The organism is Wolbachia endosymbiont (group A) of Ancistrocerus nigricornis (genome assembly GCF_947250785.1).
Lineage (GTDB): Bacteria > Pseudomonadota > Alphaproteobacteria > Rickettsiales > Anaplasmataceae > Wolbachia > Wolbachia pipientis.
This window is the reverse complement of record NZ_OX366348.1, coordinates 980,415-1,038,085: the sequence shown is the minus strand read 5'-3', so window position 1 is coordinate 1,038,085 and position 57,671 is coordinate 980,415. Positions and strand designations below refer to the sequence as shown.

55 protein-coding genes, 1 tRNA gene and 1 pseudogene (2 of these 57 cut by a window edge) are annotated in these 57,671 nt (G+C 35.3%); 34 read left to right on the top strand and 23 right to left on the bottom strand.

What is annotated here, in order from left to right; all coding sequences use genetic code 11:
- The 10 genes from OOK90_RS05220 to OOK90_RS05175 form a co-directional block, all read left to right on the top strand.
- Window positions 1-1,399, top strand: the 3' portion of a protein-coding gene (locus tag OOK90_RS05220) for a gluzincin family metallopeptidase (protein ID WP_264705829.1). It extends 29 nt beyond the left edge of the window; the window shows 1,399 of its 1,428 coding nt (coding positions 30-1,428); its start codon lies off the left edge, out of view; its stop codon occupies window positions 1,397-1,399.
- Window positions 1,400-1,422: 23 nt separating this feature from the next.
- Window positions 1,423-2,499, top strand: a complete 1,077-nt coding sequence (locus OOK90_RS05215; RefSeq protein WP_209473299.1) for a rod shape-determining protein — start codon at window positions 1,423-1,425, stop codon at window positions 2,497-2,499.
- Window positions 2,500-2,701: 202 nt separating this feature from the next.
- Entirely contained in the window at window positions 2,702-3,814 is a 1,113-nt protein-coding gene (gene mnmA / locus OOK90_RS05210; protein ID WP_209473297.1) for a tRNA 2-thiouridine(34) synthase MnmA, read from the top strand.
- 1,098 nt (window positions 3,815-4,912) lie between these two features.
- A complete protein-coding gene (locus tag OOK90_RS05205; protein ID WP_264705828.1) occupies window positions 4,913-6,127 on the top strand; it encodes a WD1261 family protein in 1,215 nt (404 codons plus the stop codon).
- 69 nt (window positions 6,128-6,196) lie between these two features.
- The gene (gene ppa / locus OOK90_RS05200) at window positions 6,197-6,712 is read left to right on the top strand and encodes an inorganic diphosphatase (RefSeq protein ID WP_209473293.1); all 516 of its coding nucleotides are present in this window, start codon (window positions 6,197-6,199) and stop codon (window positions 6,710-6,712) included.
- 35 nt (window positions 6,713-6,747) lie between these two features.
- Window positions 6,748-6,909, top strand: coding sequence for a hypothetical protein (locus tag OOK90_RS05195; protein ID WP_010963140.1), 162 nt, complete (start codon window positions 6,748-6,750; stop codon window positions 6,907-6,909).
- Window positions 6,910-7,001: 92 nt separating this feature from the next.
- Window positions 7,002-7,092, top strand: a tRNA-Ser gene (locus OOK90_RS05190).
- A gap of 159 nt (window positions 7,093-7,251) precedes the next feature.
- Complete coding sequence (locus OOK90_RS05185) at window positions 7,252-8,397, top strand: SurA N-terminal domain-containing protein (protein ID WP_264705827.1); 1,146 nt, start codon at window positions 7,252-7,254, stop codon at window positions 8,395-8,397.
- Between the two features lie 103 nt (window positions 8,398-8,500).
- Window positions 8,501-9,121, top strand: coding sequence for a ferredoxin reductase domain-containing protein (locus OOK90_RS05180; protein WP_209473291.1), 621 nt, complete (start codon window positions 8,501-8,503; stop codon window positions 9,119-9,121).
- Window positions 9,105-9,656 (top strand): 5-formyltetrahydrofolate cyclo-ligase, encoded by a 552-nt coding sequence (locus OOK90_RS05175; protein ID WP_010963143.1) that lies wholly within the window; start codon window positions 9,105-9,107, stop codon window positions 9,654-9,656. The genes OOK90_RS05180 and OOK90_RS05175 overlap by 17 nt, the downstream gene beginning before the upstream one ends.
- 36 nt (window positions 9,657-9,692) lie before the next feature.
- Here OOK90_RS05175 and OOK90_RS05170 read toward each other — a convergent pair whose 3' ends face one another.
- Complete coding sequence (locus OOK90_RS05170) at window positions 9,693-10,727, bottom strand: hypothetical protein (protein WP_070357017.1); 1,035 nt, start codon at window positions 10,725-10,727, stop codon at window positions 9,693-9,695.
- Window positions 10,728-10,863: 136 nt separating this feature from the next.
- Here OOK90_RS05170 and elbB point away from each other — a divergent pair, with 136 nt between their 5' ends.
- Window positions 10,864-11,571, top strand: a complete 708-nt coding sequence (elbB, locus tag OOK90_RS05165) for an isoprenoid biosynthesis glyoxalase ElbB (RefSeq protein ID WP_264705826.1) — start codon at window positions 10,864-10,866, stop codon at window positions 11,569-11,571.
- A 175-nt stretch (window positions 11,572-11,746) separates the two neighbouring features.
- Window positions 11,747-12,055 (top strand): hypothetical protein, encoded by a 309-nt coding sequence (locus OOK90_RS06470; protein ID WP_010081942.1) that lies wholly within the window; start codon window positions 11,747-11,749, stop codon window positions 12,053-12,055.
- A gap of 2 nt (window positions 12,056-12,057) precedes the next feature.
- Here the strand turns inward: OOK90_RS06470 and OOK90_RS05155 are convergent, their stop codons facing one another.
- The gene (locus OOK90_RS05155; protein WP_264705825.1) at window positions 12,058-13,605 is read right to left on the bottom strand and encodes a peptidoglycan D,D-transpeptidase FtsI family protein; all 1,548 of its coding nucleotides are present in this window, start codon (window positions 13,603-13,605) and stop codon (window positions 12,058-12,060) included.
- A 20-nt stretch (window positions 13,606-13,625) separates the two neighbouring features.
- On the opposite strand from OOK90_RS05155, the gene ispH reads away from it, so the two are divergent.
- From ispH to hemA, 6 genes are all read left to right on the top strand, one after another.
- Window positions 13,626-14,555, top strand: coding sequence for a 4-hydroxy-3-methylbut-2-enyl diphosphate reductase (gene ispH / locus OOK90_RS05150; protein WP_209473359.1), 930 nt, complete (start codon window positions 13,626-13,628; stop codon window positions 14,553-14,555).
- 711 nt (window positions 14,556-15,266) lie between these two features.
- Window positions 15,267-15,485, top strand: coding sequence for a hypothetical protein (locus tag OOK90_RS06640; protein WP_246484394.1), 219 nt, complete (start codon window positions 15,267-15,269; stop codon window positions 15,483-15,485).
- A 608-nt stretch (window positions 15,486-16,093) separates the two neighbouring features.
- Window positions 16,094-17,989, top strand: a complete 1,896-nt coding sequence (gene htpG / locus OOK90_RS05140; protein ID WP_264706182.1) for a molecular chaperone HtpG — start codon at window positions 16,094-16,096, stop codon at window positions 17,987-17,989.
- A 38-nt stretch (window positions 17,990-18,027) separates the two neighbouring features.
- Complete coding sequence (locus OOK90_RS05135) at window positions 18,028-20,166, top strand: host RNA manipulator TomO (protein WP_264705824.1); 2,139 nt, start codon at window positions 18,028-18,030, stop codon at window positions 20,164-20,166.
- A 140-nt stretch (window positions 20,167-20,306) separates the two neighbouring features.
- Entirely contained in the window at window positions 20,307-20,780 is a 474-nt protein-coding gene (locus OOK90_RS05130) for a TomO hydrophobic C-terminal domain-containing protein (RefSeq protein WP_264705823.1), read from the top strand.
- Between the two features lie 64 nt (window positions 20,781-20,844).
- Window positions 20,845-22,053 (top strand): 5-aminolevulinate synthase, encoded by a 1,209-nt coding sequence (hemA, locus tag OOK90_RS05125; RefSeq protein ID WP_209473281.1) that lies wholly within the window; start codon window positions 20,845-20,847, stop codon window positions 22,051-22,053.
- 118 nt (window positions 22,054-22,171) lie between these two features.
- On the opposite strand, the gene OOK90_RS05120 is transcribed toward hemA, so the two are convergent.
- The 4 genes from OOK90_RS05120 to OOK90_RS05105 form a co-directional block, all read right to left on the bottom strand.
- Window positions 22,172-22,867, bottom strand: coding sequence for an inositol monophosphatase family protein (locus tag OOK90_RS05120; protein ID WP_006279720.1), 696 nt, complete (start codon window positions 22,865-22,867; stop codon window positions 22,172-22,174).
- Between the two features lie 8 nt (window positions 22,868-22,875).
- A complete protein-coding gene (efp, locus tag OOK90_RS05115; protein ID WP_006279719.1) occupies window positions 22,876-23,442 on the bottom strand; it encodes an elongation factor P in 567 nt (188 codons plus the stop codon).
- A 62-nt stretch (window positions 23,443-23,504) separates the two neighbouring features.
- Window positions 23,505-24,011: a ribosome maturation factor RimM gene (gene rimM, locus OOK90_RS05110; RefSeq protein WP_006279718.1), complete on the bottom strand. Its 507-nt coding sequence runs from the start codon at window positions 24,009-24,011 to the stop codon at window positions 23,505-23,507.
- A 14-nt stretch (window positions 24,012-24,025) separates the two neighbouring features.
- On the bottom strand, window positions 24,026-25,201 hold the full coding sequence (locus OOK90_RS05105) for an aspartate aminotransferase family protein (RefSeq protein WP_065094478.1): 1,176 nt from the start codon (window positions 25,199-25,201) through the stop codon (window positions 24,026-24,028).
- A 65-nt stretch (window positions 25,202-25,266) separates the two neighbouring features.
- Here OOK90_RS05105 and OOK90_RS05100 point away from each other — a divergent pair, with 65 nt between their 5' ends.
- From OOK90_RS05100 to recF, 3 genes are all read left to right on the top strand, one after another.
- The gene (locus OOK90_RS05100; RefSeq protein ID WP_264705822.1) at window positions 25,267-26,694 is read left to right on the top strand and encodes a sensor histidine kinase; all 1,428 of its coding nucleotides are present in this window, start codon (window positions 25,267-25,269) and stop codon (window positions 26,692-26,694) included.
- 189 nt (window positions 26,695-26,883) lie between these two features.
- Window positions 26,884-27,351 (top strand): thioredoxin-dependent thiol peroxidase, encoded by a 468-nt coding sequence (gene bcp, locus OOK90_RS05095; protein WP_209473278.1) that lies wholly within the window; start codon window positions 26,884-26,886, stop codon window positions 27,349-27,351.
- Window positions 27,352-27,367: 16 nt separating this feature from the next.
- Window positions 27,368-28,465, top strand: coding sequence for a DNA replication/repair protein RecF (gene recF, locus OOK90_RS05090; RefSeq protein ID WP_264329605.1), 1,098 nt, complete (start codon window positions 27,368-27,370; stop codon window positions 28,463-28,465).
- Window positions 28,466-29,132: 667 nt separating this feature from the next.
- On the opposite strand, the gene OOK90_RS05085 is transcribed toward recF, so the two are convergent.
- The 4 genes from OOK90_RS05085 to OOK90_RS05070 form a co-directional block, all read right to left on the bottom strand.
- Window positions 29,133-29,261: a hypothetical protein gene (locus tag OOK90_RS05085; RefSeq protein ID WP_406720094.1), complete on the bottom strand. Its 129-nt coding sequence runs from the start codon at window positions 29,259-29,261 to the stop codon at window positions 29,133-29,135.
- Window positions 29,262-29,356: 95 nt separating this feature from the next.
- Entirely contained in the window at window positions 29,357-29,704 is a 348-nt protein-coding gene (locus tag OOK90_RS05080) for a TrbC/VirB2 family protein (RefSeq protein WP_209473274.1), read from the bottom strand.
- 114 nt (window positions 29,705-29,818) lie between these two features.
- Window positions 29,819-30,148, bottom strand: a complete 330-nt coding sequence (locus OOK90_RS05075) for a TrbC/VirB2 family protein (RefSeq protein ID WP_209473270.1) — start codon at window positions 30,146-30,148, stop codon at window positions 29,819-29,821.
- A 95-nt stretch (window positions 30,149-30,243) separates the two neighbouring features.
- A complete protein-coding gene (locus tag OOK90_RS05070; protein ID WP_209473268.1) occupies window positions 30,244-30,588 on the bottom strand; it encodes a TrbC/VirB2 family protein in 345 nt (114 codons plus the stop codon).
- 134 nt (window positions 30,589-30,722) lie between these two features.
- On the opposite strand from OOK90_RS05070, the gene OOK90_RS05065 reads away from it, so the two are divergent.
- Window positions 30,723-31,538 carry a YihY/virulence factor BrkB family protein gene (locus tag OOK90_RS05065; RefSeq protein ID WP_264705821.1) on the top strand — a complete coding sequence of 272 codons (816 nt, stop codon included), beginning with the start codon at window positions 30,723-30,725 and terminating at the stop codon, window positions 31,536-31,538.
- On the top strand, window positions 31,525-32,280 hold the full coding sequence (locus OOK90_RS05060) for an SDR family oxidoreductase (RefSeq protein ID WP_012673418.1): 756 nt from the start codon (window positions 31,525-31,527) through the stop codon (window positions 32,278-32,280). Before OOK90_RS05065 ends, OOK90_RS05060 begins: the two co-directional genes overlap by 14 nt.
- A 124-nt stretch (window positions 32,281-32,404) precedes the next feature.
- Here OOK90_RS05060 and OOK90_RS05055 read toward each other — a convergent pair whose 3' ends face one another.
- A complete protein-coding gene (locus OOK90_RS05055; protein WP_167471214.1) occupies window positions 32,405-32,578 on the bottom strand; it encodes a hypothetical protein in 174 nt (57 codons plus the stop codon).
- 138 nt (window positions 32,579-32,716) lie between these two features.
- Here OOK90_RS05055 and carB point away from each other — a divergent pair, with 138 nt between their 5' ends.
- The 3 genes and pseudogenes from carB to OOK90_RS06770 all read left to right on the top strand — a co-directional run.
- The gene (gene carB, locus OOK90_RS05050) at window positions 32,717-36,172 is read left to right on the top strand and encodes a carbamoyl-phosphate synthase large subunit (RefSeq protein WP_264705820.1); all 3,456 of its coding nucleotides are present in this window, start codon (window positions 32,717-32,719) and stop codon (window positions 36,170-36,172) included.
- 164 nt (window positions 36,173-36,336) lie between these two features.
- Complete coding sequence (locus OOK90_RS05045; protein WP_080717592.1) at window positions 36,337-36,552, top strand: hypothetical protein; 216 nt, start codon at window positions 36,337-36,339, stop codon at window positions 36,550-36,552.
- Window positions 36,549-37,137, top strand: a pseudogene (locus OOK90_RS06770) (IS110 family transposase); the annotation flags it as partial. The gene OOK90_RS05045 and the pseudogene OOK90_RS06770, both read left to right, overlap by 4 nt.
- A gap of 180 nt (window positions 37,138-37,317) precedes the next feature.
- Here the strand turns inward: OOK90_RS06770 and OOK90_RS05030 are convergent.
- From OOK90_RS05030 to OOK90_RS04990, 9 genes are all read right to left on the bottom strand, one after another.
- On the bottom strand, window positions 37,318-38,298 hold the full coding sequence (locus OOK90_RS05030) for an SGNH/GDSL hydrolase family protein (RefSeq protein ID WP_010082050.1): 981 nt from the start codon (window positions 38,296-38,298) through the stop codon (window positions 37,318-37,320).
- Window positions 38,299-38,438: 140 nt separating this feature from the next.
- Window positions 38,439-40,391 carry an RNA polymerase sigma factor RpoD gene (rpoD, locus tag OOK90_RS05025; protein WP_012673419.1) on the bottom strand — a complete coding sequence of 651 codons (1,953 nt, stop codon included), beginning with the start codon at window positions 40,389-40,391 and terminating at the stop codon, window positions 38,439-38,441.
- Window positions 40,392-40,529: 138 nt separating this feature from the next.
- Entirely contained in the window at window positions 40,530-40,841 is a 312-nt protein-coding gene (locus tag OOK90_RS05020; RefSeq protein WP_006279706.1) for a cation:proton antiporter subunit C, read from the bottom strand.
- Window positions 40,838-41,257: a Na(+)/H(+) antiporter subunit B gene (locus OOK90_RS05015; protein ID WP_006279705.1), complete on the bottom strand. Its 420-nt coding sequence runs from the start codon at window positions 41,255-41,257 to the stop codon at window positions 40,838-40,840. The genes OOK90_RS05020 and OOK90_RS05015 overlap by 4 nt, the downstream gene beginning before the upstream one ends.
- Entirely contained in the window at window positions 41,250-41,777 is a 528-nt protein-coding gene (locus tag OOK90_RS05010) for a DUF4040 domain-containing protein (protein ID WP_015589497.1), read from the bottom strand. The genes OOK90_RS05015 and OOK90_RS05010 overlap by 8 nt, the downstream gene beginning before the upstream one ends.
- 1 nt (window position 41,778) lies before the next feature.
- Complete coding sequence (gene mnhG, locus OOK90_RS05005) at window positions 41,779-42,066, bottom strand: monovalent cation/H(+) antiporter subunit G (RefSeq protein WP_006279703.1); 288 nt, start codon at window positions 42,064-42,066, stop codon at window positions 41,779-41,781.
- 6 nt (window positions 42,067-42,072) lie between these two features.
- Entirely contained in the window at window positions 42,073-42,318 is a 246-nt protein-coding gene (locus OOK90_RS05000) for a monovalent cation/H+ antiporter complex subunit F (protein WP_007548527.1), read from the bottom strand.
- 28 nt (window positions 42,319-42,346) lie between these two features.
- Window positions 42,347-42,754: a DNA-directed RNA polymerase subunit omega gene (gene rpoZ / locus OOK90_RS04995; RefSeq protein ID WP_264705819.1), complete on the bottom strand. Its 408-nt coding sequence runs from the start codon at window positions 42,752-42,754 to the stop codon at window positions 42,347-42,349.
- Between the two features lie 60 nt (window positions 42,755-42,814).
- Window positions 42,815-43,111 (bottom strand): helix-turn-helix domain-containing protein, encoded by a 297-nt coding sequence (locus OOK90_RS04990; RefSeq protein ID WP_010081926.1) that lies wholly within the window; start codon window positions 43,109-43,111, stop codon window positions 42,815-42,817.
- Between the two features lie 436 nt (window positions 43,112-43,547).
- Between OOK90_RS04990 and purE the strand changes: the two genes are divergently transcribed.
- From purE to OOK90_RS04965, 5 genes are all read left to right on the top strand, one after another.
- The gene (gene purE / locus OOK90_RS04985) at window positions 43,548-44,039 is read left to right on the top strand and encodes a 5-(carboxyamino)imidazole ribonucleotide mutase (protein ID WP_006280351.1); all 492 of its coding nucleotides are present in this window, start codon (window positions 43,548-43,550) and stop codon (window positions 44,037-44,039) included.
- Between the two features lie 7 nt (window positions 44,040-44,046).
- Window positions 44,047-45,864 carry a DNA mismatch repair endonuclease MutL gene (gene mutL, locus OOK90_RS04980; protein ID WP_264705818.1) on the top strand — a complete coding sequence of 606 codons (1,818 nt, stop codon included), beginning with the start codon at window positions 44,047-44,049 and terminating at the stop codon, window positions 45,862-45,864.
- A 674-nt stretch (window positions 45,865-46,538) separates the two neighbouring features.
- Entirely contained in the window at window positions 46,539-47,495 is a 957-nt protein-coding gene (locus tag OOK90_RS04975; RefSeq protein WP_209472359.1) for an IS5 family transposase, read from the top strand.
- A gap of 542 nt (window positions 47,496-48,037) precedes the next feature.
- Window positions 48,038-50,701: a 2-oxoglutarate dehydrogenase E1 component gene (locus OOK90_RS04970; RefSeq protein WP_264705817.1), complete on the top strand. Its 2,664-nt coding sequence runs from the start codon at window positions 48,038-48,040 to the stop codon at window positions 50,699-50,701.
- Between the two features lie 244 nt (window positions 50,702-50,945).
- Complete coding sequence (locus OOK90_RS04965; protein ID WP_209473248.1) at window positions 50,946-51,734, top strand: GTPase Era family protein; 789 nt, start codon at window positions 50,946-50,948, stop codon at window positions 51,732-51,734.
- 130 nt (window positions 51,735-51,864) lie between these two features.
- On the opposite strand, the gene OOK90_RS04960 is transcribed toward OOK90_RS04965, so the two are convergent.
- Together OOK90_RS04960 and OOK90_RS04955 are read right to left on the bottom strand one after the other, a co-directional pair.
- Window positions 51,865-52,461, bottom strand: coding sequence for a TIGR02217 family protein (locus tag OOK90_RS04960; protein WP_264329612.1), 597 nt, complete (start codon window positions 52,459-52,461; stop codon window positions 51,865-51,867).
- A gap of 190 nt (window positions 52,462-52,651) precedes the next feature.
- Window positions 52,652-53,410: a DsbA family protein gene (locus OOK90_RS04955; RefSeq protein WP_010963174.1), complete on the bottom strand. Its 759-nt coding sequence runs from the start codon at window positions 53,408-53,410 to the stop codon at window positions 52,652-52,654.
- Between the two features lie 325 nt (window positions 53,411-53,735).
- On the opposite strand from OOK90_RS04955, the gene OOK90_RS04950 reads away from it, so the two are divergent.
- The 3 genes from OOK90_RS04950 to OOK90_RS04940 all read left to right on the top strand — a co-directional run bounded on the left by OOK90_RS04950 (window position 53,736) and on the right by OOK90_RS04940 (window position 56,552).
- Complete coding sequence (locus OOK90_RS04950) at window positions 53,736-53,888, top strand: hypothetical protein (protein WP_007548541.1); 153 nt, start codon at window positions 53,736-53,738, stop codon at window positions 53,886-53,888.
- 10 nt (window positions 53,889-53,898) lie between these two features.
- Window positions 53,899-54,978 (top strand): Fic family protein, encoded by a 1,080-nt coding sequence (locus tag OOK90_RS04945; protein ID WP_264705816.1) that lies wholly within the window; start codon window positions 53,899-53,901, stop codon window positions 54,976-54,978.
- A 95-nt stretch (window positions 54,979-55,073) separates the two neighbouring features.
- Window positions 55,074-56,552: a UbiD family decarboxylase gene (locus OOK90_RS04940; RefSeq protein WP_209472400.1), complete on the top strand. Its 1,479-nt coding sequence runs from the start codon at window positions 55,074-55,076 to the stop codon at window positions 56,550-56,552.
- Window positions 56,553-57,337: 785 nt separating this feature from the next.
- On the opposite strand, the gene ubiA is transcribed toward OOK90_RS04940, so the two are convergent.
- Window positions 57,338-57,671, bottom strand: the end of a protein-coding gene (ubiA, locus tag OOK90_RS04935; RefSeq protein ID WP_182319897.1) for a 4-hydroxybenzoate octaprenyltransferase. It continues 524 nt past the right edge of the window; the window shows 334 of its 858 coding nt (coding positions 525-858); the start codon falls outside the window, past its right edge; the stop codon is at window positions 57,338-57,340.

Below are 57,671 nucleotides of genomic sequence, written 5' to 3'. Positions count from 1 at the left end.
ATTATATAGGGTAAAGAATATCGAAAATACGCTAAAAGTACTAAACCAAAGCCAATTGAATATAGAGGACAAAGTTGAACAAATGAGTCTTCTAGAAGAAATCAGACATGAAATTATCTCTCATGACGCAATAAAGGAATCATTAGCAGATGCTCTTGGTAACAAAAAAAGTGCAAATACTCAGCAGCTAAAGTTAATAGAGAGAATACATAAAAGCAACAGTGCTGTTCCTATTGATTTAGTAAAGTCTTTATCCAAAGCTAAGGTTGAATGCCAAAATTTATGGAAGCTATCTCATTCTGAAACCAGTAACTTAGAAAAACTAAAAGAACGTTTTACTGATTTAATCACACTCATTCGCGAAGTAGCTTCTATAAAATCGCAGCAATTAAAATGCTCAAAATACGACTCACTGCTTGCTGACTATGACTCTGATATCACAGAAAAGAATATAAGGGAAGTATTCCCCAAGGTAGGCAAATTTTTTAGCGAAAATGTAGATAAAATAATTGAAAAGCAGAAAAAGGATAAGGATAAGGTTACTAATATACAAAAAGTTGCTACTCAGAAACAGATTGAACTTGGCTCATTATGTTTACAGCAAATGGGTATTGCACTAAATGAGATTCGTACTTCTTATTACTACCCTATAGATTATGATGAATCTGATTTTTGTTATGGTTTATTTTCACTTTTACGGCATAGTGGTTATGCAATTTATCAAAAATGTTTAGCGCAAAATTCTATAAGTAGTCCAATTACGAGACATGTTATGTATGAAACTCAAGGGTTATTCATGGAAAGGATGATTGGAACATCCAGAGAATTTATTGAGTTTATTCAACCACACATAAAAGAGAAATTTGCTATAAAAGGCAAAACTAACGAGAAAGTTAGCAGTGTTGAAAATTTGTACTTGATTTTCAATGAAATAAACCTTTCTTCTTTTTTAAAAAATGCAGATGAATTTAGTCTGTTAGCTCATATTATGTTGAGAACTAGGTTAGAACAAGATATAATAAATGGTACATTGGAAGTCAAAGACCTGCATGATGCGTGGCTGGAAGGTATGAAGCACTATAAAATTCCACTAAAAGCTGAAAATGAGCTAAACACTTATTTTCAAGATGAATATTGGGCAAGCGGTGTTATGGGCTACTTTCCTATAAAAATTATTGCTTTAATTGCTGCTGTGCAGATTTTCTCTTGCGTTAAAAAGAATCATTACGAATCATTAAGTGCTATAATAAAAGGAGATTTTAGTTTACTTATCAGTTGGTTATCTCAAAATATATACAGTGCAAAGTGTGGCCTGGAACTGCTAAAAAAAGTAACAGGTAAGGGTTTAGACGTTGAGTGTGTTACTTACTACTTATCTGAAAAGTATAATTTGTCTTAATAAATGGTTTTCTTGAGTTATGTATGAATTTTGTTCGAAAATTAACCGGAAAGTTTTATAGCCTTTTTACTTTCAAAGGTTTGTTTGCTAGCGATATTGCTATAGACCTTGGTACTGCAAACACTTTAGTTTATCAGAAAAATCAGGGAATAGTGCTTGATGAGCCTTCAGTTGTAGCAAGAATAAAAGAAAAAGGAAGTTACGTTCCTTATGCTTTTGGTAAAAAAGCTAAAATGATGCTTGGGAAAACGCCTGGAGAAATAGAGGCGATAAGGCCCTTAAAGGATGGAGTTATTGCTGATTTTAAAAGTGCGGAAGAAATGCTAAAATATTTCATACGCAGTGCAAACACAAAATTCACTGTTAATAAACCTAATATTATCATATGCGTTCCATCTGGATCCACGCCAGTTGAAAGGCGTGCTATACAAGATGCAGCAGAAAGTGCTGGTGCAAATGAAGTATTTTTAATTGAAGAACCAATGGCTGCAGCAATCGGAGCTGGGCTCCCGGTTACTGAACCTGAGGGTTCTATGATTGTTGATATAGGAGGCGGTACAACTGAAGTTGCAATTATTTCTTTAGGCGGAATTGTTTATTCACGTTCTGCTAGAGTAGGTGGCGATATTATGGATGAAGCAATAAAATCATATATTCGTGAAAATCATAAGTTATTAATCGGTGAAACAACCGCTGAGAAAATTAAGAAAAGCATAGGTTCAGCCAGTCTGCCAGGTGAAAATAACAAAGAGGGAATGATAATTAAAGGCAGGGATTTAGTGAGTGGCATGCCAAAAGAAATGCTTTTATCAGAATACCAAGTTGCAGAGAGTTTAATAGAGCCTGTACATCAGATAATTTCTGCTATTAGGACTGCACTGGAGAGCACTCCACCTGAACTTTCTTCTGATATAGTCGATAAAGGAATAATTTTATCCGGTGGCGGCGGATTATTGCGTAACTTGGGCAAAGTTATCAGTGAAACAACAAAACTACCAGTTCGTGTTGCAGATGACCCACTTTGTTGTGTTGCTCTGGGTAGCGGAAAAGTGCTTGAAAACATGGATTATTTTGGCCATGTTTTATTTAAGCAGGATTAAATTATTTTTAAAGGTAGTTCATCGAATTTTATAGCAAATTTTACCTCAAGCATAAAGATGTCATCCAAGTAGCCAACACTGGGATCCAGAAAAATTGACTATAAACAAGTATGCTGTTTCGATGAAATTGTGTAATAGAAACTAGATTCCAGTGTCAGCTACTTGCATGACACCAAGTTTGTGTTTATAAATTAAGGCGATTATGCTAAAAGAATTTGAAATAGAACCTCTGCTAAAAGATAAAGCTCCGCACCAGACCAAGGCTGTTGTTGCAATGTCCGGGGGAGTTGATAGCTCCGTTGCTGCAGCACTGCTACATAACCTTGGGTACAAAGTGGTAGGTGTGACTCTTCAACTCTATGGCACCGACGGTAATGCTAACGCAAGAAAGGGCGCATGCTGCGCTGGACAGGATATTTATGACGCTAAGCGTGTAGCTGAAAGTGTTGGCTTTCCTCACTATATTTTAAACTATGAGGAAATATTCAAAAAGGAAGTAATAGAGGATTTTGCGAGTACCTATATGCGTGGGGAAACTCCCATACCATGCGTGAGATGTAACCAAACGGTAAAATTTCGTGATCTATTGCAAGTTACAAAAAATCTTGGTGCGGATGTGCTCGTAACAGGACATTACGTGAGAAGGTTAGAAAAAAATGGTGAGGTAAAGTTGTGCAGAAGCATTGATAAAAGTAAAGATCAAAGTTATTTTTTGTTTGCTACAACTCAAGAGCAATTGAAGCTTTTGCGATTTCCACTAGGTGGGTTCTATAAAAGTGATATAAGAAAATTAGCAAAGTATTTCAGCTTACAAATTTCTGAAAAGCCGGACAGTCAAGATATATGCTTTGTTTCCGAAAGCTATAGTAAAACAATAGCTAAATTAGCTCCACAATCTGTACAGAAAGGTAAAATTGTGGATGTAAATGGAAAAGTGCTAGGCGAGCACAGTGGCATAGTAAATTTTACAGTGGGGCAAAGAAAGGGCTTGGGTATCGCACACAATGAACCTCTTTATGTGATAAAAATTAATACAGAAAATAATGAGGTTATAGTAGGTCCGATCAACGTATTAATGCAAAAAAAAATATTGATCAAGGAGTTAAATTGGTTAGAACAACCAAAGGAAGGTATGGAAGTAACTGTGAAGCTGAGATCATCACATGCGGGAAGTTTAGCAACAATACATTCAACTGACGAAAAAAATAAAGCCTGTGTCATTTTAAACGACGATTACTTTGGCATCAGTCCAGGTCAAGCCTGTGTAGCGTATAAAGATGAGCAAGTTATCGGCGGTGGATGGATATGCTCTTAACTAAAAGCTTTAATGCAGAGTGTAAACATACAATAGACTTCTTGCATAACCATATAACAGAAACGAAAAAACTTCCTTGACAAACCTCGCCAGCCCCCTTATCATGAAACTGAAGCTATTTATTTATCTTCTCTGTACAGATTAAATGACAAAAAAACTCACGTATCTGGCGTCTCATGTTTAATTTTTTGCACTATGTGCACTCTATGTCTTTATCAAATTTCTGGGTTTTTACCTACACAAGCTGAAATACGCTTATAAAGCATTTAAAACATTAAAAAACGCCAACTTAAAAAATGGATAGTGAATAACTAGCTACCCTAGGGTTTCTTTTGCCTTTTTTTCTGTTTAGTAAATTTCTTAACGTTTATAATTTAGATTAGTTGCGGCTTAAAAGCAGCTAAATCGCGGTTATTAAGTGTTTAGAATAAAAAAACGCCATACTTGAAAGTATAATGTAAGTAATTAGCCAACCACGGGGCTTCTTTTGCCTTTTTTTTCGTTTGGTAAATTTCTTAAATATTTATGGCTAAACGACAACCGTCATCCCGCTAGCGGGATCTCTTGTTAGTGGCTGAGAGATACCGCGAATGAATCGCGGTATGACGGTTCGCGGCAGCATAAAGATAAGTCTCGTCATCCCACTGCTTGTTAGCGGGATCTGGAGATACCGCGGCGGTATGACAGTTCGTGGCAGCATGAAGATAAGCTCGTCATCCCGCTAGCGGGATCTCTTGTTAGCGCCGCGGCGGTATGACGTAGGATTGTTGTCATTTCGCTACTTGTTAGCGGCTAAGAGATACCGCGGCGGTATGACGGTTCGTGGCAGCATAAAGATAAGTCTCGTCATCCCGCTACGTGTTAGCGGGATCTATGTTGAGAGATACCGCGAATGAATCGCGGTATGACGGTTCGCGGCGGCATAAAGATAAGTCTCGTCATCCCGCTGCGTGTTAGCGGGATCTCTTGTTAGTGCCGCGGCGGTATAGCTATACCTTTTTCTACTTAGTTTGGGTTATGCAAGAAGTCTAATAACATTTATTGCTATTTTGCCATGTATCCCTTATACTATAAAGTAGAACATTATAGGTTTCAGCAATGATAAAAGAAATTGAAGAACTAATAAAAATTGTTGGTAAGGGTAATTTATTAGAGACGTTATTTATTTTTTTAGGTAGCTTTCAACATGCTGACTTAGGTCGTTTTATGGATCACAGAAATCATTTTGGTTTGTCTGAATTCATTAGAAAAAAAGAGGAACCATTAGATAAATATTTTAACTTAAAATTTAGTCTACAAGGGCTGTTTTTAATTTATGCTCAAGCTTATCAAATTCTAAGTGAAAACAATAACCTGAATACTAAAGATGTCATAGATAAAATATATGAAGTTATTAAAGGATCTGAGTTAAATGAATATATAAATGAAGTAGTAGATGGAAGAAAATTAGATTTACTTAACATCTTAGCAAATCCAAAGAGAGAACCAATATTTAAAACAGAAGAAGATTTTGAAAATAAAGTACTCATTGGTCTTAGAAAGTTACTAAGTGAAGGAAATACATTAAACAAATATGACAGAGAATTTGCATTAAATAAGTGCGTTATCAGCAGCTATTATTCCATTCATGACATAAAAGCAGATAAAGATATAGCATTGTTCTTTTCTTTGGGTGGTCACTATAAAGAACTTTCGTCATCTAACAAAACAGTAAAAAGAGAAGTATTAGAGATATGTGAGAATCAGTTAATAGAGAGCTATATAATGTTCTTAGCTGGCAAATTATACATGATCGGATTATCAAGTAGAGATAAATATACAATCGACCATGAGAATGTGGATCGGCAAGAGAAAGCATTGAAAATGGATGGATTAATATATCCTATAAATACAAAAAACACCCTAGAGCAACTGTTAAAAAACCAAAATAGTGATGAATTTGAACAATTAATAACGAGCCCTGATAATATATACTACTCAGTGCTGCAAGAAGAAAATGAATGTAGGCCAAATCCTATCACCAGCAAGAAAAAAGAAAAAGACCATAAAAACACAGTCTGTAAACTTATTTTAGGTATGTTTGTATTATCTGTTGGGTTATATGTTGCTGATTATTTCTTTATGGAGCAAAAATTATTTAATCCAATAAAAGGTGTCCTACCACAGGATAATTTTGCTAATCTAGTAATTGCTGCAGTGCTTACTATCGTAATAGTATATGCTTTATTTCAATTATCACAGGAATCACCACTTTCAACAGTCAATAAGATGACGAATGAAAATTTAGGACCGCTCCATGCAAAACAAGCTTAGAACTACATAAATGTGGCAACTTAAAAGCACATATTGTATAATGCTTATTCTTAAGTTAAGAGGTGATTTATGGATTTAAGTAAAATAACAGCGGGACCAAATGCGGTGAATGTGGTAATTGAAATAAGTGCAAATGCTGAGCCTGTAAAGTATGAATTTAATAAAGAGCTTGGGTTGTTACAAGTTGACAGATTTTTGTCTACCTCAATGACTTATCCTTGCAATTATGGGTTTATACCAAATACCTGTGCAGGTGATGGTGACCCTGTGGATGTTTTGGTGCTAACTCAATTTCCCTTAGCATCTAGTGTTTTAATATCGGTACGTCCAATAGGCGCATTACTCACTAAAGATGAAAAAGGAGAAGATGAGAAAATATTAGCAGTGCCTGTTTCCAGTGTTGATAGCTATTATGACAATATAAAGGACTATTCTGACTTATCTAAAAGCCTACTAGATAAAATTACTCATTTCTTTTCTCATTATAAAGATCTAGAAAAGGGAAAAACGGTAGCAGTTGGAGAATGGGTTGGTGTAGAAGAAGCAAAACAAATTGTTGCAAGCTCTATTAAAAGCGGAAATTAGTTTTTGTTGATTTATAGCTAAAGTGGCTCTACGATTTGAAAAATAACAAATTCGTCATTCCGCTACTCGTTAGCGGAATCTATACCGCGCACAACTGCACGAACATTGCAATATGGCACATAGTAAACGATGTCATCCCAGTGCGTGACACTGGGATGACAAGAAAGGGAGCACTGGAATTTTTGTTTCAGCATTAGCCATACATCTGAACAGATACAAATATTGCAATTAAAAGCATTAGACAGGTGGTAGAGGTCTTGGTATTATATAATCTTTAGGTTCTAAATTTGGAAGGGTGGCCGAGCGGCTGAAGGCGGCGGTTTGCTAAACCGTTATACGACCCAAAAGTCGTATCGAGGGTTCGAATCCCTCTCCTTCCGTATACTGTTTTTAGCACGGTTTAAATTCGCTATATTAGCCTGTTTACCTGATCTTATTGTAATGTTTTTTTTATTTCCATCTTTAACTATTAAAAAGTTGGCTAGCATTGACTCAGTATTTATTATAGAATTGGTCATTAACTAAACAACTTTGCTTGTATGTATAGAATACTAATTTTACTGTTAATAGTGTTGCCACTTAGGTTGCTTGCAACCGAGATTGAAATTGTTGCAGATGTAAATGGTGAACCAATTTCAAATTTAGATATCGAAAAACGCATCAACTTTATAAATTCATTGTTTGGCACTCAAAGTGTTAATCAAAAAGAAGCAAAGCCTCAAATTCTTAGGGAGCTAATAGACGAAATTATCATTATCAATGAAGCACAGAGGCTGAATATAAAATTGAGCAACGAGGAGTTAGATAATGCTATTATGTTATTTTTAACCCAAAGTTTTAAACTTAAGGCTAATGAAGTTGATCAATACATAGAGAAGCATAATATAGATCTTGGTATTTTAAGAAAACAAATAAAATGTCAGTTACTGTGGAGCAAAATTATTGAAGTAAGAATTGTGCCATTTATTAATATAAGCGATAAAGAAGTAGATGATGTAAAAAGGCAAACAGAAAAGCCGGATTATCTTATCAAGTTCCAAGAGTTTATAATTCCTGATCAAAAAGACAAGGACGTTTATGGTATAGCTGAAGATTTAGTAAAAAAATTACGCAACAGTAATAACCCAGAATCTCCAATAAAGATGCGTAAAGCAACAGTTAATTTAAGTCAGCTAAAAGGAAAACTCAAGAGCGTTTTAGAAGGATTAGAAACCAGCGACATAGCAGGTCCATTCAGTTTCAGTGAAGGTTACTCCGTTATAAAAGTAATAGATAAAGTACAACTTAATCATGCACTGCTGGAAAGCACTTTAAAATTAAAACAGATTGTGGTTGAAGGTTCAGAAAGTTTATTAGATAATCTCAAGGAGCAAAAAGTTAATTGTTTAAATTTTGATAAATTAGCAGATAATTTTAAGCTGCCAAACGCAAAAGAATTTGAAATAAAAATGCGAGATTTAAATCCTGATTTACAGATTTTATTTAGTAAAACAAGTGTGAATGAAATAGTAGAATTGAGAGAAAATGGCACTGCAAAGTTGATGATGTTGTGTGATATCAAGAGTAATGTAGCGGGTATAGAAGCAATCAAACAGAAAATGTACCAACAAAAGATTATGATACAAAGCAACTTGTTATTAGATGATATGCGTAAAAATGCAGCTATCAGTTATCGGTATAGTTGAAGTCAGAGAGTGTCCTTGTCTCTGTCTTTGTGTATAGAACTATATAAATTACTTTGTTCTATAAAATTTCAAAAAATTTGAACAAATGCAGTTAAAATAGCACATGAAGAATATAATGCTAATTGGTGGTGGAGTTGGAAATGCAGTGTTATTTTCGATAGGGAAGGCATGTCTTGAAAATAATAACAAGGTTTTGTACTTCGCTGGCTATAAGAAGTTAAGTGATGTATTTAAACGAGCACTGATAGAGCGTGCATCAAATGCAGTAGTTTGGGCATGTGAAGAAGGATTGATAGAAACAAGCAGAGATCAAGATAAATCCTTTCATGGTAATATAGTTGATGCAATAGTCTCTTATCAACAAGGAAGATTAGGTATTAATTTAAACACTATAGATAAAATTATCACTATCGGTTCTGATAAAATGATGAAAGCTGTGAATGAAGCTAGAAAAACAATTTTAAAGCCATATCTAAAATCAGGCCACATAGCAATATCATCAGTTAATTCTCCTATGCAGTGTATGATGAAAGAAATCTGCGCTCAGTGTGTGCAGCAACATATAAATGCGAAAACAGGAGAAAGAAGTTTTGTTTATAGTTGCAGTAATCAAGACCAGGATATGGGGTGTGTTGACTTTGACTTTTTAAGTGAGCGCTTGAAGCAAAATAGTTTACAAGAAAAACTTACTGCAAAATGGATAGATCATGTTCAAAGATATTAAACAGCACAAAAAGGAAATAAGAGAGCAATATAGAGCTATAAGAAAAGATATTGATGAAAGTTATTCCAGTTATGCGGCAAATTCCCTTATTAATCTCTTTAATCAGAACTTAAGCTACGTTAAAGGCAAAACAATAGCAGCTTACATTCCAATGGATGAGGAAATAGATGTTGTGCCTTTGATGCATAGTTTACTCGATTTAGATTATAAAGTAGCAATTCCTAATAAAAATAAGTTACTAAAATTTGAGGAATGGAACAAAACAAATGAAGACGTAATTCCCGACACAATCATTACTCCTGTTATTGCTTTTGATGATCATTTTAATAGATTGGGTTTTGGCGGTGGTTGGTATGATACAATGATAGAAAAACTGCGGCCACTTGGAAAAATATTTATAGGTGTAGCCTATGAGAAACAATATTGTAAAGATTTACCTGTAGAAAAACATGATCAAAAATTGGATATTATAATCACTGAGATGTGTGTTAGATGTGGAAGTGGATTGCTCAAAAAAGTGGATAAAAAAGAATAGATCTCTACCTTTTCCATTCCCTCCCTCTCCAAGCCATCAGAGGGTTTTGGTTTCTCCTGTACTCGCTTGTTCAGAACTTGGACTATCTAATTGAGGAACTGGTGACTTCATTTGGTTAACTTTATCATTAACCATTTTTTCTACCTCCTCTATTTTACCCTCACCAATGGCCATAATTTTAGATTGAAATTTCTCCATAAGTTCCTCAAGTGCTTCCTTATCACTTTCATAAGTACTAGTACCTTTTTCTCTAAGCTTTTTCATGTCATCTTCTGAAAAATTTTGAATAGTTCCATTCTTTACTAACTCTTGTATAGCAGATCGCTGCCCTTCATTTTGAAGCATGCCTATGACCTTTGCTTTACTCTGGGCGTTTTTTATTTTTTCACCTTCTTCGGACATATTATAGCCTATAATCTCTTGAGCCAAACTGTTGTATAATTTACTAAAGTTATCTTTTTTTGGCCCAACCTCAGGCAATTTATCCCCTAAATTTTTAGATAAACTTTTCACTGCTTTTCCTGCATCAATCGCACCTTCTTTTATTTTTTCCCCTGCCTTTACTATACCTATTCCTGCATAACGTGCTCCAATACCTACAAGTGCTATTAATGTAGCAAGCACAATAAGTGGAGAAAATGCTGCTCCTAATACCATTACGGCAGAAGCTATTCCAATTTTTTTATTTGCAGATGCTGATTTAAAATAATTGACTAGATTGTCCAGTGGACCTTTATTATTATTTATAACATTACTTATTGCTTGCTGATTAACAGATTTTAACGCCTCTTCTATTATTTTTGAGTCAACATTTTCAGAAGTTAAACCTTCAAGCGCTTCTTCAATGAATTTTATAAATAATTCTTTGTTGACCTCCTTTTGCAAGCCTTGGTCATTAATCGCTAAACCTAAATCTTTGAGGTTCATCCCTTTAACTTGTTCTGATAGGGTTGTAAATAACTCTTTTTTCCCCTCTTGTGAGGATTGTGCAATACTTTCTATTATATCTGAAATAGCTTTTCTTAGTTCTGGATAGTCAGTGTCAAAAAACATACTATTGCTAGATTCCATATTCAGCTTCGTTGATTATAAATATGCCTAATTATACATACTAATCATTAATTATATTATAATTGATATAACATACCCCTTTCCAAATATAGAATTTGTATTAAAATATCTAGATTATATGAAATCAAGGTACTTTATGGGTGAAAAAAAATTAAAAGCTGCTGTGGTCTTATCAGGGTGTGGTCACCTTGACGGTGCAGAGGTAAGAGAAGCGGTTTTAAGTTTGCTTGTGCTTGATCAGCAGGAAGTGGATGTTAAATGCTTTGCACCTGATATCAATATCACACAAGTTATGAATCATAGAACAAAAGAGGCAACAAAAGAAAAAAGGAATGTACTTGTGGAAGCAGCAAGAATCGCAAGAGGCGAAATATATGACTTAAAAGAAGCCAAAGCTGAAAATTTTGACATGCTAGTTGTACCTGGTGGATACGGGGTTGCGAAAAATTTATCTGACTTAGCTGAAAGTAAAGAGATGGTGACAGTAATGCCTGAATTTGAAAGATTAGTTTCAGAATTTTTTGTTACAAAAAAGCCAATAGGAGCGATATGCATATCTCCAGCCATCATTGTTTCAATTTTAAGTAGCAAGATAGGTAAAGAAGAAAGTAAGGTTAAGGTAACTATAGGAGATGACAAAGAACAGTTGATAGAAAAGCTTGGCGGCGAACACATAAAGTGCGATACAGAGTTATCAATAGAAGACGAAGAACATAATGTATTTTCCTGTTCTGCTTATATGCGTAGCGACGAAAGTACATACTCTGTATATCAAGGGATAAAGCATATGATTGACAGCATGGTAAAAAAGATTAACAAAAAAACTAAACAGCCATTCCTATAAGGTGTACTAAATAAGACTTCTCTATTAATCACACAATTAACTGTTGAATTTTACATTTCTAGCTGTATTATGGCTACGTAGCTAAAGTAACTTAGGTTTATCGACGCTTTACTACTTGTTAGCGGTGTGGTGTAGTGGCCATATATGTTTAGTTCTTTTTTTTAAGGTATTTTGTATGTCAGATCTTTTCTATATTGAAACTACGTGTTGTGTGGACGGTCAGTGTGATGTCTATACAGGGGAAGTGAGTTTTAATGATGTCATGTTAGGCAAGTTCAGTCTAAATTCGTGCAGCGGGAAAGAAGCTATGATAAATCTAGACATTATTACATTCGATATTAATATCGCTATTGATGGTCAAAATGGAAAGACAATAAAAAAAGACCTTAAAGGTCTTGAATTTGTAACTAAAGATGATGGTTCTTGGTATATTAATAAGGATTTTGGTGATGATAAATTTGAAGTTGTAGTAAAGCAATCATAATTTTACATCTCAGGTGTAACATTTAGTATAGGCGCTATTCTATTTATAATGTTCTTTACTATAGGCGCAGCAATTATTCCCCCGGTATGGTGCATCCCTTGAGGCTCATCAATAGCAATTAGCACTATGTACCTTGGGTCAAGCATAGTTAGCACTCCTATAAATGATGCTATGTTTGCATCTTTGCTATATTTACCATCTACAACTTTTTCCGCCGATCCAGTTTTTCCTCCTATTGAATATGCCTTTATTTTTGCTTTTCTGCCAGTGCCATCTGTTACTGCTGCACGTAATAATTTTCTCATTTCCCTGGAAGTTCTTCTTGAGATAATTTGCTCTCCTATACTTCTTTTATTCAACATCAAGGTTGCGTTATGAAATGTCCCATTGTTGATTAATGCTGCTGCAGTTTGTGCAAGATGTATAGGAGTTACAGCTATGCCATAGCCATAAGATGCTGTTATTAAAGTGTTTTCACTCCATTTATCCGGGATTATCGGTGTGGATTTTTCTGGTATTTCTATTTTCAAAGGAGAAAATAGCTTCATAGCTTTAAAGTATTCTACCTGTTTTTCAATACCTAGTTTGACTGCAATTTTTGCTGCACCAATGTTGGATGATTTTACAAATATATCTTGCACAGTAATTTTTGGAATTTTAGATTTATGAAAATCCTGAATTTTATACTTTCCGATGGTGATTGGTGTTGATACGTCATATAAATCGCTAGTTTTTGTAGCGTTCGCATCAAGCGCTGCGGCTATTGTAAAGTATTTTAATACCGACCCCATCTCATATACCCCAAGACTGGCGCGATTAAACTTTTGTACGTCTTCTGCCTTATTCTGTAAGTTGGGATTAAAATCAGGTAGGCTGACCATCGAGATAACTTCACTATTTCTCACATTTAAAACAATTCCTACTCCGCCAAGTGCCTGATATCTGCTTACAGCTTTAGTTAGCTCTTCATGCACTATGCTTTGCACTCGTGTATCTAAGGATAGTATTATGGGCTTTTCTTGCTCATTATTTTTACTTATATATGCCTCAACTCCTGCAATACCGTTGCCATCTATGTCAGTGTAACCAAGCACGTGTGAAAATAAATTACTGTGAGGATATATACGCTTTATGTCGTCATAAAAATTTACTCCTGGTACACCAGCGTTTTTGATCGCTAGTAATTCTTTTGGAGTCAAGTGCCGCTTTATCCAAGCAAATTTCTTTTCTGAAGTAAGTACTCTATATAAGTTCTTGTATTCGAGGTCATGCAAAGTAGAACACAGTTGTGCTGCTATACTTTCCGGATTCTTTACTTTGGTTGCATCTATATATAGTGATGTTGTGGGCACATTTGTTGCTATTACCACTCCATTTCTATCTAAAATATCAGGTTGTTTATGTACTATATTATCTTTTCTAAAATTTTCTGAAGTAGTAAGTTGATCAAATGTTAAAGAGAATATGCGAAAAATAATTATTATATAAAATATAAATAATGGTACTATAAAACACAGTGAGCGGAGCTTATTTTTAAGTAATGCTTGCATATTTACTTGATTTGACAAAAATGGAAATCATCTTAGCTGAACCACGAGGTTTTTGTGCCGGGGTAAAAAGAGCTGTGGACATATTAGCTATTACTTTAGAAAAATACAAAAACGAGCGCCAAGTTTATGTGCTACACGAAATTGTTCACAATAAATATATAGTAGAGGACTTTAAGAAACAAGGAGTGGTTTTTGTAAGCAGTATCGAGGAAATTGAAGATAATGAAGGAATACTGATCTTCAGCGCGCACGGAGTATCAAAAAATATAGAAGATGAGGCAAAAAGAAAGGGTATTCAAGTGATTGATGCAACATGTCCTTTAGTCAGCAAAGTGCATAAAGAAGCAAAAAGGTATGAAAACAGTGGTAAAGAATTAATTCTCATTGGGCATGAAAACCATCCAGAAGTTAAGGGAATTAGAGGAAGAGTAAACAATCCTATCATTTTAGTGCAAACTTTGCAGGATGTATATGATTTAAAGGTTAAAGATCCAGATAATTTGTCTTATGTTACACAAACTACGTTAAGCATCGACGATACTCGCGACATTATTGCTGCCCTGAAATTAAGGTTTCCAGGCATAACAGGTCCAGATTTAAAGGACATATGCTATGCAACGCAAAACAGACAAAATGCTGTTAAAAAGCTAGCTGAAATTGTAGACATGGTATTAGTTGTAGGAAGTAAAAATAGCTCAAATTCAAACCGCTTATTAGATCTGTGCACTGCTAGAGGAAAAAGAGCCTACTTGATTGATAATTACAGCTGTGTGAATAAAAGCTGGTTTCAGGGCGTAGAAAAGATAGGAATCACCGCAGGTGCTTCCGCTCCTGACATATTAGTTGATGAATTAATAGACTACCTAAAAGTAAACCTGAGTGTAAAAATTTCAGTTATGCCAGGTGGTATTACTGAAAATGTTCAGTTTAAAATACCGAATCTGGTTTAAAACACAACTTATCTACTAAACTTCTCTTGAAATCACACAAACCAGCATCTATAGCTAAGACGTCATGCCGCGATTCATTAGACTTCTTGCATAACCATATAACAAACTTTTATTGGGAATAGAAACGAAAAAACTTGCTTGACAAACTCCGCCAGCCCTCTTATCATGAAACTGAAGCTATTGTATTTGCTTTCGCCAATCTGCAGATTAAAAGGTAAGGATTACTTAATGTATCGGCGTCTTATGTTCAATTTTTTGCAGTATATAGATACTGTATGTCTTTACAAAACTTCATCTACATCTAGATTTTTATCTAAATAAGCTGAACGCGCTTATAAAGCGTTACAAGACATCAAAAAATGCCAATACTCGACAGAGATAGTAAAAGACTAGCTAACTCGGGGGTTCTTTGTCTTTTTTTCTGCTTAGTAAATTTCTTAAACATTTGCAGCGTAAGTTAGTTGCAATTAAAAGCAGCTGAATTTCGCTTGTCAAGCGTTTAAAACATAAAAAACGCCAATATTTTAAAGCGGATAATAACCCCAGGGCTTCTTTTGCCTTTTTTTTCGTTTGGTAAATTTCTTAATGTTTGTGGATGAACGACAACCGTCATCCCGCTACTTGTTAGCGGGATCTCTTGTTAGCGGCTGAGATACCGCGAATGAATCGCGGTATGACGGTTCGCGGCGGCATGACGATAAGGTTTATACCTTGTCATCACAGTGCTTGACACTGGGATCCAGTTTTCTTTACAAATTCACCAAAAGTGTTTCATTCTATAACATAAAACCCATACTCACCAAATCCAATGCATTACTTGCAATTAAGTTTCCTGGATCCCAGTGTCTGGGCACTGGGATAACAAAGGAGGACGTTATTCCAGTGCCAAGCACTGACCATTTCTGGTCTCTTAAATTGCAACTAATCTAAGTATTAAAAAATTTACCAAGCGAAAAAAAAGGCAAAAAAAGCCCGATGGTTGGCTAGTTACTTACATTATACTTTCAAGTATGGCGTTTTTTTATTCTAAACGCTTAATAACCGTGACTCAGCCGCTTTTAAGCCGCAACTAATCTAAATTATAAACGTTAAGAAATTTACTAAACAGAAAAAAAGGCAAAGAAACCCTAGGGTAGCTAATTATTCACTATCCATTTTTTAAGTTGGCGTTTTTTGATGTTTTAAATAGCGTATTTCAGCTTGTGTAGCTAGAAATTTGATAAAGACATGAGGTGCACATAGCGCAAAAAATTAAGCATGATTTACGCCAAATACATTAAGTTTTTTTGTCATTAATCCACTGCAGAGATTGCGAAGATAAATAAATAGCTTCAGTTTCATGATAAGGGGGCTGGCGAAGGGTGTCAAGGAAGTTTTTCGTTTCATCCAATGCGCTGCCAAAAGTTTGTTATGCAAGAGATCCCATAAATTGGGTGTCATAATAACTACACCCACATTAATTTTGGTGTACGTGACCTTGAAAGATCGTGATTCAATACTTAAATTATTAGGGTAGTAGGCAAATAATGGAGCTCAAAATGCATAATGTACAAGAAACTGAAAATTTAAAATTTGACGCTGAGGTAGGGAAAGTACTGAATATAGTGATTCATTCACTTTACACCAATAAAGACATTTTTCTGCGTGAATTAATATCAAATGCATCAGATGCATGTGATAAGTTGCGCTATGAATCTCAACTAAACCCTAATTTGCTAGATTTGAGTGACGAATTAAAAATCACTATCAGCTCCAATAAAGATAAGAACGAGCTATATATCACTGATAATGGCATTGGAATGAATAGACAGGATTTAATAGACAATCTTGGTACAATTGCAAGCTCTGGTACGCAAAAGTTCTTGGATGCGATTAAGAATAGCAAGGATTCAAGCCAAACTGTGGAGCTGATTGGGAAGTTTGGTGTTGGTTTTTACTCAAGCTTTATGGTTGCATTAGAAGTAATAGTAGAATCGAGAAAAGCTGGAGAAGAGGAGTCTTGGATCTGGCAATCCAAAGGAGATGGGGAATATTCAATCAGCAAGTCAGATAATCAAGTCCCTCGCGGAACCAAAATTACGCTCATTATGCATCCTGAAGAAAACGAGTTTTTAGATAAATTTCGTGTTGAAAATATTGTCACTACTTACTCTGATCACATAAATTTTCCTGTTGAATTTATAGACGAAGAAGGAAAAAGTGAAAAGTTAAACAGTAAGGCTGCAATTTGGACTAAGCCAAAAAATGACGTTACTCAAGAGGAGCACAACGATTTTTTCCGCAGTGTTGCTCACGTTGGCGGGGAGCCCTGGATGATATTGCATAATAAAAATGAAGGTGCAATAGAATATACAAATTTGCTTTATGTTCCTTCTATAAAACCTTTTGATTTATTCCATCCAGATAGACGTTGCTCTGTGAAGTTATATGTAAATAAAGTATTTATCACTGAAGATAATGTACAGATCATACCGCAGTATTTACGTTTCTTGAAAGGTATTGTTGATTCACCGGACTTACCTCTTAATATCAGCAGAGAAACGCTGCAGAATAATCGTGTTGTTGAGCAAATCAGGAAATCCCTCACTAAACGCGCGATATCAGAGCTCGGTAAAAAGGCAAAGGAGAATTTAGAAGAGTACACAAAATTCTGGACCAATTTTGGTGCAGTTTTAAAGGAAGGTCTTTGCGAAGCTATGCCAACTGATGAGAGAGAAGCACTACTCTCAATTTGCAGATTTCATAGTACTGGTGATGAGAAATTAGTCAGCATTGATGACTATATAAGCAGAATGAAGCCTGAGCAGGAACATATCTATTATCTCACCGGAAATAGCCTCGATTCAGTGAAAAACAGTCCGCAACTTGAGGGGTTCGTCAGTAAAGGGCTGGAGGTTCTTCTGTTCGTTGATCCAGTGGATGATTTCTGGACTAGTGTAATTCATGAATATAAAGATCAAAAGTTTAAGTCTGTGACTCGCGCTGATGTTGATTTGGAAAAATTCTCTTCAGAAGAAGATAAGAAAAATGAAGAAAACAAATCGAATGAAGAAAAAACTGAGGAAACTATATTGCAATATTTTACCACAGTGCTTGGAGATTCAGTAAAAAGCGTAAAAATTTCCAAAAAATTGACTGATAGTCCCGTATGCCTAGCGGTTGCTGAAGGTGCTATGGATCTTCGCATGGAGCGTTTTTTGCGTGAACAAAAGCAGCTAAATTACCGCACGCCAAAGGTGCTTGAAATTAACACTAAGCATCCTGTAATAAAGAGTATAATGAAATCTTATGCTGAAAGTGGTGAAAACCCAACATTGGAGGACATGGTTCACTTATTGTTTTACCAAGCTTGCATCGTGGAAGGCGAAGAGATGGATGACGCGAGCAGCTTTGCTAAGAGACTGAATAATTTGCTTGGCAAGATTTCTGTTTAATGCTATACTCACCTTAGCTGCTAGTTAGGAGGTAAAACATGTTTGGTTCCAATTTTAGAGACTTTGTATCACAAGATACAACTTCACAGGGCAAATCAAATTCTGAAAGATTAATCAAAAGTTGGCATGGTTTTGAAAAACCAGATTCTGAAGATTCAGGTATTGAAGAAGAGTTTGGAGTTTTAGATAGCGAAAGTCAAGAGATACCAGCTACTCCATGTAGCACACCCCCTGAAGATCTAAGTTTAGAGAATGCAATACTTGCAAACTTTCCTGATGGTTGTGATAGGTCGTTTACTGTAGAGTTAAAAGATGAAGATTCATATGCTATCATTCCTAAAAACTTAACTTTTGCTGAGATTATAAATATCTTAAATCAAGCTATACAAGAAGATAATTGTGAAGAATTAGACAAGGTTGTACAAAATATTGAAGATTATGAAGGCAGGTCTATTACGCTGGATAATGAAAATCTCAAAGATTTCTGTTCAAATCAACTTAATTTGGAGTTACAAAACGGAAGCAACCATCAACATATATATTCAAATGTACTATCACAATATAAATTTGATCAAGAGGGTTTCAAGTATGATTATTCAGTAAAAGAATTGGTACTATTGGCAATTGCAGCTAATGACAAGCTAGTAGAGCAATATCAGGATTTTCTTTTTGCTGAAGGAAATTTAAGTCTTTTACCTCTCCTTGTTGGTGGTCAAAAATATATTGAAGCTTTTATAGAAAAATTCCATGGTACCGATGGAGTTTATGGAAGATTAAAAGATCAAACTATACAACTTGTCGAACCTAATAAGATTGGTTTTTTCTCAGTTATAGCATTAAGAAAAGAGCAAGAATTATTAAATGCAGTTTTTGTCGAATACGTTTTAAGAGATTTTGGACAGGTGTTAAAAACAAGTAATCCTGATTCTTTGTATTTTGTGCTTGAAACAGCGTCTCTGATCAAAAATGAAGAATTCATCACGATAGTGCTGGGTGCATTTGAAAGATATATTAATAAGCTAACTAAAAAAGCCTCAACAGAAGAGTTATTAAAAAAGAGTTTTGTTACTTTATTAGAAACTGCGATAAGCCAGGAACACACATCTGTCATTGAATACCTGTGCAAACGATACACTAATAGTGCAGATCATGCCATTTACGATGTATATGAACAAGCATTTGCGGATGATAAAGTTATTACAATACTAGGGCAACAAATCCTGAAAAACATAGGAGCTCGTGGCAGAAAAGAAATTTATGATTTAATTCTGAAAACTGCATTGGATGCTGGTAATATTGCATTTATCGAGCACTTGTGTGAAAAATGTGCTAAATGCAGCAATGATGTTATTAATTATCTTGATCATAAATCTAAAAACAACGAGTTTGATGAAATATATGAATCAATTCTGATTGCATTGTCTAATACTGAAAGTCAAGACATTATAGTCAGTGTTCTAGATCATGTTCAAATTTATCAAAGCATACTCAATAATAAACAGCAAGTAGTCAGGCAAACCATACAAAATATACTGAGAAATGCAATAAAAGAAGCTAGTTATGGAGTTGTTGTACTCTTATGTCAGCATGTTGACCTAAAATTCGCAGCTCTTCAGGCAATATGCAAGGAAGAATTTGAGAAAGCTTTACCAGTAGTTGCAGAACAGCTTGAAAAAATAAGTATGGAACTTTCTCCAAGTATGACTCGTAATGAGTATCAAAAAAATAGAGATACTTTGATTCATCTATATCTAATTAGAAATTTGTTAGAAAGTAGTAAATTAATCAATACTTCCAGTAAAGCAAATATACAGACACAAGCGAATACACAAGTTAATAAAAGAAGCAGTGATAATGCAGTATCACCTGTTATAAAAGGTGATACGGCTGTAGTAAATGAAGAGAATAACAATCAACCAAGCAGTCAAAGAAACCCAAAATCCAAAAGTGCTGGCAGTCAACAGACAGAAAAAAATGTTCTTGCAGGGGAGGAAGAAAATGCTATCTTAAATAACACAGGGGTTTCAACGCAGGAGCCTTTAATTAATAATTTTGAGGAGGGTGAAATCAAAAAAGGCAGCGGAAAAAAAGGTGTTAAGCAACTTGCCAGTCCTGTTAAGAAAAAGATTGATGGACTTATAAGCATAACTCAAGAGAAGAACTCGAAAATATTCTAAAAAGTAACTCTCCTACTCTTGTACTACAATATGTAAAAAATAAAGAAGGTCCCTTTAAGGGTAAAGTAGAAGAAATTAAAAAAGAAATTAAAAACCATAATACAAAACAAGGTAATGTTAATATTTCACTGAACAACGATTTGCCAAATTCAGGAGACCAATCTACAAGTTCTAATAATACCGGAAGCAATAGTACACTTACCACAACTCCAGAAATTACGGGTTGTGAAAAGAAGTTGGGGGTAAGTGAAGTTTCTTCGAATGCTGACAATGTGTCTACAATTGGAGGTGTTATTAACAGTAAGGAAAAGCCTGCAGCAGTAGAAAAAACTAGTGCTATAAACAATCAATCAACCTCTATTACTGCAACACAAAATACGCAAAAGAGTAAGTGTCCTACCATAGCTACATGGACGTTAGCAGTATCTGGAGTTGTTTCAGGAGTAGCTATTGCAGTTTATTTGGAAATGCTAGCTGCAGGAATAGCAGTTGGAGCTTGTTGTCTGGTTGCTGCTCCAGTTATATACTGCTGTACACCTAAAAGCCAAGTTGAAAACAACAAGGTTGACAAACCTTTCAACACGGGGAAAGTACCTACTGCCGTACATGTATAATAAATATAGTAGTTTACCATTTAATAATTTATTATAATTATGTTAATTATCGGTAAATAAGGACTTGGTAAACTACGAAGAAATATTCTTGAATAAAATAAAAGATATAAAAGATGAGGGGCGCTACCGTGAATTTACGCACTTTGCGTCATTACCAGGTAGGCTCCCCCACATTATGGACTATGAAAGAAATAGGGAAGTAATAGTCTGGTGCAGTAATAACTATTTGGGAATGTCACAAAATGAGAGTGTAATTGCCGCTATCCAAAATTCATCTGTTGGTGCTGGAGGAACAAGAAATATATCTGGTACAACAAAAGAGGTTGTTGAACTTGAAAAATCCTTAGCTTGTTTGCATAAAAAAGAGGCTGCTTTAACTTTTGCTTGTGGCTACCTCGCTAACCAGACAACACTTAGCACTTTATCGTCTGTTATTCCGGGCGTAGTAATTTTTTCAGACGAGAAGAACCATTCTTCGATGATAGAAGGCATAAAATCAGGAAAAAGGCCAAAACATATATTTAAACACAATGATGTTAATCATCTAGAGCAGCTACTCAAGTCTATAGACAAAAAGACACCAAAAATAATAGCACTTGAATCCGTATATTCAATGGATGGCGATATAGCGCCGCTTGAAGCGATATGTGATCTTGCAGATCAACATAATGCAATTACCTATTTGGATGAGGTGCACGCAGTTGGCATGTATGGTTCACATGGTGGCGGAATTGCAGAAAGAGAAGGTCTGATGGATAGAATAACCGTTATTCAAGGTACACTATCAAAGGCTTTTGGAGTGATGGGTGGGTATATAGCGTCTTCAAAGAGCTTGGTAGATGTAATAAGAAGTTCCGCTCCAGGATTTATTTTTACCACTGCTATGTCGCCTGTTTTAGCAGCGGCAGCAAAGGCAAGCGTTGAGCACCTAAAATCGAGCAACATTGAAAGGGAAAAGCAAAAGCAAGTCGTTGAAAAAGTAAAAAACTCACTGAGAAATGCAGGAATTAACTTCATTCCAACAGAAACTCATATAATTCCAATAATAATTGGCAACTCAGAGTTATCCAAAAAAGCATCAAAATTATTATTTGATGAGTATGGAATATATGTTCAACATATAAATTACCCGACAGTTCCAAGAGGAACTGAGCGTTTCCGTATTACCCCTACACCTTATCATACCGATGAAATGATAGAGCATTTAACAGAATCTCTTGTAAAAGTTTTCGAAAAGTTGTCTATCTCTGTAGCCTGTTTATGCTATAGCTAGTACAGCCCTACGTCATACCGCGATTTATTCGCGGTATCTCAGCATGGATTCCGCTAACAAGTAGCGGAATGACGAGTTTTACGCTTATCAAATTGTAGGTAAACATAAATTACTTTAGCTATAGTTTTATATCTCCAGCAATGATTAGCCCGTTGTCTTCCGTTAGCCTTCCACCGCTTTCTTGCAGAAAAAGTCTACCGAGCAAGGCTTTATATTTGTTAACTCCAGAGTAAATTATTCCACTGTGCCTTCCTGCCGCAAGGTATGCAAAGCCTAAAATTGTTGAACCTATGGAGCGTACATTACTATTGCCAGGCAGCAATTTATTTAACAAATTACCACTTACATCTATTAGACCCCCTTCACGGCTTTTCACTCGCATTTTTACATGACGAGATCTAAAATCCTCAAGAAAAGCACCTTTCTTTTCTTCTGCCCAAAAAGTTTCTCTAAGAGCCGGAGCATCAATTACAGCTGCCACAACTTTATTTTTATGAATGAGACAGACTGATACTGCAAAATAAACCATGCAACTAGAAAAGTTCTCCCTGCCCTCTATAGGCATAATAAACCAGGTATAAGTGTTATCTTTTACTTCTTGATCAGTATCATCTTCAAAAATAAAACCATAGTCTCGTTTGTAGTCGTGCAAGCAATCGTATATGGTTTGCTTGGATTTTGAATAAGTTTTATTAATAAAGTCTGCTGATTTAACATTAGAAATTTGCAATTCATTAAAATCGCGCATAAGCTGCTTGGAAGCATTACGCACAGAATCAAGCATCACATTAATTCGTGGTGATGAGAGGGACATTCTTCCTTTTACTCTTTCACTCTTTCATAATAGCTGTCACCTGGAGTATATACTACAATTTTATCCTCTTCTTTTATAAATTGAGGCACGTTAACGCGCATTCCGTTTTCCAAAATTGCAGGCTTATAAGAAGCAGTAGCAGTTTGTCCTTTAATAACAGACTCTGTTTCTTTCACAGCAAGTGTAACATAATCAGGCACATGCGCAGAAATTATTTTGTCTTGATAAGCTACAACTTTAATTTTCATGTTATCCTGTAAATAAATTTTTTTTTCTCCCAATAAGTCCAAATTTATAGTGATTTGCTCGTAATTACTTGGATGCATAAGATTTACAATGTTTCCTTCAGTGAAAAGGTAAACATATTCCTCTTCATCTAAAATTGCCCTTCTGATTGTTGCATCAGAACGAAATCTTTCATAGTGTTTTGCTCCGGTTTTGATGTTTTTCATTTCGGCTTGTATGTATGCACCACCTTTACCAGGTTGAGTATGCATAATACCTACAACCAAAAATAATCCGCCGTTATGTTCCAACACCTGACCTGGTCTGATATCGTTAGCTCTTTCTGCCATAATTACATTTTCAATTTGATCTTATAATTATAAATAGCTTTATATAAATATCAAAGTCTTTATTAGTCAATAAATTCTGGTATATTTAATACTATATACCTCCCCTTTATATTTATATGTGGAAATATCTCTTTAGTGAAAGACAGCATAATACGTTTTTTTGTGCTGATAACTAAAATTTCTAATATATCCCCTGAGCCGAAATTATACACAGATTTTACATAGCCATATAATTCATTACTTTTCAGCCTTACTTCCATATCTACAAGGTCACTTTGGTAAAATTCATCCTCATCATTTAGCTCTGGTAACTTGCTTCTTTCTATATATAGCTTCTTATTCCTTAAAAGCTCTGCTTCATTACGGGAATTTACTCCGCTTATTGTAGCTATTACTAAATTATCACCTATGACGGATACTGAGTCTATTTTATAATTCTCATCACCACTTATTAGCTTACCATATAAGGAGATATTTTCAGGCTTTTCAGTAAAGGTTTTTACTTTAACAGCTCCTTTAATTCCGTGAGGAGAGGTAATAATTCCTAAGCATACCAGATTGTCGTTCATATTAATGCAAGTATCTAATCAGAAGATTTCTCAGATAAATATTGAGTCAAAATCTCGATGCCTTCATCAATCTCTTTTTCAGTGATAATGAGTGGAGGTAAAATTCTCACAACGTTGTCTGATGTTACCCCAACAGTAAGCAAGCCGCGATGACTTAACTCTTCTGCAAACTTTTGATTGTCTGCTTTCACTTTTATTCCAAGCATTAACCCTTTCCCTCTTACTTCCTCTATTATTGGAAATTTACTTGCTAAGTCTTCTAGTTTATTTTTTAAGTATTTACCTCTAATTTCAACATTTTTCAAAAAGCCGGGGCTGAGCAATTCTTCGAGCACAGCATTACCTACTGAGGTTGCAAGCGGATTGCCACCAAAAGTGGAACCGTGCATACCAACTGCCATATATTTAGCAGCCTTTTCAGTTGCAAGACAAGCCCCCAGCGGAAACCCCCCGCCTATTCCCTTTGCAAGAGCACATATATCAGGTTCCACTCCTATATGTTCGTATGCGAATAATTTTCCTGTCCTACCAGCACCGCATTGTACGCAATCAAAAAATAACAATATGTCATTTTCATCACACAGCCTTCTTAGTTCTTTCATAAAGACTTCATTCATTACTTTGATACCACCTTGCCCTTGTATTGGTTCTATTAATATAACGCCTATACCACTTGAAATTGCTTTCTTTACGCTCTCAATATTGGGCTCGATGTTATCACACCAATCAATGTAGGGATTTAGTAATTCAGAAAATTTCTGTTTATCGTTTGTAGCACAAGTTAAAAAGGTTCTTCCATGAAATGCACCATGAAATGTTAAAATTCTGTGACGATTTTTATTGCCTTTTCCATTTTGATAGATCCTAGCAATCTTAAGTCCACATTCTACTGCCTCTGATCCAGAATTTGAGAAAAATACAGTGTCAGCGAAACTATTGTTTATTAATTTTTCTGCAAAATTATTGGCAGCAGGTATATTATAGGTATTTGATATATGCCATAATTTTTCTCCTTGCAATTTAAGAGCACTAATTAATCGCGAATTAGTGTGACCTAAGCTACTAACGGCTATTCCGGAGTGAAAATCTACGTAGCGCTCACCATCAACATCATATAGGTAGATACCTTTGCCATGAGAAAAATTTATATTAACAGGAGAATAAACTGGCAAAATAGGAGAAATTGTCATAAAATATTATATGCTAAATTTTATTATTAATAACATAAAAACCGTTGTTTCACAATAAGAAGGATATGTATAAGCTAGGTAAATTGATGTTTTCTGCGTTGAAGAAAAACAAATACACAAAAGTTATTGTATTACTCTCATCGATCTTTATGATTTTATTCAGTGTGATATATTGTAATCATTTACTAAGGAGTAATTTCCTTTCTTCTTACCGTGATTCAAGTGTAAACTTAAAAAGCGTACTGGAAAATGGCATAATAAAAAAATACCATTATTTACTAATAGAAAAGCATCACATTAAATACAAAAATTTTGACTACATAAACCAACTAGTAAAACTACGTGCTGAATTATTACAATCAGTGAGCAAAGTAAAGGATTTCAGCTTAATACTGTATGATCAAAACGGCAGAATAATATTCAGTAATTTTAACACTCAAGATTATGATTATGAACAGTTACTTACAAACGATGAAATTGATAAACTATTAAGTAACCAAGAAATATTTTATACTACAGGAAATACATTAACTTCTATTTTCCCTATATTCCATGAAAATAGCGTTAAACCGTCGTTTTTTTTGAAGATTCTTCGAAACTACAATAATTCTTATGTTATAGCATATGGCCTGTTTTTAACATTTTTGGGCCTATTATTAATAATCTTAATATTAATAATGTTCTATTTGTACTTTTCTAATACCCAAATGCTAGCCAAGCAACATAAAACTAACATTGAATTACAGCAGATAAAAGAGACATTAGAGCAAGAAAATGCAAACAAGCTAAAGTTTTTTGCAAGCGTTACACATGAATTACGCACACCTCTTAATGCTATTATTGGATTTGCGGAGTTGATCAAAAATAAAACTTTAGGTTCAATGGATAATTCTCAATACAAGGAGTATGCAGACGATATATATAATGCAGGAACACACTTACTTACCTTAATTAATGATGTGCTCGATTTTTCTAAAGCTGAATCAAGTAGTTTAACAGTAGAAAAAGTGAAGTTTAACCTGAACAAAATAATGGATTCATGCGTAAATATGCTATTACCTAAATTAAAAGAAGCCGGGATTAATTTAAAAAAAGAGATGACTAATAAACGATTATTAGTCATTGCAGATCCCAAGAGAATGAAACAAGTTATAATAAATTTATTATCAAACTCAATCAAGTTTACTCCCAAAGATGGTTTAATAAGAATGGTGATAAAAGAAAATATAGAAAAAAACTTATTAACTATTGAGTTTCATGACAATGGAATAGGAATAATGCAGCAGGATATATATAAAGTTATGTCTGTTTTTGGCCAAGCAGATTCGGGGTATAGAAACGAAGGTACGGGCATCGGATTGCCGCTAAGCAAGAAATTAGTAGAGTTAATGGGTGGAACTTTTGACATTAAAAGTGAAGCAAAACTTGGTACTACGATAACATTGAACTTCTTTTATGAAGAACAAACATGTGAAGATTCGATTGATTTTTAATAGGATCTATTTGATATGGCCTTACATCAGACGAAAACCACACTTTATCAAAAGCGGCAAGCCGAGAAGGTAGGCAGAAATTCATCAATAAGCCCCCATCAAGAATCTTATCTGTTAGCTATATATAAAATTTGATACTCTGACTACAATATACTACTATAGATAGAAGTGTTATTAATGGAGCAAGGTATGGAATTAGCAGTAGGAAATAATGCACCCGATTTTAGCTTACTAACAGATTCTGGTGAAAATTTATCACTGAGTGAATTTTTTGATAAAAAAAATGTAGTTCTTTATTTTTATCCTAAAGACGATACTCCGGGTTGTACAATGGAGGCAAAAGGCTTTAGAGATAAAATAGATGATTTTTCTTTCCTTGACACAGTGATAATTGGTGTATCAAAAGATAGTGTTAAGTGCCACACTAACTTCAAAGCAAAATATTCTCTGCCGTTTTCTTTAGTTTCTGATGAGAATGCTGAAATGTTGGGAAAATATGGTGTTTGGGTAGAGAAAAGTATGTTTGGCAAAAAGTATATGGGAATAGAACGCACTACTTTTTTAATAGATAAAAAAGGTAAAATAGTGAAGATCTGGAAAAATGTAAAAGTTAGTGGACATGTTGATGAGGTTCTGGAAGAAGTAAAGAGAATATAAACTAAAGAATAGGTTAATGGCTACCCATTGCTACATAAAAAAGCTGAAATTACATAATTTTCGTAGCCACTCAAACTTTGAACTGGATTCAGATGATAGCTCAGTTGTAATAACTGGCAAAAACGGTATTGGTAAAACTAATATACTTGAAGCAATCTCGTTGCTTGCTAAAAGCAATGGAATGAAAAAAGCAAAAGCCAGTGAGATACAAAATAGATTCAGTAATGAAGATTGGGTAGTGCACTATGATTTTTTTAATGGAATGGATTTTAATTCAATTGGTATCACAAAGAGTTTTGATAAGAAACTAATACAAATTGATGGAAAAACGCAATCGAGTTATTCATCTTTGTATAAGATATCCAATGTAATATGGCTGATTCCACAAATGGACTATGTTCTTCTCAATTCTCCAAGTGACAGATTAAAATTTTTAGACCGTATAGTCTCACTGTTTGAGGAAAATTACACTTGCTGCTACATGAAACACAGAAAAGCTAAACGTGAGCGAAGTAAACTGTTGAGAGAGAACACCTTGGACGAAAATTGGCTCTCTAGTCTTGAAAACATAATGGCCGTTAATGCAGTTAGTATTTTACGTATGCGATCGTCTGTTTTAAAGACACTACAAGACACAATTGATAACCATTCCAGTGAGTTTTTTCCGAAGGCAAGTTTGAAATTCAGCAGCCAGCTAACTTTGGACGATACTGCAGAATATTTTCAGAATCGTCTAAAGGAAAACAGAGAAAAAGATTCATTGACTGGTAGAGTAACCTTTGGTGTGCATAACGATAATTTTCGGGTTTTTTGTCAAAAAAGAAACGTACCAATAAATCTGTGCTCCACTGGAGAACAAAAGTTATTACTGCTTTCTATTATTTTATCCAGTGTAAAAGCAAGGTGTATTCATTACAATAAGGCACCACTTCTTCTACTTGATGATATAATGTCTCATCTGGATAAACATTACAGAAAGGCGTTAATGGAGGAAGTGTTAAGTATTCAATGTCAAACTTGGATAACTGATGTAAATCAAGATAATTTCAATAGCTATCTTTATTCTTTCAAGTTTTTTGAATTATCAAATGAATTAAATGCAAAACTTCCTTGACAAACCTCGCCAGCCCCCTTATCATGATACTGAAGGTATTCAGTTATCTTCATCTGTGCAGATTAAACAGCAAGAAAACAACGTAGTTGGCGTCTTATTTTTAATTTTTTACACTATGTGCACCTTATGTCTTCACAACATTTCTGGGTTTTTACCTATATAAGCTGAAACGCGCTTATAAGTCGTTTAAGACAGTATAGTACGCCGATTTTGCAGGATTAGAGAGTGACAACTAGCTAACCCGGGGTTTCTTTTGCCTTTTTTTCTGCTTAGTAAATTTCTTAAACATTCAAACTAAGGTGAGTTGCATTCAAAAGCAGCTAAATTGCAGTGTTTAAGACTTAAAAAACGCCAATACTGAAAATAGACAATGACCAGGGCTTCTTTTGCCTTTTTTTTCGTTTGGTAAATTTCTTAAATATTTATGGCTAAACGACAACCGTCATCCCGCTACTTGTTAGCGGCTGAGATACCGCGAATGAATCGCGGTATGACGGTTCGCGGTGACATGACGATAAGCCTTGTCATTCTAGCGCGTGGCGCTGGAATCCAGACTTTAACTGATATGATTACAGAAAGAGAATTTATTAGGTAGTTATAGACACTGAAAGTGGTAAAACTTACCACTTTCAAGTAAAGAAAACTACGTTTACGCCTTCTATAATTTCTATGGATTATTCACTACTGCACCGTTTTGACAAATCACACCTCCTGGTGTTATTTTTGAAACGACTACAGGAGCACCAAAAAACACAGCAGTAAATGCACCGAGTGCAAAAAGCGCTGGCCACGGCATTCTGCCAAACGCCTCCTATAATTTTTACTTTATGCTACTTCACTTTGATTAAATTTAAGTAAATGATACAAGAAGCATCATTTACCTAATACTTTTTAACCACACTTATAAATTCCTGATCCCGCAGGATCCTCTTTTAATGTTTGATTACCAGTACATGTCTCGCACCTACTTGCTGTGCCTGGTGCTATTTTTGAAACGACGGCAGGAGCACCAAAAAACACAGCAGTAAATGCACCGAGTGCAAAAAGTGCTGGCCACGGCATTCTGCCAAATATTGCAAGTAAAGCTGCACCTATTATCACTATTGTGATCATCGGCCCACCTATACCGTGAGTATAACCCATTATTTTGCATATCACTGCTGATGTTGCATCTAGATCAGCACGCGCATCAAACGCAAAGGAGAGAATTAAAGCTACAAGTAGAAGAAAATTTTTCATTACGCCTCCGATAATTTCTATTTAACGCTGTATTGTCTATCGCATTGATTAAATTTAAGTAAATGATACAAGAAGTATCATTTACTTAAAATTTCTTTGAGGCTGTGATACCTATTATGTACATTTACCATTAGTCAACGTTTTACCAGTAGGGCAAGCAATCGCACCATTCTGACAAAACGTACCATCTGGTGTTATTTTTGAAACAACTGCAGGAGCACCAAAGAACACGGCAGTAAATGCACCGAGTGCAAAAAGCGCTGGCCACGGCATTCTCCCAAATATCGCAAGCAATGCTGCACCTATTATCACTATCGTGATCATCGGCCCGCCTATACCTTGGGTATATTGTACTATTTTGCATATCACTGTTGACGTTTCATCAGCACGCGCATCAAATGCGAAGGAGAGAATTATAGCCACAAGTAGAAGAAATTTTTTCATTATGCCTCCGATAATTTCTATTTAACGCTGGATTATCTATCATTTTGATTAAATTTGAGTAAATGATGCAGTAAGTACCATTTACTCAATGCTTTTTACTGACAAGTATATTTTCCATCTGCATCAGGTTTCAATGTTTTCCCAGCATCACACGTCTCGCACTTACTTGCTGTAGTTGGTGCTATTTTTGAAACAACGGCAGGAGCACCAAAAAACACAGCAGTAAATGCACCGAGTGCAAAAAGTGCTGGCCACGGCATTCTACCGAATATCGCAAGCAAAGCTGCACCTATTATCACTATCGTAATCATCGGTCCACCTATACCGTGAGTATAGCTCATTATTTTGCATATCACTGCTGACGTTGCATCTAGCTCATTAGTATTTGCATCAAACGCAAAGGAGAGAATTAAAGCCACAAGTAGAAGAAATTTTTTCATTACGCCTCCTATAATTCCTGTTCTATGTTAAATTATCTATCCCTTTGATTAAATTTAAGTAAATGGTGAGGATTTTTTGCTTAAAAGTATCCTTTATTTCATTTAGAATACTTTTCTTGGTTCGTTTATATTACATGCTACAGAAATTTTACGGTATTGTTTATTGTCTTTATCGTGCTTTGATTGACACAATTTATAATGATGGAGTGGAGCATGCAGGGTATCTATCATTTTTAATTCTGTTATCAATATTTCCTTTTCTCATCGTTTTAATGGCTGTGGCATCAACATTCGCAAATTTCTTAGACCAGTATAACATTGGCTGGGTATTTATCATTGATAACATGCCACAGGATATTTTGGCATCTTTGATGCCGCGTATCAGAGAGATAATATCAGGCCCGCCGCAAAGCTTACTAACTTTAGCAATTGTAGGTGCTGTTTGGACCGCTTCATCGACAATTGAAGGGCTTAGAACAATACTCAATAAGGCCTATAAAGTTCCGGTTTCGCCGCCTTATATATTAAGAAGAGTACTAAGTATATTACAATTTTTAGTAATCACGCTTATTATAACTCTAACTATAGTGTTTTCTACACTAGTACCAATGCTAATTGATTTTTCCTATCAGGGACTAAGTTATACTAGGTATTTACTTATTGAATTTATACTTTTCACAGTAGTCTCTTGGCTATATTTTATGTTACCAAACATAAAACAAAATTTATCAGACGTATTTCCTGGATCTTGTGTAGCTGTTATTCTTTGGACGATTTCTGCTTCAGCTTTTAAGCAATACTTAAAAGCTTCCTTTGACCAACTGGATTTGATATATGGAAGTTTAGGTGGTGTGGTAGTGTCATTACTATTTTTTTATATGCTAAGTTTGATTTTTATATATGGAGCAAAATTCAATTTTCAGCTAAAATATTTCAATGGATCTCGCTAAGGAGAAAGAAATGGGTAAGTTAGAAGGTAAAGTAGCTTTAATCACCGGAGCTTCAGGTGGAGTAGGCTCTGCTGTTGCAAAAAGGTTTATAAGAGAAGGTGCATGTGTGATTCTGATTTCAAGATCTCTTGATAATCTCAAGCCACTATATAATGAAATTGAAGAGCTTGAAGAATTTAAAGAAGGCTCTGTGAAACTAATTCAGCTTGATCTTTTAGACTTTGAGAATGTAAAGATACTGACAAACATGATAGAAAGCCTGAAATTATCAGAATCTGGAGCACTTGATATATTAGTTGCGTGTGCTGGAATTTTAGGCAAACTGAACCCCATTCATGACTGTGAGATTGAAGAGCTACAGAACGTAATGAATACAAATTTTACTGCCAATTGGTACTTACTAAAAAACTTAGATCCAATGCTAAAAAAGTCTAATGCTGGAAGAGCGATATTCATGACCTCAGAAGTGACACTTTCTCCTTCCTCTTATCCATATTGGATGCCGTATGCTGCAAGTAAAGTTGCACTAGAAATAATGGTGCAGATATATGCATCTGAGACAAAACATACAAAATTATGTGTAAATGCTGTATACACGGAAGGACCTGTGGGTAGTGAGCAGGCATTTCCTGGATCTGAATTGGTGTCACCTGATAAACTAACAGATAAATTTGTGGAATTAGCTTCTGAAGACTGCAGCATATCAGGAAAAATCTTACCGCTCAGCAAATCTCCCGAGTAAATTACCATAGTATCTGCAAAGATACCGTTAAGCCCACAATTGTATGAACATTGTGATTTGAGAGTAATCTCCACTAGGAAGGATGTCATCCCAGTGCCTCTATGGTGTCATTCCAGTCTGGAATCTAGTCTTTATTATGCAGCCACTTATTTAAAGTTAAGTTTTCTGGATCCCAGACTGGGATGACACCTCTGGGCACTGCCGTCATAAAGGAACCAGTGTCAGCTACTTGAATTACATCATTTGCTGTGCAATTTACCTTCAAAAATGAATGTTTGTACAGCTGTGTGTCAAGCACTGGAATCTGCCACGCAAATTGCAATGTTCGTACAGTTATGCGTCAAGCCTAAAAGTAATTAGCTAATAGGTTTAATAAAAATTCACATATACAGGAAAGATTGGTAACATTACTTGAATAGAGACCGTTATTGTAATTATGCCGAAACGCACAGATATAGAATCTATATTAGTAATAGGAGCAGGCCCAATAGTTATAGGTCAGGCATGCGAGTTTGATTATTCCGGAACGCAAAGCTGTAAAGTATTAAAAAGCGAAGGTTATAAAGTCATTTTGGTTAACTCCAACCCCGCAACTATAATGACAGATCCTGAGTTTTCTGATGCGACGTATATTGAGCCGGTACTGCCTGAAATCATAGAGAAAATTATAATTAAGGAGAGGCCAGACGCAATATTGCCAACAATGGGCGGGCAAACAGCGCTCAATTGTGCAATAAAACTTGCAGATGATGGAGTGTTAGACAAATACAACGTAGAATTAATAGGGGTAAATAGAGAAGCAATAAAAAAAGCAGAGGATAGAGAGTTATTCCGTCAGTCCATGGATAGAATAGGACTGAAATACCCCAAAAGTATCATTATAAAAAATCAAGAACAAATAAAAAAGGCTTTGGATTACATTGGATTACCAGCAATCATCCGCTCGTCATTCACCCTTGGTGGTGCAGGTAGCGGCATAGCATATAATAAAGAGGAGTTTTTCAATATCGCAGAAAGTGCTCTCAAAATTTCGCCAATAAATGAAGTTCAGATAGATGAATCAATTATCGGCTGGAAAGAATATGAAATGGAAGTTATCCGCGATTGTAAAGATAACTGCATAATAGTCTGTTCGATAGAAAATGTTGATCCGATGGGAGTGCACACTGGGGATAGCATAACTGTTGCTCCTGCTTTGACTCTGCGTGACGTAGAATACCAACAGATGAGAAATGCATCTATAGCAGTGCTGAGAGAAATTGATGTTAGTGCCGGTGGTGCAAATGTTCAATTTGCAGTGAATCCTAAAGAAGATGGAAGCCTCGTTGTGATTGAGATGAATCCAAGGGTTTCTCGCTCTTCTGCACTTGCTTCGAAAGCAACAGGCTATCCTATTGCAAAAGTTGTAACTAAACTTGCTATTGGCTATTCGCTCGACGAAATACGTAACGACTGTGCTCCAATAATACCAGCAGCATTCGAACCAGTGATTGATTATATCGTCACTAAAATTCCTCGATTTGAGTTTGAGAAATTTAAGGGGACGAATTGTGAATTATCAACCTCCATGAAATCAGTGGGAGAAGTGATGTCTATAGGCCGCACTTTTAATGAGTCACTACAGAAAGCTTTCCGTTCACTTGAAACTGATTTTACAGGACTTGATGAAGTATTTCCTGAGAACATTGATATTGATCACATAAAATCTCAATTAGCAAAATTGCTACCAAACAGATTACTGATTGCTGCTGACGCAATGCGCCACGGAATTAGCATAGAAGAAATAAATTCGATTACAGGATATGACTTATGGTTTCTGCAAAATATACAGCAAATTATATTAACTGAACAAAAAATCAAGGAAAATGGATTTCCTGGAACTGCGTACGAAATGTTAGAGCTGAAAAAAATGGGATTTTCAGATGCAAGATTAGCAAAGTTAAGTAATAGACCTACCTCTGTCATTCCAGTACCCTCTAATGTCATCCCAGTGCGTGACACTGGGATCCAGCCAGCGTTACACGCTGGAGATCGAGTAAAACAAATCGAAGAAATAAGAAAAAAATTTGGCATTAAACAAGTTTATAAACGCGTAGACACCTGTGCAGCTGAATTTGAATCGAGCACTGCTTATATGTATGGCTGCTATGAGGGTGATGTTGAAAATAAAACGGAATGTGAGGCGAATATTTCTGACCGAGAAAAGGTTGTCATTTTAGGAAGTGGTCCAAATCGCATTGGTCAAGGTATTGAGTTTGATTATGCATGCGTACATGCAGCTTCTGCCGCCAAAGAAATGGGGTATGAAACAATAATGATCAACTGTAATCCCGAAACTGTCTCAACTGACTACGATACCGCTGATCGTTTATATTTTGCACCACTCATTGCAGAGGATGTGCTTGAAATACTAAGTAAAGAGCAAGAAAATGGCACACTGGTTGGTGTAATAGTTCAAATAGGCGGTCAAACACCTTTAAAGTTAGCCAAAGTGCTTAACGAGAGAGGTTTCAAAATTCTGGGAACTTCGTTTGATTCTATTGACCTTGCAGAAGATCGCATGAGGTTTAAAAACCTTGCTTTGCAACTTAATTTAAAACAACCTGAAAATTCTATCTGCCATTCAGTAGAAGAAGCGTTAACCAACGCAGAAAAGGTGGGGTTTCCACTAGTAGTCAGGCCATCATATGTCCTCGGCGGTCAGTCTATGTCGATTAGACACGATACTCAGAGCTTTAAAGAGTACGTCTTAGATCAAACTAAAATCTTTGAGCATGGTTCGCTGCTTCTTGATAAATTTTTAGTCAATGCAGTTGAGGTTGACGTTGATGCTGTATGTGATGGGGAAAAAGTTTTCATTGCAGCGGTCATGGAGCATATTGAAGAAGCTGGTATCCACTCTGGTGATTCAACATGCTCAATACCGACAAATACATTGAGTGACGAAGTAATAAAAGAGATCGAGCTCCAAACTGAGAGAATAGCATTAGCATTAAAAGTGAAAGGTCTGATAAACATTCAGTTTGCTGTTCAAGAGAATAGACCTCTTGCAGAACCTGTTTGTGATGAGAAATCTTTAGGAAAAGTGCAGATGAGCACCACAGAATACTCGAATGTATTTGAGGAGCGCAGACAAGCTTTGACGACAAAATTGCCTTCAGAAATCGAGTTATGCAAGAGGTCTAGTGATGTATACATACTTGAAGTGAATTTAAGGGCTAGTCGAACCGTTCCTTTTATTTCCAAGGTAATCAATATTCCTATTGCAAAGCTTGCCACTCAGGTTATTTTGGGTAAAAAATTGAATCAGGAAAACAAGCCTTTCAATCATTTTGCAGTTAAAGCTGCTGTTTTTCCATTTACCCGCTTTGCAGGAGTTGATACTTTACTTGGTCCTGAAATGAAATCAACAGGAGAAGTGATGGGAATTGATTCATCATTTGAAGCTGCACTTGCAAAAACGCACATGGCTGCAGGATACAAGTTACCAACAGAAGGAACAGCTCTGGTTTCAGTAAAAGATGATGATAAAAAGTATATATTGCCAGTTGCACGAATGTTGAAAGAACTGAGTTTTGAAATATATGCCACCAAAGGCACAGCTTCGTATCTGAACAATAACGGCATTGCTGCACAAGCTGTAAATAAAGTAAGAGAAGGCAGACCCCACATAGTTGATATGCTCAAAGATGGAAAAATAAATCTAGTGATTAATACTTCAAAAGGTGTAAAGTCAGTCTCAGACAGCAAAGATATCAGGAGCACTGCTATTTTGCAAAATATAGCTTACAGCACCACAGCTTCCGGAAGTAAAGCGTTAGTGCTTGCAATTCAATATGTAAAGAATAGCAAACTGGAAGTGAAATCATTACAGCAGATACAAAACGTTTAAATATCAAAACTAGAATAATTCACTCTCAAAATGCTAAAGAGAACATAATAAAAAGATGGAAATTTTGAAGGAAATAGTATACCTAAAGAATCAACTAGCGTAATTGAACAGCCAAATGCTGCAACGAATGCTCCACAATCTCACCTAGAGGACACTTCCCTTATATGTTAAGAACAAGTCTTTATAAATATCAAAGTAGTGAGATTAAAGACACACAGAGAAGAGGAATCGTCACGCCCCTTGATTATAAGAATCGTTGTTCAGCAAGGTTCTCTTCTCTGGTTTATTATACTGAAAGTTCCGAACAACTGATTGAGCTTTTAGGCTCGTATATAAGGCTGGAAAATGCAGTATATGTTATTATTACGGAGGAATTATGAATTCATCAAACATTATTGCTGGCATTGATGTTAGCAAAAGTAAATTAGATCTCCACATTCACCCACTTGAGCATTATAAAATATTTGAAAACAATGTACAATCCATTGATGAAATGCTGGACTTTTTACGTTTGCATAATGTAACCAAAATTGGTCTTGAGGCAACTGGTGGATACGAAAAATTATGTGCCTATACTTTACTAAGCAATGGTTTTGAGGTGTACGTCATTCAACCAAGGTGGGAGAGACTATGCTAAAAGCCTTGGTATTACTACAAAAACTGATAAAATAGACTGCAGTATCATCTCACGTTATATTAATAATACAGATATGCGTGTTACTCCTTTAACAGTTAGTAATGGTAATATTGATTGCTTGAAACAAAAATTATCTCGTAGAAACCAACTTGTAGAAATAGCAAAAATACAAAAAACCCAAATCCAACAGGTAACTGATACATCTATAATCAAACAAATAGAGGAACTTCTTGCAATTTTACGTAATCAAATTAAAACTTTAGAAGATGAAATGATTACATTTATCGATCAAAACCAAGAGCTTAAAAGAAAATATATATCAATAACTATATAGTAGCGGGATGACGGTTTTTCAAATTATCGGTAAATCTAAGTCAGTTTAGCTATAGGCAGCAATTTTCTGTATTTATTTTAAATTGAAGAAAGCTCAAATGAAAGATCGTGTTTTGCTAAAAATCACAGAATGCAGTCTGGTTACTATTTAAAAGGATATGTTCAAAAAACTGTGTCAAATCAACTCATACACTTCATTACCAACTTCATGATGAAGTTCCGCAGTTGGATGGAAATAATCAAAAAAGAAATAATCCTTTAGTGTTTCTTTGCTACACCCAGGGTTATAGTGAACGTCAAGTTCCCCTTTAAATATCAACTTTAAGAGTATTTTTATATTTTCTTTAAATCTCCCAACTTGGTCTGCAATGTTCGATGTGCATGCATCTTGACAATTTAAACCTTTGCTCTTGTATTCGCTAAACATACTTCTCATTTTAGAGTTAAGATCAAATGCTTTTATTTCAAGATTTGTACTTTTCTTCATATAATCTAAGCCTTTAGCCAGTTTTGCATTGAAACTCTCCGTGAGCTTTGTAGCTAGTTCCCTTGCTTCTTCATCTCTATTAAAAGCTGGTATTGAGCCAACTTCAGGTGCATTTGCAACAACTACATGCTTAACACCATGTTCATTTAGAACCTTAAGTGCATTACATATTTCACTCACTGCTTGTTCCAACACTTCTTCCGCTTTAGTATCGTCATAAGCAGTGGCAACCATAACATCATTTCCGCCGATTATGATGCAAAATAAATCTTCTTTACCTATATCTGGATGATGTTTAATTACCGCATCTAGCTGGTTAGCTAAACGAAATTTATTGAAGAAATAAGAAAAAATAGGGTCAAAAATTTCAGATGCTGTTGCATATGAAACTGCGTAATTCTGACCTTGCTGTTCGTGGCATCTCCCAAAAAATGAATAACTCCACCCAGGTTTAAATTCATCTAAATCTAAATATTTTGCTATATATTCAACAGCAGTAGGGCCATTGCTAAAAGATCTTCCTTGATAAAAAGGATCATCAAATTTTACGCTTTTTGCAAAGGATAAATTATTTAAAATTCCAATGATTGCGCCATTATCGGATAAGCTATCACCCAGAACATAAAAATTTCTATACTTTGAATTAGAATTGTCATTTTTGTTTGTCATAATATTTACCGTAGATTAGCATGTTGTTTCATTAGATTCATAGAAAAAGAAAAATAGCGGTGAAATTATACAACTTTGGCCTAACTTGCTCTCCACTTTTTCCGGGCAAAATCAGCTTCTTCTTAACTTGACACGTATACTTAAAAGAACCCTCTAAGTTTTCTAGCACGGCTTGGATGTTTCAACTTGCGCAGTGCTTTTGCCTCTATTTGCCTAATTCTCTCACGTGTTACATTAAAAATTTTTCCTACTTCTTCTAAGGTATGTTCCTTCCCATCTTTACCAAGGCCAAAACGCATTCTTAAAATTCTTTCTTCCTTTGGTGTTAAAGTTGCAAGAACATTGGTTGTAATGCCACGCAAGTCAGCAAGTATTGCAGCATCCTCTGGCCTGGAGACTCGCTTGTCTTCTATACAATCACCAAAGGTACTACTATCATCTTTTCCTGTTGGAGCTTCAAGACTTACTGGATCCCTTGCTATTTTCATAACTTTGCGTATTCTTTCCAGTGGCATTGTCAGTTCTACACTCAATTCCTCTAACGTCGGCTCTCTTCCCATCTCATGAGTCATCTTTCTTAATGCTCTGTTGATTTTACTGATAATTTCCACCATATGAACTGGTATTCTAACTACTTTAGACTGCTCAGGTATTGCTCTAGTGATTGATTGTCTTACCCACCAAGTGCCATAAGTTGAAAATTTATATCCACGTTTGTAATCAAACTTATCCACGGCCTTCATAAGACCAATATTGCCTTCTTGTATCAAATCAAGCAGATCAAGGCCTCTTTTTGAATACTTCTTAGCAATGGAAACTACTAGCCTTAAGTTAGCCTTAATCATTTCTTGCTTTGCTTCAGAGACTTCTCGTTCGTGTTTTTGTATTCTCTTGATTAGCTCCTTAAATTCTTGTACGTTATCTTCCTGTATATGCTGCTTAATACCGTTCAAGGTACTAGCTATATGTTCAGAGTTATCGTCTATAAACCTTAAAAATTTGTTTTTTAATTCACCTGTAAAAGAGGACTGATTTTCATTGATCTTTAAAAGACTTATCTTTTTCAATTCGTGCTTTAAAAGCACGTCATCATAAACTTTATAGAAACTTTCTCTATCGATATCGTATTTTCTAGCCTCAGCAATAAGATTAGCCTCTTCAAGCGTAATGGATCTATTTATCTTATAAAGTTCTTGTGTAATTCTGGCAACAGCAGCATCACTTAACTTAATTTGTAATGCTATAGACCATATTTGATTATACAAATTTTCTAGCTCATTAGAGAAATTTTTAGAATTTTTTCTTAATATCAACGCTTCATTTGTTAAAGTAATTATCTCATCCAATGCAACTATGACCTTTGGCAATAAGTCACTTTCCATTTCAAGAATAGAAACATTTAAATTGACTGAACTTATATCTTCATTATTACCGTCTTTCTCATCATCACTTTTTTTACTATCTTTCTCATCATCACTACAGTACTCAGCATCTTCAGAAACATCCTCAGAATCCTCAACATCTTCAGCACTTTCTTCACTCTCTTCACTTTCTTCTTTGGGTACCACATTAAAATCAGAGTTATAAATTGCATCCAGATCTATAATTTCTCTCAGTAAGAGAGCTCCATTACTTAAATCATCACGCCATACTTTTATCACCTTTAATGTTACTGATGTTTCAATTATTGCACGTAACATGTTATGCTTTTCAGATTCAATTTTTTTTGCTATCTCGATTTCATCTGCCCTTGATAAAAGCTTTACGGAGCTCATGTCTTGTAAATAAATCCTCACTGGATCATCATTTTGTACTAAAGTTGCAGTAACATTTGGCGATGTGTCATCATCATCAAGTTTACTATCATCACTGTTGGAAGGAATATCTTCTTCATCTTCGCTACTTTCAAGCACATTAATTCCGGAATCCTGCAATAAAGATATAGCATCATCTATAAAGTCAGACGAAAAATTTTCATCTGATAATTTATCATTTATATCATCAAAGGTGATAAAACCACCCTTTTTTATACTCTTAGTTACCAGATCTTTGATAATTTTTTTCTTATCTTCTGCATCATTAATAGTTGACATCATTACCTTTATAGTTTATAATTTTATTTCTTATTAACAAACAAACTTACAACGAGCAAGTCTATAATTTTACTTTTAACTTGTGGCTATTTGTTACTTCATATAGTTTAAGATACTGTTAATTTATGTACACTTGTCTTAATCAATTGTTCCATACTTTTCTTCCATTTTTACTGCTATGGATAATCCAACTGAAAATGTTGCAATTCCAACCACTATAGCAGTAAGCATTAAAACATGGGGTATAGGATTGCTATATGAATAAAAATTTGAAACCAATATAGGAGGCAAGGAACTTTTTATATATCCTAGAGATATGTAAAATAACAAAACAGATGCTTGGAAGACGCTTACCCCTATCATTTTCTTGATTAAATTTTTATCGTTTATAATAATATATAAACCTAGCACCATTAATACAATAATAATCGTATAATTATATAAAGTCATTGTTTTTTCCTACGAGCAAAATTTATATATATAATTAACATAGAGGAGCAGACAGTAAATGCTACACCTAATTCCACCAAAAAAATACCTAATTTTTGACCGGTTCTATTATTGGTTAACAAGATATCATAAGATAAAAAATTTTGGCCAAGTAAAGTTGTTGCAACGCCCGTTCCTCCATAAATTAAAATACCTAACACGTTAGTCAATCTAATCACAGAATAAGGTATTGCTTTTAGAGTTGTAGATACACCAAATAGCATTGAATATAATATTATCCCGGAGGCAATAATTATTCCTGCTTGAAAACCTCCACCCGGAGTGTAATCACCGTGAAATTGTATGTATAAACCAAATAAAATGATAAAAGGTATCATCAAAAATGTTACTGCATTTAATATCGGATCTTTAATCATTTTCTTTTTCTTCTTTTAATATCAACGTTATACAAAGCGCAGCAGTAAAAACTACTATAGTTTCTCCAAACGTGTCATAACCACGAAAGCTTGCCAAAATAGCTGTCACTATATTAGGAATACCGGTAGCTTTTTCGGTATTTTCCACATAATAAGGAGCAACATGCAAGTGGATCGGAGCATTGTGGCTGCCAAAATCTGGCAATTGAATCATAAAATATGACAAACATACAGCCAGAAATAACATAAAAAAAAGCGTTATAGGGTTATGAGATAGATTTACTTTATGATTCTTTATCAAGGAGAGTGCTGCAAACGTAAAAACTGTACTGAGCCCCGCACCAACAGAAGCTTCAGTAATTGCAACATCAGGTGCATTCATAATTAAGTATATAAGCGCAATCAGTGAACTAAATACACACATTAGAACAGCACTTACGACTAAATGTCGCGAGAAAACTATAAAAACCGTAACTGTTAGTAACAACAAAAGTAACACTACATTTAATATTTCTAACACCTTAGCCTTCTTTAACAGTTTTTTTCTTAACTTTATAATGAGTGCGCGCTAAAATATAGCTATTAGTTGAGTTAGCTACCCATATTATAAAAATTAATAATACTATTTTAACAGTATTGATTGAAAATCCATTCTGCAAAGCAAAACCAATTAACAATAACGTTGCACCGCTAGAATCTGTAATACCTGCTGCATGTAACCTAGTATAGAAATCAGGAAATCTGATCACCCCTATATTTGAAATAATTATCAAACAAATACCTAAAAATATGAAAATGGATCCTATCATAAATTATCAAAACAACATTAATCTCATTAGTGCTATAGTTGATATAAAGCTAACGCTAGCATACAACAATGCTATATCAATTAAAAAAAAATTATTCAGAATGATTGATATTGCTGTTATAAGTACAACTACTTGCGTTGAGAAATTATTGAACGCTAAAACCTTATTGTACACATCATTTGACTTAGACACTATGCAACACAACATTACACTCATACAGAACAACAGTGTATAGATAGCAATGCAAATCATTTAAAGACTATGTAACTTCAGTAGATTTCTAAACGGATACTTCTTCATCGCCATCTTGATCATTTATTTCATCATCTATTTCACCATCCACTTCATAATCTTGGCTTTCTTGACTTACATCAAGATCTGTGTTATCAGAAAAATTTAATAAATTCGCTAGCTTACTTGTATTACTGCTGTAAACATTATTCATATTTCCTTTCATGTATTCCTTGCATCTACCTACCAAAAGGCTAAACAGCTCATGAGTATCCACCTGTTTTCCTGCTATTTCATGTAAGGAAACTATGGTATTTTTATGACCTTTAAACTTAGCTGCTTGAATTGGATTACTTGCCCCTGTATTTAAATCATGTGTTCTTTGACTTGCCAACAGAACCAATTTGAAACGGTTACTTACCCGTTCTATACACTTTTCTACAATAGACTCAGCCATAAGATACTACCTTAATAAATTTTATACTATATCACAAAAAACAAGTTGTCAACTTTGTATCTATTGCGATTCAACTTCATGTTTTACTTTTTCTGCCTCAGATTTTATTTCTTGGCTTTCTGTCATCGTGATTGTTATCTCATGATCAAGTTTTTTTAGAAATCCTAACAATCGCTCTAAAGAAAAACCATCTATTTTACCATTTTTAATTTGCGATACCTTTGGCTGATCAATACCAAGTTTCTCAGCTGCAAAAGCCTGAGTCCAAGCATTTTTTTCTATAATTTTATTTATTATATAAAGCAACTTTGTTTTTATTCCTGCACTGTCTAAGTTATTTAACGATATTATTTCCATAATTCTTACACTCACATATCAATTAACTTTATTAAATATTATAGCATAATATTTAATATACCAAGATATTAATATCATGTAACTTGTCAATAATTATATGATATCAATATTTAAAACTTTAAGTTGATTATATATTAATATTTTTATCAAATTTCTAGTAATTTTAAATTACCATTTTACCATCAGTCTATCTGAAAAAACCATTGATAGAAAGAACAAGCTAAGATTACAAAGCTTGAAATACAAAAATAATTATTTTATAAATTTATCTTACATAAGAAGTTTATATCTCTATATCTTAACATAGATATTTATTTAAATTTTTAAAATTTCTATTTTAACAAGAATTCTATATATTATATTTATAATATAACTTAAATATTTGTTGCTTTTTAGCTGGAACATTATTTAGTTAGTAAGTAAAATTGTGTTGAATATGACAAAAATAAAAAAAGATGTTGCTGTTATTATGGGAAGTGAGTCAGATTACACCACTATGGTCCATACTGTTGATATGTTAAAAGCATTAGAAGTTTCACATGATATATTCATAATATCTGCACATAGAACACCAGAAAGGCTCTTCAATTTTGCTAAATCTGCACAAGAAGAAGGTTTTAAGGTTATTATAGCTGGTGCAGGAGGTGCAGCTCATTTACCTGGTATGGTTGCGTCACTAACTTGTTTACCAGTTATCGGCGTTCCTGTGCATAGTAAACAATTAAATGGGCTGGACAGTCTACTCTCTATAGTTCAAATGCCAAAGGGTGTTCCAGTTGCAACCATGTCTATAGGAGAAAATGGAGCATATAATGCTGCCATTACTGCCGTATCTATATTGTCAATTTCCAACAGTGAAATTGCAGGTAGGTTAAAAAAGTGGAGAGAGAAACAGACCAAAGAAGTAAAAGAAAAACCAGTTTCATAATAAATCTATGGCAATAACTCTTTTAGACACAAAAACCATAAACCGTATAGCAGCGGGGGAGGTGATAGAAAGGCCAGCAAGTGTAGTAAAGGAATTAGTGGAAAATGCAATAGATGCTGGAAGTTTAGAAATAGAGATCAAAATAGAAAGTGGTGGGCGTAACCTTATTATTGTGACAGATGATGGTAACGGAGTAGAAAAAAACGATTTAGAACTTGCGTTTATGCGCCATGCTACTTCAAAATTGAGCGATAGTGAATTAATAGAAATCAAGCATCTTGGCTTTAGAGGAGAAGCTCTGCCTTCAGTAGCAGCAGTAAGTAGGATAAAATTATCGTCTAAGGCAAGAGAAGCAAATGAAGCATGGTCTATAAGTTATGAGGGTGGAGAGAAAATAGGGGAGCTAACTCCTTACCCTTTATCACAAGGGACACATATTGAAGTACGAGATTTGTTTTTCGCTACTCCAAATAGACTAAAATTTCTAAAAACCGAAAGAGCAGAAACTCAAAGCATTGTTGATATTGTAAACAACCTAGCAATGATTAACTATCATATAGGGTTTACTCTCACTTCAGGTAATAAAAAGCTCTTAAAATACGCTAAGCAGACTTCGTTATTTCATAGATTGTGTGAAGTAGAAGAAGAATTTCAGGGCAATTCTTTGGAGGTCAATGAAGAAGAAGACGGCATCAAACTTACGGGACACATCTGTAAGCCAACCGTCAATCGTGGTAAGTCAACTCAGATCTATACGTTTGTTAATGGAAGGCCAATTAAAGATAATTTACTTATTGGCGCAGTTAGGTATGCATATCATGATTTTATTCCAAGCGATAGGTATCCTTTTGCAGCGTTACATTTAGAGATACCTTATGATCAAGTAGATGTAAATGTGCATCCAAATAAGTCAGAAGTAAGGTTTCAGAATAAGAAGCTCATATATGAGATAGTGACAAGAGGATTAATTAAAGCGTTTTCAAGAAGGATAGGCACCTTTCCAGCGCATGACCAGAAAATGGATTCAACATTGCCAGATCCTTTTGATAAACCTAATGTTCAAAATGAAAGAAGGCCAAGTCCTTTTGAAAATCAACTAATAAAAGAATTTGCTTCTCCAAATGAAAGAGTAAAAAGCTTATCAGAACAGTCAAAATCGTTTGATTATACCGGCATACAGAAATTACCATCACAAGCGGAGACTATGGTTCTAGAAAAAAAGGTGTTAGAGCAAGTTGATTTGATAGAGAGCCACCCGCTCGGGTTTGCACGCTGTCAGGTCTATAATACTTACATTATTGCCGAGGTAAGAGACAAATTGATTATAGTCGACCAGCATGCAGCCCACGAAAGGCTAGTATATGAATGCTTAAAACAAAAATCAAGTATAAAAAGACAAAAACTACTTCTTCCTGAAACGGTTGAAATCAAAAATCAAGCCGGAATGGAGATGATTGAAATCTATAAAGATAAGTTATTTGAAATGGGTTTTGATATTGAAATCAAATCAGAGAATAAAGTGATAGTAAAAGAAATCCCTGCAATTTTGGGAGCAATAGATGTGAAAGAGATGCTAATTAACATAATTGATAGATTAACGGAAATAGAAGATACATTGCCAGTAGAAGATAAAGTGAACAAAATATTGGCCACTATCGCTTGTCATGGATCAATTAGAGCGGGTAGAAAAATGAGGTTAGATGAAATGAATGAGCTGCTGAGACAAATGGAAAAAACCCCATATTCCGGGCAATGCAACCACGGAAGACCAACTTATATAGAAATGAAACTCAGTGATATTGAAAAACTTTTTGAGCGGAGGTAAGAGGTTGCCATAAATATGTAAGTGCTCCTTTCTCGTCATCCAAGTAGCTCATAGAAACGAAAAAACTTCCTTGACAAACTCCGCCAGCGCCCTTATTATAGTATTAAGGGTATTTATGACTCAAAACTTGTTTTTGACCTGCAGGCTCAATGACAAAATTCAGTAAAAAACTCAGGGTATTTTTTGGCGGATTACATAAAATTATAGGGGCTGCATGTCTTTTAAATTTTTTCTACATTCAGCCAAACCGCGCTTAAACTAAGCGTCAGCACATTATTACAGCGCCACTTACAGTAATATAGAGTCAAAACTCGCTACTCGGGGCTTCTTTTGCCTTTTTTTCGTTTGGTAAATTTCTTAAATATTTATGGCTAAAGTAACTTAAGTTCACCGACAATCGTCATCCCGCTGCGTGTTAGCGGCTAAGAGATACCGCGGCATGACGTAGGATTGTTGTCATCCCGCTGCTTGTTAGCGGGATCTATGTGAGATACCGTGAATAAATCACGGTATGATGGTTCGCGGCGGTATGACGTAGAAGCTATACTTTTATACTCACCAACTCAGTATCCAATCTGGATCCCAGTGGGCTTTGTTGCATAGCAACTGAAAAAATCTGGTGGCTACTGACAAAATTCATTATAAAATAGCCATTTAACCTTGAAAGAAAAAATATGCCACAAAAAATGAGGGTCAGTAACCATAGCGAATATAACAAATTTCTAGAAAAAAGAGGAAATATTTTTCATTATATCAACGAAGCCATAGAAAAGTGGTACGAGAATGGTCCAAAAATACCAGGTGGCAACAATATTTATAGCGATAAAGTTGTAATTTTGGTGCACATAATAACTTGTTTATTTAGAATAGGCCTGAGGCAAACAGTTGGGTTTATAGCAGGATACCTTGAGCAAATTGGGAAAAATTTGCAAGTTATCAGCTATTCACAATCATCAAGAAGGTTTAAGAAACTCAATATTAAGATCAATGATTGCAGAATTGATAAAAATAATATGGAAGATATCGAAATTGCTATAGACAGTACAGGAATTAGTATATACAACAACACTCCTGGTCATAGCAAAGAAAATAGCGAAGATAGAAAGTATCGCAGCTATGAACAGACAAGAAAATTGCATGTAATGTTGAATACAAACAGCAAAAAAGCCATAGCTGTAAAATACAGTAACGGTGTCTACTCTGATCACTATGGAGCTTGTGATTTGCTAAAAGAAGTCGATTTTCAGTATGTCATAAAAGTACTATATGCAGATAGGGCATATGACAGAGAAAAGCTCTATAAGCTGTGTAATCAATATGGTATAAAAACGAAAATTCCTCCGAAAAACAACGCAGCAGAGCATCCAAAGTTAGACTATATGGCTGAGAGAAATTCTGCAGTCAAGCTCATAAAGTCATATGATGAAGATAGTATAAAGAAGTGGAAAAAAGAGATGAGTTATGGAAAAAGATCTTATATAGAAAGTTTTTTCTCGCGACTGAAACAAACATTCGGGTTTAGTTTTAGGAATAAATCTGAGACAAATAGAGAGAAGGAACTACTTGTTAAATGCTATTTGCTCAATAAGTTCACTGATATTGGTATGGCTAAATTTGAGATAGCTTCATAAATTTATTGTGCGTTACCTACTATCCGAAGAGCGATGCAACAAAGCCATCCCAGTGTCGGCTACTCGGATGACATTATAGGGGCGCTGGCCTGACAATCGTCATCCCGCTACGTGTTAGCGGGATCTCTTGTTAGCGGCTGAGATACCGCGAATGAATCGCGGTATGACGGTTCGTGGCGGCGTGACGATAAGGTTTATACCTTGTCATCCCAGTGCGTGACACTGGGATCTAGCCTTTATTATGCAGCCACTTGGTTGAAATTAAGTCTTCTGGATCCCAGTGTCAGCTACTCGGATGACACCATTCTTTTTTCTGGATCCAAGTAGTCTGGGCACTGGGATGACACCATAGGGGCGCTGCCATTATAGAGTGAACCAGTGTCACGCACTGGGATGACACCCTGACAATCGTCATCCCGCTACGTGTTAGCGGGATCTATGTTAAGAGATACCGCGGCGGTATGACGTATAGAAACTAAAAAAGTTCTTTTTTAAAAAACTTAAGTTATACTTATAAGTATTTGATACTTTTTATAGTGATTATGTCGAGTTTAAGCTGCCTTTATGGTGATAATGCAGAATTTGTGGAAGAAATGTATAGCCGTTATTTGCAGGGTGATAAATCAATCGGGGAGGATTGGTATAGAATTTTTTCAAGCAATTTAGAAGTTAATAAAGCGGAGACCTGCGGTGCACAACATGTAACTAAGGTGGATGATTCAGTTTCTAGTTTAGCAAATTTTTTCAGATCTTACGGTCATTTTTTTGCGGATCTTAATCCGTTATCACCCAATGTGAATAAGGAAGTAGATTATCAAAAATACTCGAATCTATCTCCGGCAAGTGACACTGGAATCTATAGAGATATTTACTGCAAGAATATCGGTTTTGAATTTATGCATATCTCCTCTTATGAAGAGAAAATGTGGCTGCAGGAAAAGATCGAAAATCAAACCTATACGCTGAGCTCACAAGACAAAAAAGAAATACTGAGGCACTTGATCGAATCTGAGATGTTCGAACAATTTCTCCATATGAAATTTCCTGGGTATAAGCGTTTCTCTATCGAAGGTGGAGAGTCAGCTATCGTTGCAATTGAAAAAATCATTAGTGATTCTACGGTTTTTGGTATTGAAGAAATAGTCCTTGGCATGGCTCACCGCGGACGAATCAATGTTCTAACCAAAGTGATGGGGAAAGAATATGCGGCAATGCTGTCTGAATTTCAAGGCAATCTTGCATACCCAAGTGGTCTTGAGGTGTCCGGTGATGTTAAATATCACCTTGGTTACTCTTCTGATCGAGCACTTTCAGGTGGCAAAAAAATACATTTAAGTTTATGCCCTAATCCATCTCACCTTGAAGCGGTAAATCCGGTTTTGGCTGGAAGAATAAGAGCAAAACAGAATATAAGATCTGTGCTTGGCATATCAATTCATGGTGATGCGGCTTTCATCGGTCAAGGAGTGGTTGCTGAAACTTTAACCTTAAGCAATATTGAAGGCTATAAAGTGGATGGCATTGTGCACATTGTCATTAATAACCAAGTTGGTTTTACTGCTAACCCATGTTGCGCACGATCCTCTTTTTATTGCACTGATATAGCAAAATCAATAGAAGCTCCAGTGTTTCACGTCAATGGAGATAACCCGGAAGCTGTGAGTTTTGCTACAAGTCTGGCGATGGAATATAGGCAGAAATTTAAAAAGGACGTAGTAATTGACATAATGTGCTACCGCAAATATGGCCATAATGAAGGTGATGAACCGAATTTCACTCAGCCACTTATGTATAAGGCGATATCAAAGCATAAAACTCCTGGAACATTGTATGAAGAAAAATTGACTGCAGAGAAAGTATTAGATGGCGATGAAGTAAATAAATTGCGCAGTGAATTCAGGGCAAAATTAGATAAAAGTCTTGCTGAATCAGCGGCTTACACTCCAAAAAAAGCTGACTGGTTCGGTGGAGTGTGGTCAAAATTAAGAAGAGCAAAGCTGAACGATTTGAGCGAATACTACACGGATTCTGGTGTTCCGCCAGATGAGCTGAAAAAATTAGGTGTGCGTATAAATAGCAATATCCCAAGTAACTTTAACATTAACAATAAGGTTAGAAAAATACTCGATGGCAGAATAGACAGCATAAATTTTGGTAGTAATATAGACTGGGCAACTGCCGAAAGTCTTGCGTTTGCATCACTGCTCACAGAAAGAATAGGAGTGCGTTTATCAGGACAAGACTCTGGTCGTGGAACTTTCTCGCACCGTCATTCAAGGCTTGTTGATCAGGTAACAGAAGAAGCATTTATTCCGCTAAACAATATAAATGAAAAGCAAGCTCACTTTGAGGTCATAGATAGCGCACTATCTGAGTATGCTGTAATGGGCTTTGAATATGGATATAGTCTTGATTCTCCGTATTCACTGGTGCTCTGGGAAGGACAATTTGGTGATTTTGCAAACGGTGCGCAAATTATGATCGACCAGTTTATCGCATCTGCAGAAACAAAGTGGTTGCGATCAAGCGGTCTAGTTTTATTGCTGCCTCATGGTTATGAAGGACAGGGACCTGAGCATAGCTCCGCACGTATAGAGAGATTTTTGCAACTCTGCGCAGAGGATAATATGCAGGTAGTTAATTGTTCCACTCCGGCGAATTACTTCCATGTCTTACGCAGACAAATGCATAGAGACTTTCGTAAGCCTCTGGTAGTGTTTACACCTAAATCACTATTGCGTCATAAAAGAGCAGTTTCTAACCTATCTGACTTTGAAGGAAAATTCCTCACGGTGATTCCAGAATGTAGAAAAGGTTTAGTTTCAAGTGATAAAGTACGAAAAGTTGTAATATGCAGCGGTAAAGTTTACTACGACATAATTGAAGTATGTGAAGCACAAAAAATAAACGATATAGCAGTGATACGTTTAGAACAATTCTATCCGTTTCCTGCCGATAAACTAAGTAATGAACTTGAAAAGTACAAAAACGCTGAAATTATATGGTGTCAAGAAGAACCAAAAAATATGGGAGGATGGTTTTTTGTCAACCCATTGATAGAAGAAGTGTTATCTAATCTCGATATCCAAGCAAAAAGACCTAAGTGTATCGCAAGACCTGCTGCTGCATCTCCTGCATGTGGTTATGTTAGTGTTCACACTCAGCAGCAGGAGGAGATTTTAAAGCAGGTTATGCAGGGGATCTAGCACAATTGTGCAAATATTGAAGCGAAAGCTGGCAAGCGAACATTGTTCATCAGATCTTGACGCTGGGCACTGCAGCCATGCGCAATAGAAAACGCATTACACCAATAAAGCCCTTTTGGTACTCAAGCAAATATAAAAGATTTTTATTCTATTAAAAAAAATTTAATTTTTATTAAAATTTTCATTTATTTTTATTTAAAAAGTAAACATTATTAATATTTACTTTAATTAATATAGGATATATATGAATACAAAAATATTTGAGATGTTAATAAGGAGAACTGGTCTACGCAGAGATAGCAAAGCTGAGATCATACAGTTAAATAGAAATGAAAAAGCTTTTGTAGATGAGGATAAAGAATCTATCGAATTAGCTGAGGCCATTTTTGAAGAGAATAATATGTTTCATTTCCGCAAACCAGGTCCTGCTATGGATTACATTTTGCACAAATTAATAAATGATAGGAAGCTTTTCAAGGAAATGAAAGATAGAGGTACAAGTATAATACGTCTTTTTTCTTTGTTATCAATGTATCATGGTCGTCTCAATTGCTGTGTTATAAGAAAAGGAGGGTGTATTACTGAGTGTGGCATACTTGATTACGCTGGCACCTATCCAGAACTAGTGCCTTTAGAGGACTTTATACTTATTGAGCCTTCCTCGTACCTCGAGTACATTGTGTTTGACAATGAGAATATCAGAAATAGGTTAGCTGAAGACTTAACTGAAGATAAAACAAAATTAGATATCTTTTTGAATGGAATTTTAGCAACAAAGAATTCGGATTTAGTATTATCTTGTATTAACAAGATAGAGGTTCTTAATGAGGGAGATAGATATTTTGTTAATCTCTTACAGAAAAACGGCATGCTAGACTACATCTTAAACAAAGATGATACAACACTTGCAAAATCAACTCTAAAGGAGTTGTTGAAGCTTTCTATTTTGCAGGAAGAAAAAAGCACTGAGTTAGAATCTCCCCAAGCTTCAAGTGTAAATGTTAGCAAAGCTCAGCAACATTGTAGTATATAGCTGGTGATAAAGTTTAAAATAATTGCATATACTGAGGCTCATTTAAATATAGAGCCTCAGTGGTGCTTAATTTTTTCAATTGATGGTGACTAGTAGCCCTACTATGATGTGGATCTATGCTCGCTTATAACTAAAATTTCACTTCCACCAAGGGGATATTATTCCAGCTATTGCTTCCATAGTCATCAATAGAAGCGTTTAAGTAATCTGTATCAAAGCGCACGGGCACATCAAATTCAAAGCTCGCAGTGATTATCACATCTTTTACTGGTGGCTTCATAAATGTTATTTCTCCAGTTGAATAATTTACTGAATATTCACTCTCTTCTTTACCATTTAAATAAATCTTTACTGTCCCATGTACTGGCTTTTTGATCATACGTATATGCTTATCTTCCCCACTTACATAAGTTTTGATTAGCTGAAAAGTCGTTTTTTTGTTATCTCCTATACCAATCTCTTGATTAATGGCTATAAAATCCGACCAATCCTTAAAACGAAACCCTATTGCTTTACCTTTTCGTGCATGAAAAAATGTTATTAGTTCCAGTAGTTGCTCGTTTGATCTGACCCCGTAAGCTATGTTGTATCTAGTGCGTGCATGAGACCAATTGATGTTGCGCTGTTCACAACCATTGTGAGTTGTTACAACGTCAGTGGAAAATTCCGGTCCTCCAGTGGAACCATAAGATATATTTTCTGGAAATCTAATTTCTGTGAATGACATATACCCTCCTGTGAAAGTAAAATAGTTTGGTTGAAGAAAATGTTGTAATTTGAAAGCGTTTCACATAGTAAATGACGCTATGGAAAGTGGATGAGACTACTGAGTTAAACTGCTGTCACACCCACAGTTACTATACTCAGGTTCATTTGAGTTGTCAAGCAAAAAAATAAAATTTTATGGCAAACTGTAACTAGCCTTGCTTGTGACTTAATTCATCTACTTTTTTGCGTAATACATTCAAATCAGTTGCTCCTACAAACAGGCTATCTCCAATTATTAAAAAAGGTGTACCACCTACTCCCAAATCTCTTACTAGAAGCCTACTGTTGTTTATCATTTGCTCAATTTTGTCCGCGTTATCTTTTATGGAATCATTAAAATCGTCCTCATCAATCCCTATGTTTTTCACTATATCCAATATGCTTTCGTCTGAAAATTCTCCTTTGTGACTTAAAGCAGCATGGTGAAAATCGAAATATTTTTCTTTATCGAGAAAATAGACAGCTAAAGCACTTTTTGCTGCCTTTAAAGAAGCGTTACCAAGTATTGGAGCATCCCTAAAGATATACTTAATTTTGCCGTCGTTAATTAACTGCTTTATATCATTCTTTATAGCTTTGCAATGTCCACAAGAATAGTCAAGGAAGCCTACAGCTATAACACTACTATTTTCATTTCCGGAGTAAGGATAAGTAAGGTCAAATATTTGATCCTTGTATTGTGAAATTTTACTTTTGGTTACATTATCTCGAGCAGCGTAACTACTTTTAATCGACTCCTCTTTGAGAGTTTTTACGATCTTATCAAAATTTCTGCTTATATAATTATCTAATTTCTCACCTATATAATCATCGTTTAGCATTTGGCTGCGATTTGAAAGCCAATTGTTTATTATCGGCAAGCTTGCTATTGCTATTATTAAAATTAATAAAAACGATATTCTAGACATACAATTTATTTAAAAACCTACAACATAAAACTTTTAGTACACATTTATCTGTATATTAAAAGAAGCATCTAATGTTAATATATAAAAACATTTGTATCAAGTGTATTTTATAACCAGTTTTGCCTCAAATGCAAACTTTACACAATAAAACTCAAGCACATTACCACAAAGTTCATCAGAAGAATTGGTGATGCAAGTGACAAAACTACCTCCAGAATAGCCAATTATGAGATGCTCTATCTTTTACCGCCACGCTGTAAATACGGCGGTAAAACAAAGTTGATAATTTTATTCCGCTGTGTATAATTTTCCGCGGAATAAACATATGAGTGAACCAATAATTGGCAGAGAAAAAGAAATAGCTATTCTACAAGACAAACTTCTTTCTCAATCAGCCGAATTTATTGCTGTTTATGGTCGGCGTCGTGTAAATGTTGTATTATCTGCATTTTATCAGCATAATATAGAAGTAATGTAATGCAGATATTATGCCGATGCCGAATTATACGATTACTTCTAAAATTGCTAGTTGTCTTATAAGGATTGAAGCAGCAAAAGAAAAAGTGTTACATTTGCCGCTCACTGTATCAATGCTTTTGTCTCTTCGTGAAACTGCACGGCTTTATACCACACACTATTCTACTATGATTGAAGGAAATCGACTTGAACCTAAACAGATTGAAGAGGTTTTAAGTGGTAAAAGCCACTTTCCAAAATATAGGAGAGATGAAAATGAGGTTAAAGGATATTATGCAGCTTTAACTCAAGTTGAACAATGGGCAGCAAGGAGAATACCCATTACTGAGAAAGCTGTTCAAACACTACATGCTCTAGTAATAGCAAGTGGAAAATCTAAAATAAAATCAACACCTTATCGTGATGGTCAAAATGTTATCCGCGATAGTCTTACACGTGCAATAATTTATATGCCACCTGAAGCAAAGGATGTACCAAAGCTCATGAGCAGTATGATTGATTGGATTCGTAACAGTGAGCAAGTGCCTTGCCCAATTATTGCAGGTATTGCGCATTATCAATTTGTAACAATTCACCCTTACTATGACGGTAATGGTCGTACTGCAAGATTGTTGACTACATTAATTTTACACCTTGGTGGGTATGACCTAAAAGGACTTTATTCATTGGAAGAATATTATGCTAAGAATCTAGGAGCGTATTATGAAGCAATCAGTATAGGTCCATCGCACAACTATTACATGGGACGAGCTGAAGCAGATATTACTAAGTGGGTGGAGTATTTCGTAGAAGGTATGGCAAATTCATTTGAGAACGTTTTACAACGTATAAATAAAGAAGAATACCACGCTGATCAGACTGATCTTATACGTAAGCTTGATCCTAAACAACGCAAAGCTCTTGAGCTCTTCCAGGAGTTTTCCGCTATTACAGCTAGTCATGTTGGCGAACTATTTAATTTTAAGCCTCGTACCAGTGCGCAACTTTGTAAAAAGTGGGTGGAAATGGGGTTTATCAAGATTGTAGATTTTTCCAATAGAGGAAGGAAATACAAACTTAGTAAGCAATATGAGGATTTGATCTCAAATTAACTGAAAGCTCGCTAGGCAGGAAAGTAGTGCATAGGTCAAATTTCAATAAAGTGCTTGAAAACTAAATGTAAACTTAAAATTTTAAAAACTGGAATATGTACAACAACTTACGCGACTTCATCAAAGCCTTAGAAGAAAAAAAGAATCTGATTAGAATTAAGGAGAAAGTTTCAACAGTTCTTGAAATGACAGAAATTCACCGTAGGGTTTTGTCAAACAAAGGGCCAGCGATCATTTTTGAAAATGTTGTCACAGAAAATGGTAAAAATTCGATTCCTGTTTTGGTGAATTTATTTGGTACTATTAAGAGGATTGCATTGGGGTTGAACATAAATCCTGATGAACTAAGAGATCTTGGTAAACTTTTAGCATTTTTGCAATCACCTGAGCCGCCAAAAAACTTTAAGGATGCTATAAAAATGTTTCCTTTGTTGAAAGTCGTGTTATCGATGCGAAGTAAAGTCGTGAGCAAGGCTCCATGTCAAGAGGTAGTGCTAACCGGAGATGAAGTGGACCTAAGTCTACTGCCCATTCAAACATGCTGGCCAAATGAACCTGCACCACTTATCACCTGGCCAATTGTGGTGACAAAAGGACCTACGAAAGACAAACAAGATAATTTCAATCTTGGAATATATCGTATGCAGGTCATAGATAAAAAAACGACTCTAATGCGTTGGCTTGCACATCGTGGTGGTGCAGGTCACCACAAACGATGGAAAGAGAAGGAACAAAATATGAAATTTCCTGCTGCTGCTGTGATCGGTAGTGATCCTGCAACGATTATTGCTGCAGTAACTCCAGTGCCAGAAACATTGTCAGAATACCAATTTGCTGGACTACTGCGAAAGAAGCCGCTTGAGCTTGTAAATTGTAAGACTATTCCACTTCAAGTGCCAGCTCACGCGGAAATCGTTCTGGAAGGCTATGTGAGTTTGGATAGATATCAAGACGAAGGGCCATACGGAGATCACACCGGCTACTATAATTCTGTTGAGCAATTTCCTGAATTTAATATTACTGCAATTACTATGCGTAAAAACCCGATATATCTTAGCACTTTCACTGGCAAGCCACCTGATGAACCATCGATTCTTGGTGAAGCACTCAATGAAATTTTTGTGCCCATTCTTATCAATCAATTTCCAGAGATAGTGGACTTTTATCTGCCACCGGAAGGTTGCTCATATAGAATAGCGATAGTGTCGATAAAAAAATCCTATCCAGGGCAGGCAAAAAGAATTGTTATGGGCATACTTTCTTTTCTAAAGCAGTTTTTATACACGAAGTTTATTATCGTTGTTGATAATGATATAAATGTACGTGATTGGAAGGAAGTAATGTGGGCAATGTCAACGAGGATGGACCCTGTGCGTGATACAATCATGATAGAAAGTGTACCTATTGATTATTTAGACTTTGCTTCCCCTGAAAGTGGACTTGGAGGTAAAATGGGATTTGATGCGACAAATAAAATCCCGCCTGAAACCAAACGAGAGTGGGGAAAGAAAATTGAGATGAGTGAGGAAATAGTAAGGAAAGTCGCGGAGAAGTGGGAGGAATATATGGACTAGACTTCTTGCATAAAAGCAGAAAAAAGTTTGGCGTTTTTTATAATGCCGCGATTGGCATTAACTGATAATTGTGATTTAAGTTCGTCACAGTGCCCTTTTTTTGTCATCCTATAGCTATACCGCCGCGGTATCTCTTAGCCGCTAACAAGTAGTGGGATGACGAGCTTATCGTCATCCTGCCGCGAACCGTCATACCGCGATTCATTCGCGGTATCTCAGCCGCTAACAAGCAGCGGGATACTTAGGGATGACGGTTGTTGTTTAGCTGTAAATATTAAGAAATTTACCAAATGAAAAAAAAGGCAAAAGAAGCCCTGGGGTTATTATCCGCTTTAAAATATTGGCGTTTTTTATGTTTTAAACGCTTGACAAGCGAGATTCAGCCGCTTTTAATTGCAACTAACTTACGCTGCAAATGTTTAAGAAATTTACTAAGCAGAAAAAAAGACAAAGAATCCCCGAGTTAGCTAGTCTTTTACTATCTCTGTCGAGTATTGGCATTTTTTGATGTCTTGTAACGCTTTATAAGCGCGTTCAGCTTATTTAGATAAAAATCTAGATGTAGATGAAGTTTTGTAAAGACATACAGTATCTATATACTGCAAAAAATTGAACATAAGACGCCGATACATTAAGTAATCCTTACCTTTTAATCTGCAGATTGGCGAAAGCAAATACAATAGCTTCAGTTTCATGATAAGAGGGCTGGCGAAGGGTGTCAAGCAATTTTCGTTTCTGCGAGTACCTGAGTTTATTGACTTCATTAGAGCCAAAACTCTTGAGACCTAGGTGATAATTCTATCTAAAAGGATGCCAAAAAAGAGAAGCAACCCTACGTAGGAATTATTTTTAAATATGGACATGCATTGACTGGGATCGTCAGGATTGAAATTTTTGTATTGGCGGTGAAATATGAACCCTACAGCAAGTAGAGCAATATAAAAAATGTTATTTAATGATGATAAGATACCAGCATATAGCCACGTCATAAGAGATATTAAATAAAATCTTTTCAACCAAGATTTTGTTGTATCACCAAAATATAATGCGGTAGATTTCATCCCGAGTTTTTCATCATCTTTTTTATCTTGATGGGCGTATATGGTGTCATAGCTAAGT

Coding starts and splice junctions, on each gene's coding strand:
- OOK90_RS05065 (WP_264705821.1), top strand. CDS start 30,723: ATGCTACAGAAATTTTACGGTATTGTTTATTGTCTTTATCGTGCTTTG.
- mnhG (WP_006279703.1), bottom strand. CDS start 42,066: ATGATAGGATCCATTTTCATATTTTTAGGTATTTGTTTGATAATTATT.
- OOK90_RS04950 (WP_007548541.1), top strand. CDS start 53,736: ATGAGTGAACCAATAATTGGCAGAGAAAAAGAAATAGCTATTCTACAA.
- mutL (WP_264705818.1), top strand. CDS start 44,047: ATGGCAATAACTCTTTTAGACACAAAAACCATAAACCGTATAGCAGCG.
- OOK90_RS05030 (WP_010082050.1), bottom strand. CDS start 38,298: ATGACAAACAAAAATGACAATTCTAATTCAAAGTATAGAAATTTTTAT.
- OOK90_RS04945 (WP_264705816.1), top strand. CDS start 53,899: ATGCCGATGCCGAATTATACGATTACTTCTAAAATTGCTAGTTGTCTT.
- OOK90_RS05185 (WP_264705827.1), top strand. CDS start 7,252: ATGTATAGAATACTAATTTTACTGTTAATAGTGTTGCCACTTAGGTTG.
- OOK90_RS06470 (WP_010081942.1), top strand. CDS start 11,747: ATGTCAGATCTTTTCTATATTGAAACTACGTGTTGTGTGGACGGTCAG.
- OOK90_RS05155 (WP_264705825.1), bottom strand. CDS start 13,605: ATGCAAGCATTACTTAAAAATAAGCTCCGCTCACTGTGTTTTATAGTA.
- OOK90_RS05215 (WP_209473299.1), top strand. CDS start 1,423: ATGAATTTTGTTCGAAAATTAACCGGAAAGTTTTATAGCCTTTTTACT.
- OOK90_RS05015 (WP_006279705.1), bottom strand. CDS start 41,257: ATGATTAAAGATCCGATATTAAATGCAGTAACATTTTTGATGATACCT.
- OOK90_RS05100 (WP_264705822.1), top strand. CDS start 25,267: ATGTATAAGCTAGGTAAATTGATGTTTTCTGCGTTGAAGAAAAACAAA.
- OOK90_RS05105 (WP_065094478.1), bottom strand. CDS start 25,201: ATGACAATTTCTCCTATTTTGCCAGTTTATTCTCCTGTTAATATAAAT.
- carB (WP_264705820.1), top strand. CDS start 32,717: ATGCCGAAACGCACAGATATAGAATCTATATTAGTAATAGGAGCAGGC.
- OOK90_RS04955 (WP_010963174.1), bottom strand. CDS start 53,410: ATGTCTAGAATATCGTTTTTATTAATTTTAATAATAGCAATAGCAAGC.
- OOK90_RS05170 (WP_070357017.1), bottom strand. CDS start 10,727: ATGGAATCTAGCAATAGTATGTTTTTTGACACTGACTATCCAGAACTA.
- OOK90_RS05120 (WP_006279720.1), bottom strand. CDS start 22,867: ATGTCCCTCTCATCACCACGAATTAATGTGATGCTTGATTCTGTGCGT.
- OOK90_RS05045 (WP_080717592.1), top strand. CDS start 36,337: ATGTTAAGAACAAGTCTTTATAAATATCAAAGTAGTGAGATTAAAGAC.
- elbB (WP_264705826.1), top strand. CDS start 10,864: ATGGGTGAAAAAAAATTAAAAGCTGCTGTGGTCTTATCAGGGTGTGGT.
- OOK90_RS05175 (WP_010963143.1), top strand. CDS start 9,105: ATGTTCAAAGATATTAAACAGCACAAAAAGGAAATAAGAGAGCAATAT.
- OOK90_RS05070 (WP_209473268.1), bottom strand. CDS start 30,588: ATGAAAAAATTTCTTCTACTTGTGGCTTTAATTCTCTCCTTTGCGTTT.
- OOK90_RS04970 (WP_264705817.1), top strand. CDS start 48,038: ATGTCGAGTTTAAGCTGCCTTTATGGTGATAATGCAGAATTTGTGGAA.
- OOK90_RS05135 (WP_264705824.1), top strand. CDS start 18,028: ATGTTTGGTTCCAATTTTAGAGACTTTGTATCACAAGATACAACTTCA.
- OOK90_RS04960 (WP_264329612.1), bottom strand. CDS start 52,461: ATGTCATTCACAGAAATTAGATTTCCAGAAAATATATCTTATGGTTCC.
- OOK90_RS05180 (WP_209473291.1), top strand. CDS start 8,501: ATGAAGAATATAATGCTAATTGGTGGTGGAGTTGGAAATGCAGTGTTA.
- OOK90_RS04990 (WP_010081926.1), bottom strand. CDS start 43,111: ATGGAAATAATATCGTTAAATAACTTAGACAGTGCAGGAATAAAAACA.
- OOK90_RS05060 (WP_012673418.1), top strand. CDS start 31,525: ATGGATCTCGCTAAGGAGAAAGAAATGGGTAAGTTAGAAGGTAAAGTA.
- recF (WP_264329605.1), top strand. CDS start 27,368: ATGGCTACCCATTGCTACATAAAAAAGCTGAAATTACATAATTTTCGT.
- rpoZ (WP_264705819.1), bottom strand. CDS start 42,754: ATGGCTGAGTCTATTGTAGAAAAGTGTATAGAACGGGTAAGTAACCGT.
- OOK90_RS04975 (WP_209472359.1), top strand. CDS start 46,539: ATGCCACAAAAAATGAGGGTCAGTAACCATAGCGAATATAACAAATTT.
- OOK90_RS05205 (WP_264705828.1), top strand. CDS start 4,913: ATGATAAAAGAAATTGAAGAACTAATAAAAATTGTTGGTAAGGGTAAT.
- rpoD (WP_012673419.1), bottom strand. CDS start 40,391: ATGTCAACTATTAATGATGCAGAAGATAAGAAAAAAATTATCAAAGAT.
- OOK90_RS05020 (WP_006279706.1), bottom strand. CDS start 40,841: ATGACTTTATATAATTATACGATTATTATTGTATTAATGGTGCTAGGT.
- ispH (WP_209473359.1), top strand. CDS start 13,626: ATGGAAATCATCTTAGCTGAACCACGAGGTTTTTGTGCCGGGGTAAAA.
- efp (WP_006279719.1), bottom strand. CDS start 23,442: ATGGCAGAAAGAGCTAACGATATCAGACCAGGTCAGGTGTTGGAACAT.
- OOK90_RS05085 (WP_406720094.1), bottom strand. CDS start 29,261: ATGCCGTGGCCAGCGCTTTTTGCACTCGGTGCATTTACTGCTGTGTTT.
- OOK90_RS05075 (WP_209473270.1), bottom strand. CDS start 30,148: ATGAAAAAATTTCTTCTACTTGTGGCTATAATTCTCTCCTTCGCATTT.
- htpG (WP_264706182.1), top strand. CDS start 16,094: ATGCATAATGTACAAGAAACTGAAAATTTAAAATTTGACGCTGAGGTA.
- ppa (WP_209473293.1), top strand. CDS start 6,197: ATGGATTTAAGTAAAATAACAGCGGGACCAAATGCGGTGAATGTGGTA.
- OOK90_RS05000 (WP_007548527.1), bottom strand. CDS start 42,318: ATGATTTGCATTGCTATCTATACACTGTTGTTCTGTATGAGTGTAATG.
- bcp (WP_209473278.1), top strand. CDS start 26,884: ATGGAATTAGCAGTAGGAAATAATGCACCCGATTTTAGCTTACTAACA.
- OOK90_RS04965 (WP_209473248.1), top strand. CDS start 50,946: ATGAATACAAAAATATTTGAGATGTTAATAAGGAGAACTGGTCTACGC.
- OOK90_RS05080 (WP_209473274.1), bottom strand. CDS start 29,704: ATGAAAAATTTTCTTCTACTTGTAGCTTTAATTCTCTCCTTTGCGTTT.
- mnmA (WP_209473297.1), top strand. CDS start 2,702: ATGCTAAAAGAATTTGAAATAGAACCTCTGCTAAAAGATAAAGCTCCG.
- rimM (WP_006279718.1), bottom strand. CDS start 24,011: ATGAACGACAATCTGGTATGCTTAGGAATTATTACCTCTCCTCACGGA.
- OOK90_RS04940 (WP_209472400.1), top strand. CDS start 55,074: ATGTACAACAACTTACGCGACTTCATCAAAGCCTTAGAAGAAAAAAAG.
- purE (WP_006280351.1), top strand. CDS start 43,548: ATGACAAAAATAAAAAAAGATGTTGCTGTTATTATGGGAAGTGAGTCA.